This is a genomic window from Phycisphaerales bacterium, assembly GCA_016716475.1.
In the GTDB taxonomy this organism is placed as follows: Bacteria; Planctomycetota; Phycisphaerae; order UBA1845; family Fen-1342; genus JADJWG01.
Map to the genome: position 1 here is coordinate 344,508 of JADJWG010000002.1, position 57,671 is coordinate 402,178.

Annotated in this window: 49 protein-coding genes and 1 pseudogene (1 of these 50 only partly in view); 41 read left to right on the forward strand and 9 right to left on the reverse strand. The window is 64.5% G+C overall.

Going from position 1 to position 57,671, the window contains the following annotated elements:
- Nucleotides 1-116: 116 nt before the first annotated feature.
- The 3 genes from IPM18_09115 to IPM18_09125 form a co-directional block, all read right to left on the reverse strand.
- Entirely contained in the window at nt 117-560 is a 444-nt protein-coding gene (locus IPM18_09115) for an ankyrin repeat domain-containing protein (GenBank protein ID MBK9119743.1), read from the reverse strand.
- 120 nt (nt 561-680) lie between these two features.
- Nucleotides 681-1,598 (reverse strand): ankyrin repeat domain-containing protein, encoded by a 918-nt coding sequence (locus tag IPM18_09120; GenBank protein MBK9119744.1) that lies wholly within the window; start codon nt 1,596-1,598, stop codon nt 681-683.
- A 322-nt stretch (nt 1,599-1,920) separates the two neighbouring features.
- Nucleotides 1,921-2,463, reverse strand: coding sequence for an ankyrin repeat domain-containing protein (locus tag IPM18_09125; GenBank protein MBK9119745.1), 543 nt, complete (start codon nt 2,461-2,463; stop codon nt 1,921-1,923).
- Nucleotides 2,464-3,029: 566 nt separating this feature from the next.
- On the opposite strand from IPM18_09125, the gene IPM18_09130 reads away from it, so the two are divergent.
- The 10 genes from IPM18_09130 (at nt 3,030) to IPM18_09175 (ending at nt 9,153) form a co-directional block, all read left to right on the forward strand.
- The gene (locus IPM18_09130) at nt 3,030-3,233 is read left to right on the forward strand and encodes a hypothetical protein (GenBank protein MBK9119746.1); all 204 of its coding nucleotides are present in this window, start codon (nt 3,030-3,032) and stop codon (nt 3,231-3,233) included.
- A 61-nt stretch (nt 3,234-3,294) separates the two neighbouring features.
- On the forward strand, nt 3,295-3,513 hold the full coding sequence (locus IPM18_09135) for a hypothetical protein (protein ID MBK9119747.1): 219 nt from the start codon (nt 3,295-3,297) through the stop codon (nt 3,511-3,513).
- Between the two features lie 242 nt (nt 3,514-3,755).
- Nucleotides 3,756-4,259 carry a hypothetical protein gene (locus IPM18_09140; protein ID MBK9119748.1) on the forward strand — a complete coding sequence of 168 codons (504 nt, stop codon included), beginning with the start codon at nt 3,756-3,758 and terminating at the stop codon, nt 4,257-4,259.
- 64 nt (nt 4,260-4,323) lie between these two features.
- Complete coding sequence (locus IPM18_09145; protein MBK9119749.1) at nt 4,324-4,545, forward strand: addiction module protein; 222 nt, start codon at nt 4,324-4,326, stop codon at nt 4,543-4,545.
- Nucleotides 4,546-4,547: 2 nt separating this feature from the next.
- Nucleotides 4,548-4,853, forward strand: a complete 306-nt coding sequence (locus IPM18_09150; GenBank protein MBK9119750.1) for a type II toxin-antitoxin system RelE/ParE family toxin — start codon at nt 4,548-4,550, stop codon at nt 4,851-4,853.
- A gap of 316 nt (nt 4,854-5,169) precedes the next feature.
- Complete coding sequence (locus IPM18_09155) at nt 5,170-5,772, forward strand: hypothetical protein (GenBank protein ID MBK9119751.1); 603 nt, start codon at nt 5,170-5,172, stop codon at nt 5,770-5,772.
- A gap of 258 nt (nt 5,773-6,030) precedes the next feature.
- The gene (locus IPM18_09160; protein ID MBK9119752.1) at nt 6,031-7,074 is read left to right on the forward strand and encodes an IS110 family transposase; all 1,044 of its coding nucleotides are present in this window, start codon (nt 6,031-6,033) and stop codon (nt 7,072-7,074) included.
- Between the two features lie 463 nt (nt 7,075-7,537).
- Entirely contained in the window at nt 7,538-7,711 is a 174-nt protein-coding gene (locus tag IPM18_09165) for an addiction module protein (protein ID MBK9119753.1), read from the forward strand.
- Between the two features lie 435 nt (nt 7,712-8,146).
- On the forward strand, nt 8,147-8,824 hold the full coding sequence (locus tag IPM18_09170; protein MBK9119754.1) for an AAA family ATPase: 678 nt from the start codon (nt 8,147-8,149) through the stop codon (nt 8,822-8,824).
- 17 nt (nt 8,825-8,841) lie between these two features.
- On the forward strand, nt 8,842-9,153 hold the full coding sequence (locus tag IPM18_09175) for a hypothetical protein (GenBank protein ID MBK9119755.1): 312 nt from the start codon (nt 8,842-8,844) through the stop codon (nt 9,151-9,153).
- On the opposite strand, the gene IPM18_09180 is transcribed toward IPM18_09175, so the two are convergent.
- The 4 genes from IPM18_09180 to IPM18_09195 all read right to left on the reverse strand — a co-directional run bounded on the left by IPM18_09180 (nt 9,141) and on the right by IPM18_09195 (nt 12,093).
- A complete protein-coding gene (locus IPM18_09180) occupies nt 9,141-9,824 on the reverse strand; it encodes a hypothetical protein (protein ID MBK9119756.1) in 684 nt (227 codons plus the stop codon). The two genes, IPM18_09175 and IPM18_09180, sit on opposite strands and share 13 nt — an antisense overlap.
- A 568-nt stretch (nt 9,825-10,392) precedes the next feature.
- Complete coding sequence (locus IPM18_09185) at nt 10,393-11,004, reverse strand: hypothetical protein (GenBank protein ID MBK9119757.1); 612 nt, start codon at nt 11,002-11,004, stop codon at nt 10,393-10,395.
- Entirely contained in the window at nt 11,001-11,639 is a 639-nt protein-coding gene (locus IPM18_09190; protein MBK9119758.1) for a PEP-CTERM sorting domain-containing protein, read from the reverse strand. The genes IPM18_09185 and IPM18_09190 overlap by 4 nt, the downstream gene beginning before the upstream one ends.
- Before the next feature lie 157 nt (nt 11,640-11,796).
- A complete protein-coding gene (locus IPM18_09195) occupies nt 11,797-12,093 on the reverse strand; it encodes a hypothetical protein (protein MBK9119759.1) in 297 nt (98 codons plus the stop codon).
- 293 nt (nt 12,094-12,386) lie between these two features.
- Between IPM18_09195 and IPM18_09200 the strand changes: the two genes are divergently transcribed.
- The 15 genes and pseudogenes from IPM18_09200 (at nt 12,387) to IPM18_09270 (ending at nt 41,882) form a co-directional block, all read left to right on the forward strand.
- Nucleotides 12,387-12,704, forward strand: coding sequence for a hypothetical protein (locus IPM18_09200; protein MBK9119760.1), 318 nt, complete (start codon nt 12,387-12,389; stop codon nt 12,702-12,704).
- 50 nt (nt 12,705-12,754) lie between these two features.
- Nucleotides 12,755-17,856, forward strand: a pseudogene (locus IPM18_09205) (DEAD/DEAH box helicase family protein).
- 162 nt (nt 17,857-18,018) lie between these two features.
- Nucleotides 18,019-19,284, forward strand: coding sequence for a DUF2130 domain-containing protein (locus IPM18_09210; protein MBK9119761.1), 1,266 nt, complete (start codon nt 18,019-18,021; stop codon nt 19,282-19,284).
- Nucleotides 19,285-19,317: 33 nt separating this feature from the next.
- The gene (locus IPM18_09215) at nt 19,318-21,156 is read left to right on the forward strand and encodes an AAA family ATPase (GenBank protein ID MBK9119762.1); all 1,839 of its coding nucleotides are present in this window, start codon (nt 19,318-19,320) and stop codon (nt 21,154-21,156) included.
- The gene (locus IPM18_09220) at nt 21,153-23,021 is read left to right on the forward strand and encodes a UvrD-helicase domain-containing protein (protein MBK9119763.1); all 1,869 of its coding nucleotides are present in this window, start codon (nt 21,153-21,155) and stop codon (nt 23,019-23,021) included. Before IPM18_09215 ends, IPM18_09220 begins: the two co-directional genes overlap by 4 nt.
- Before the next feature lie 511 nt (nt 23,022-23,532).
- Nucleotides 23,533-24,351 (forward strand): DUF1738 domain-containing protein, encoded by an 819-nt coding sequence (locus tag IPM18_09225; protein MBK9119764.1) that lies wholly within the window; start codon nt 23,533-23,535, stop codon nt 24,349-24,351.
- Between the two features lie 344 nt (nt 24,352-24,695).
- Nucleotides 24,696-24,971 (forward strand): HTH domain-containing protein, encoded by a 276-nt coding sequence (locus IPM18_09230; protein ID MBK9119765.1) that lies wholly within the window; start codon nt 24,696-24,698, stop codon nt 24,969-24,971.
- A gap of 3 nt (nt 24,972-24,974) precedes the next feature.
- Nucleotides 24,975-28,484: a DUF3883 domain-containing protein gene (locus IPM18_09235; GenBank protein ID MBK9119766.1), complete on the forward strand. Its 3,510-nt coding sequence runs from the start codon at nt 24,975-24,977 to the stop codon at nt 28,482-28,484.
- On the forward strand, nt 28,481-30,121 hold the full coding sequence (locus IPM18_09240; protein MBK9119767.1) for a putative DNA binding domain-containing protein: 1,641 nt from the start codon (nt 28,481-28,483) through the stop codon (nt 30,119-30,121). The genes IPM18_09235 and IPM18_09240 overlap by 4 nt, the downstream gene beginning before the upstream one ends.
- Nucleotides 30,122-30,380: 259 nt before the next feature.
- Nucleotides 30,381-31,319, forward strand: coding sequence for a hypothetical protein (locus IPM18_09245; GenBank protein MBK9119768.1), 939 nt, complete (start codon nt 30,381-30,383; stop codon nt 31,317-31,319).
- On the forward strand, nt 31,316-31,819 hold the full coding sequence (locus tag IPM18_09250; GenBank protein MBK9119769.1) for a hypothetical protein: 504 nt from the start codon (nt 31,316-31,318) through the stop codon (nt 31,817-31,819). Before IPM18_09245 ends, IPM18_09250 begins: the two co-directional genes overlap by 4 nt.
- Nucleotides 31,816-34,752 carry a DUF1156 domain-containing protein gene (locus tag IPM18_09255; protein MBK9119770.1) on the forward strand — a complete coding sequence of 979 codons (2,937 nt, stop codon included), beginning with the start codon at nt 31,816-31,818 and terminating at the stop codon, nt 34,750-34,752. Before IPM18_09250 ends, IPM18_09255 begins: the two co-directional genes overlap by 4 nt.
- Before the next feature lie 16 nt (nt 34,753-34,768).
- Complete coding sequence (locus IPM18_09260; GenBank protein MBK9119771.1) at nt 34,769-38,134, forward strand: DUF499 domain-containing protein; 3,366 nt, start codon at nt 34,769-34,771, stop codon at nt 38,132-38,134.
- Between the two features lie 110 nt (nt 38,135-38,244).
- The gene (locus IPM18_09265) at nt 38,245-40,287 is read left to right on the forward strand and encodes a hypothetical protein (protein MBK9119772.1); all 2,043 of its coding nucleotides are present in this window, start codon (nt 38,245-38,247) and stop codon (nt 40,285-40,287) included.
- Nucleotides 40,288-41,129: 842 nt separating this feature from the next.
- On the forward strand, nt 41,130-41,882 hold the full coding sequence (locus IPM18_09270) for a restriction endonuclease (protein ID MBK9119773.1): 753 nt from the start codon (nt 41,130-41,132) through the stop codon (nt 41,880-41,882).
- An 80-nt stretch (nt 41,883-41,962) separates the two neighbouring features.
- Here the strand turns inward: IPM18_09270 and IPM18_09275 are convergent, their stop codons facing one another.
- Nucleotides 41,963-42,493 (reverse strand): hypothetical protein, encoded by a 531-nt coding sequence (locus tag IPM18_09275; protein MBK9119774.1) that lies wholly within the window; start codon nt 42,491-42,493, stop codon nt 41,963-41,965.
- Nucleotides 42,494-42,590: 97 nt separating this feature from the next.
- Between IPM18_09275 and IPM18_09280 the strand changes: the two genes are divergently transcribed.
- The 11 genes from IPM18_09280 to IPM18_09330 all read left to right on the forward strand — a co-directional run bounded on the left by IPM18_09280 (nt 42,591) and on the right by IPM18_09330 (nt 52,906).
- Entirely contained in the window at nt 42,591-43,406 is an 816-nt protein-coding gene (locus IPM18_09280) for a hypothetical protein (GenBank protein ID MBK9119775.1), read from the forward strand.
- Entirely contained in the window at nt 43,403-43,741 is a 339-nt protein-coding gene (locus tag IPM18_09285) for a helix-turn-helix transcriptional regulator (protein MBK9119776.1), read from the forward strand. Before IPM18_09280 ends, IPM18_09285 begins: the two co-directional genes overlap by 4 nt.
- Complete coding sequence (locus IPM18_09290) at nt 43,651-43,875, forward strand: hypothetical protein (GenBank protein ID MBK9119777.1); 225 nt, start codon at nt 43,651-43,653, stop codon at nt 43,873-43,875. Before IPM18_09285 ends, IPM18_09290 begins: the two co-directional genes overlap by 91 nt.
- A gap of 502 nt (nt 43,876-44,377) precedes the next feature.
- The gene (locus IPM18_09295; GenBank protein MBK9119778.1) at nt 44,378-44,809 is read left to right on the forward strand and encodes a hypothetical protein; all 432 of its coding nucleotides are present in this window, start codon (nt 44,378-44,380) and stop codon (nt 44,807-44,809) included.
- Nucleotides 44,802-46,556: an RHS repeat-associated core domain-containing protein gene (locus tag IPM18_09300; protein ID MBK9119779.1), complete on the forward strand. Its 1,755-nt coding sequence runs from the start codon at nt 44,802-44,804 to the stop codon at nt 46,554-46,556. The genes IPM18_09295 and IPM18_09300 overlap by 8 nt, the downstream gene beginning before the upstream one ends.
- 233 nt (nt 46,557-46,789) lie before the next feature.
- Nucleotides 46,790-47,041 (forward strand): hypothetical protein, encoded by a 252-nt coding sequence (locus IPM18_09305; GenBank protein MBK9119780.1) that lies wholly within the window; start codon nt 46,790-46,792, stop codon nt 47,039-47,041.
- Between the two features lie 1,429 nt (nt 47,042-48,470).
- Complete coding sequence (locus IPM18_09310) at nt 48,471-50,180, forward strand: RHS repeat-associated core domain-containing protein (protein MBK9119781.1); 1,710 nt, start codon at nt 48,471-48,473, stop codon at nt 50,178-50,180.
- Nucleotides 50,181-50,340: 160 nt separating this feature from the next.
- Nucleotides 50,341-50,715, forward strand: coding sequence for a hypothetical protein (locus tag IPM18_09315; protein ID MBK9119782.1), 375 nt, complete (start codon nt 50,341-50,343; stop codon nt 50,713-50,715).
- Between the two features lie 76 nt (nt 50,716-50,791).
- Entirely contained in the window at nt 50,792-51,475 is a 684-nt protein-coding gene (locus tag IPM18_09320; GenBank protein ID MBK9119783.1) for a transposase, read from the forward strand.
- The gene (locus tag IPM18_09325; GenBank protein MBK9119784.1) at nt 51,469-52,068 is read left to right on the forward strand and encodes a transposase; all 600 of its coding nucleotides are present in this window, start codon (nt 51,469-51,471) and stop codon (nt 52,066-52,068) included. Before IPM18_09320 ends, IPM18_09325 begins: the two co-directional genes overlap by 7 nt.
- A 139-nt stretch (nt 52,069-52,207) precedes the next feature.
- Nucleotides 52,208-52,906, forward strand: a complete 699-nt coding sequence (locus IPM18_09330; protein MBK9119785.1) for a PQQ-binding-like beta-propeller repeat protein — start codon at nt 52,208-52,210, stop codon at nt 52,904-52,906.
- Nucleotides 52,907-53,274: 368 nt separating this feature from the next.
- Here the strand turns inward: IPM18_09330 and IPM18_09335 are convergent, their stop codons facing one another.
- Nucleotides 53,275-53,700: a hypothetical protein gene (locus tag IPM18_09335; GenBank protein MBK9119786.1), complete on the reverse strand. Its 426-nt coding sequence runs from the start codon at nt 53,698-53,700 to the stop codon at nt 53,275-53,277.
- Between the two features lie 265 nt (nt 53,701-53,965).
- Here IPM18_09335 and IPM18_09340 point away from each other — a divergent pair, with 265 nt between their 5' ends.
- The 5 genes in view from IPM18_09340 to IPM18_09360 are tightly spaced (at most 39 nt apart) and all read left to right on the forward strand, a layout consistent with a single transcriptional unit that may run on beyond the window.
- Complete coding sequence (locus IPM18_09340) at nt 53,966-54,172, forward strand: helix-turn-helix domain-containing protein (GenBank protein MBK9119787.1); 207 nt, start codon at nt 53,966-53,968, stop codon at nt 54,170-54,172.
- 39 nt (nt 54,173-54,211) lie between these two features.
- Nucleotides 54,212-55,894, forward strand: coding sequence for an SAM-dependent DNA methyltransferase (locus IPM18_09345; GenBank protein ID MBK9119788.1), 1,683 nt, complete (start codon nt 54,212-54,214; stop codon nt 55,892-55,894).
- Nucleotides 55,895-55,897: 3 nt separating this feature from the next.
- Nucleotides 55,898-57,091 (forward strand): ImmA/IrrE family metallo-endopeptidase, encoded by a 1,194-nt coding sequence (locus tag IPM18_09350; GenBank protein MBK9119789.1) that lies wholly within the window; start codon nt 55,898-55,900, stop codon nt 57,089-57,091.
- Nucleotides 57,091-57,591: a DUF4411 family protein gene (locus IPM18_09355; GenBank protein ID MBK9119790.1), complete on the forward strand. Its 501-nt coding sequence runs from the start codon at nt 57,091-57,093 to the stop codon at nt 57,589-57,591. Before IPM18_09350 ends, IPM18_09355 begins: the two co-directional genes overlap by 1 nt.
- On the forward strand, nt 57,588-57,671 hold the 5' end (the start) of the coding sequence (locus tag IPM18_09360; GenBank protein MBK9119791.1) for a restriction endonuclease subunit S. Its footprint extends 1,155 nt past the window's final position; only the first 84 of its 1,239 coding nucleotides appear in the window; its start codon is at nt 57,588-57,590; its stop codon lies beyond the right edge, outside the window. The genes IPM18_09355 and IPM18_09360 overlap by 4 nt, the downstream gene beginning before the upstream one ends.

The window sequence follows — 57,671 nt, forward strand, 5'->3', positions numbered from 1 at the left end:
GATACTGCGGCCACCAAACGAGCGGCAGGCATGCACTCGCCACTTTCCCATGTATCCGCATGCGAAACTCGCGGTCCTCCCTATAGGACTCCACGACAGTCACCGGGAGTGTTGCCCTACCGGCGCCTTCCATGCATCCTGCCCTGTCCGAGGGACCGGATGAGTTCGGCACCCACATGATTCCCTGCCGATCTCGCAACCTCCTCGGGCGTGCGCCCCTCATGATCAGGTACGGCCGTGTCAGCACCTGCTTCAAGCAGGATGGCAATGGGCGCGTTGAAGCCATCCCTACCCTTCATGGCGGCGTGATGCAGTGGCGTCGCCCCGTACTCATCGGTGGCGTTCACATTGGCACCGTGCTTCAACAGCAATCTCACCGAGTCTTCACAGCCCGCGTAAGAGCAGGCATAGTGGAGCGCTGTCCGTCCGTGGCCGTCCACGCTATCGACATTCGCTTCCGTTGCCAGAATATCCTTCAGCGTCGCTTGGGTGCCGAACACCGCCGCGCTATGCAACGGCGGCATTCTCCGATCGTGCGTCGCGTCATGTGCATCCGTCATGCGTCCCTCCGTGCGACGCTGCGGTGCCCCCTGCATACCACGCGCAGGTACATCCACGTGACAATGTGGTGACAGTTGTCGGGGACTCTCTCCACTATCGCCATCGCTCCCGGCATATTCCTACCGCTGGACAGTTGTGGACACAGACGGTACACGGGGCGACTGCGTCGGTCTTACCGGGTCTGCCGACTGCCCCGATTCCTTGACCTCCAGCCGCGCCCCACCCATCAATGTGCCAGCACGCTTGGCGGCCCGCGCGAGGGCATCCATATCTTTGGAGGGCTCTGACTCCACCGGTGTGGCCCGGCTCCGTACTTGCGGAACAGCGCCTGCGAGGCCGCCTGGAACTGTGACGCCGAGCAGATCCGAGAGCTCCGCGTCCCGGAGCCGTTGCTCAACGGCACCACCGGCTGCCGCACCGCCGGCACCCAGCAGCAGCGCTGCCACGAGTCCCATCATCGGTCCGCCTGCGCTCATGCCAATCATGAGACCAATCAGCGAGCCCGCGATGCCGCCGATACCTATCCCCGCGAGACCAGCCTGTGATGTCCGGAGATCCTCGGCAAGCGCCCCACTGTGGTCGCGAGCGCTTCTATCCGCACCATGTTCAATGAGCGCCCTTATTGTGTCCGCATCACCGCCACGCGCAGCCCAGTGCAAGGGGGTCTGTCCTGCTGCGTCTATCGCACTGACATCAGCGCCCTTGTCGAGGAGCATTCTGACTTTATCACCCTCGCCGAACCCCGCCGCGTAATGAAGCGCCTCTCGTCCGAACTCATCCCGCTCATTGACGTCGCCGCCGCGATCAAGAATCGCTTTGAGAAGGGCGCTGTCGCCGACCATCAGCGCATAGCTCGCCGGCGTAAGACCCGTTCCGGCCATTACGGCGTTAAGGTCAACTCCGGATTGAGAGAGCCTCGCGGCTGCTGCGGAGTCACCTTTCATAAGTGCCATGCCGAGCGCGACCTCGTCCGGCGTCAGGGCGGGTGGGTCGGCTGTATCAGGGGTCTCCCGTGTCATACAATACTCATCACTCATACGTAGCGCTTAGTACACGATAACATGGCCGCGGCGCCTTGTGTATGACAATTGTGTGAATAGTGAGCCCCTTCACTCTATAAGGGCGGGACAGCGCGGGCCACGCGCGTCTCACCACGGGAGCACCGGCTGCCAGCAATGTGTCAGGACGCTGGCCGTAGGGCCAGGGTCGCTGCTTATTAACAGGGCGCGCGCGACGCTGCCGTAATCATGAGGTATGTGGCCCGTGGCGTTCGCTCCTGTCAACGCTCAGGGTCGGGAGGACGCTGACCTCTACCCCGGAGGCCTCTCAGGCTCAACGCTGCCGCTGCAACGTGCCGACTCAGCGTGACCTGCCTTTGCGGGTCCGATCTCTTAGAGCTTGATCTTCTAGAGCGGAGAGGAACTTCGCCAACTCGGGATGGCTGACAGGGACACATCCCGAAAACCTGCCACCTCCGGGTCCGTCGGCAAGAACATCGGCACCCGCCTTCACGAGCAATTTCGCGATCTCAGTGTGACCACCTAGCGCGGCCAGATGCAAGTGGCTGCGCCCCCCGCTCGCCTCGATCCGTGCTCCCCTGGCCAGCAGCAGCGCAACCATCGGTGCGTTGCGGTCTCCGCCCCGCACGGCCGCATGAAGCGGGGTTCCACGCCAGGTTCTGATGTTAATGCGGGCACCAGCGTCGAGCAGGAGTTCCGCGACATGGACGTGTCCGAGTTCGGCAGCAATGTGTAGGGGCGGTTGGTAGCCCCAATCGCCACCGTTGGGATCGGCCCCACCGTTCAGCAGTTCCTTGACCGTTTGCGTATCACCCAGCTCTACCGCCCTGTGCAGCGCCGATTGACCGTACTCACCAACGTCATCTATGTCCTGTGTGGCCACTCTGTCTCTCTCTATAATCTACGGTATCACGTCCCGCTGCGCTTGTGTATGACAGTTCGGTGACAGTCGTACGACTTGTGGCATGCCGTTGAATCTGCTGGCTATTCTCGCTCCACCTGCCACGGCAGCCTTCCGTCCTGCCCGGCGGATGGGCCACTACTGCACTCGCAGCGGAGGTGCAGCGCGTCGTCGGCACCATCGCTGATGTCGGCCCTCACCGCGTGCAACTGGGCGGGACGCAGACCAGAAGCAAGCCGCCCCTGCAATCGCTTCCCGCTTGTCCGACTGTTCGACGTGGTCGCCTGGGCGTTGACGTGCCGGGCTCGTCTCTTCTTTTCCCGGTCTCCTGCGCCCACGCACGGCCTGATTGACGGCATCGCTACAGCCGCCGCCGGTCCGGTCAAGCGGAAAACCGGTTCCCCCCAACATCTTCACTGCGTTGCAGACGCGGGTCCCTCCCGTTTTCCGCTGTGACCGTTGCGCTTCGCCCCGGCTGGAGCGGCCGTTTACCGCGTGCCATCAGGCCGCGATGGGCGCGGCCGGAAACCTCCAGAAAGGAGACTCACATGTCCGACACGAAGAACAACGCTTCCAAGGCTCCCACGCACATCGCCTACCAGGTGCGCGACCGGGAGGGCAAGAAGGGCTTCTGGACCCGCATCGGCAGCGCCTGGCCGCACGCCGACGGCAAGGGCTTCAACATCCAGCTTGAAGTCGTGCCGCTCGACGGCCGCATCACGCTCCGCGTCGCGAGCGAGAAGAAGGACTGACCCATCCTGAGCCGGGCGGGCCGCAAGGCCCGCCCTTTCTCCATTGAAAGGAGTACACACGATGACTGACACCGACATCACCAACGCCGAGCGTGCCGACCGCTGCGAGGAATCGCTCGCCCGGTACAACGACGACTACGACACCATCGCCAACCTGATCGACCTGCTCGCTGACGCCCGACACTGGTGCGACCGGCACGGCCAGTGCTACGGCGACTTGGACCGCATTGCTCACGACCACTACCTCGCCGAACTCTGGGAAGAACGGGGGCTGTCATGATGCACGCCGTCAACCCGTTCTACGCCGAGCGTAGCCGCAGGACGCCGCCCGTCAGGGTGTCCGCACACGCAACCGGCGCTTCCATCGAGAAGCGCGTCATCGGCAACGCCACGCTCTACCGCGCCGACTGCTTCGACGTATTGCCGACGCTCTCCGGCATCGGCGCCGTCGTCACCGACCCGCCCTACGGCATCGGGTTCCAGTACCGCAGTTACGACGACGCGCCCGAGAAGTACGACGCCATGATGGCCCGGCTCGTGCCCGAGCTGGTCCGCATCACCGCGGGCGGCCCGTGCTTCGTCTGGCAGAGTCCGCTCACCGCCGAGCGCTGGCACCGCTACTTCCCGAAAGGGTATCGCATCATCGCCGCGTGCAAGGTCTATCCCGAGAGCGGCCGCCAGCGCTGCCTGAGCTGGGACCCGGTGATCTTCTGGAGCGGCAAGTCCCTGCTCAAGGAGGAACTGCCGCGCGACTGGCACGTCTCGGACCTCACGCCGTGGGACGGCTACACGGGCGACAACCCCGTCCCCTGCCCTCGCCCGCTCGGCCAGGTGCGCTACTTCTGTGACTCGCTCCGCGCCGACTGCATCTTCGACCCATTCATGGGCAGCGGCACGACGGGTGTGGCCGCCGTGCTCGCTGGCAAGCGATTCGTCGGCATCGAGCGCGACCCGGTCTACTTCGAGTACGCCCGCAAGCGCATCGCCGCGGCGCAGAACGACTCATCGCAGGAGGCACGCGCATGAACATTCCGGTTTACATGCGAGCCGCGTTGAGGCATGCTGGAATCTGGTACTTCCGAGGTTCACCATGCAACCGCAAACCGATCACTTCGAGATATTCACGCTGCCGGTCGAGCAACGCCTTGACCTGGTGCAGCGGCTGTGGGACAGCGTCCGGGAGGAAATCGAGGCGCTGCCCCTTACCGCCGCGCAGCGCGCCGAGATCGAGCGTCGTATCGCCGAGATTGACAGCGGCGCCGTCCACTGCGAGCCGTTCGACGCGGTGATGAAGCGCCTACTCGCCGAGTGACCTTGCCGGTCGTCATCTCGCCCGCCGCCGCCTTTGACATCGCCGACGCCACAACGGCCTACGAGGCCACACGCCCCGGCCTTGGCCGCGAGTTCCTGCACGAACTCCGCCGCGCGCGGCTCCAGATTGCGCGATTCCCCGCCGGCTGCCAGCAGGTTCTGCCCGACGTTCGCCGCTGCCTCATCCACCGTTTTCCCTTCGGCGTCACCTACCGCTGCATGCCGGACCGCATCGAGATTCTGGCCGTGCTGCCGACCCAGGCCGACCCGCTGCGGGTCACCATCCGGGCCAAGGTTGGCGCGGAATAGCCAATGGGCCAGCGGGCACCCGCGCCGACCGAATCCGGCATGGTCCGCGCCAGGCGGGGCATCGCCTGTCACGCCCCGTGCGCCTGAACAACTCGGATTGAGGAACCCTCGGACTCGGGACCATACCGGCAGGTATGGGCTTGAATGAGCGGTGCCCGCCGCCCGCCGTGTCGGGTCCCAGCCGCCGGTGAGGACCCGACGACGACGGCCGTATACGGCAGATGCGAGTTTCCGGTTTACATGCGGGGCATGCTGAGGCATCCTGACCAGAACCACGCAAGAACGCACGCTCCAGCCGCATGACATTCCGGTCCCCATGAGTTCCGCCAAGCAGACGCACGACGCCCCGCGAAACGCCGAGGCGGGACAGCTTCGGTTCACCTGGCCCGAATCGACGCCGACCGATGACAACCCGCCTTCGGAGCAGCCGCACATTCAGGGAACCGAGCCAATCGCGGCGGAAGCCGCACCGGACCCTGCTCCCAGTGCTCAACCGCGTGACCTTTCAGACTCGCCGCGTTCATCGGATTGCTCGTACGGTCCCGGCCATCCCTGGCACTACTACCGCGAAGGCGACAATGCTCCGCCGATCCCGTTCGACGATATTCCGGCCAGCGAGGAGTCCGGCCGCGCGATGGAGCGCGAGCTGCCGAAGCCCGGCGCCAAGCGGATCGTTGCGATTCGGGACCGGCTCGAATCCGAGCGGCGCGAGCTCGACGAGGCCCGCATCCGCTACCAGGAGATCATCGACCGCGGCGCCGCGGCGCTGAGCCGGTACGACCGTGAGATCGCCTACGGCGGCAATGACGACATGGCCCGGGCCGGCACGCTCGCCCTGCTTTTCAACCAGGCCGCATGGCGAAAGGGCCGCATCGCCTGCCTTGAATGCGAGCGCTCGCCCGGCGCGGTCCGGCGATGACAATCGCCAACCGATCCAAGCTCCGCCCCTGCCCCGCATCCGCCTGAGTCAGTTGTCCCACTGAGCGTCCGGCGGTCCACGTTCCGCTTCCGTTTGACCCGCCGTTCGCAGTAGTCTCCACGAGGCCATCGAGAATGCGCTCGCAGACAAAAGTTGTGCAGATTCCGTAATTGCGCAATTTGCGTATTGCTTGGGGCTGTGCTCCAGATGGCGGTGCTCGCCGGAGCACTTCAACCATCAACAACGGAGTCACAGCCCATGAACGTGTATATTGGATTTGATATCTCATTGCAATCGACGCACATCTGCGTCGTGGACGACGAAGGCAATCTGGTTCGGGAAGGCGTCGAACGGTCGGAGATCGCCGACCTTGACGGCTGGCTACGCAAGCACAGCCAGAAATGGGCCATCGAGCGGATTGTCTTTGAAACCGGACAGTTGAGCGCCCATCTCTACCACGGGCTACGGAAGTCGTGGCCGGTGGTTTGCATTGATGCCCGGCATGCCCACGGCACGCTTAAGGCGCAGCGGATCAAGAACGACCGCAACGATGCGCGCGGACTTGCCCAGATTGCCCGAACGGGCTGGTACAAGGCCGTTCACGTCAAGTCCGAGGAATGCCAGGCGCTCCGCGCCTTGGTCGGAGGGAGAAAGGAACTGGTGATGCTCCGCCTTGGCCTGGAGAACCACATCCGTGGCAGGCTCAAGGCAGTCGGCATTAAGCTCGGCGCTGTGACCACCGCCGCCTTTTCCACCAAGGTGAAGGGCTCGCTCGACGATGAGAACCCGCTCTTCAGGCAGGCCGTGCTCACGCTGCTCCAGGCGCGCGACGACCTGTTGGCCAGGCAGCGCGTGCTGGACAAGCAATGCGTCAGCATTGCCAGGGCCGACCCGGTGTGCAAACGCCTGATCACTGTACCGGGCGTCGGGTCCATCACCGCGCTGTCATTCCGGGCGGAGATCGATGACCCGCTACGGTTCCGCAAGTCCCGCGACGTGGGCGTGCATCTCGGGCTGACACCGAAGCGATACGCGTCCGGCGAAACGGATCGATCGGGCGGCATCAGCAAGTGCGGCAACCGTGCGCTGCGCACGCTGTTGTTCGAGGCCTCGGTGACGATGCTCACGCGCAGCAATCGCTGGAGCCGGCTCAAGGCATGGGGCGTGCGGCTCGCGCAACGGACCAGCTTCAAGGCGGCCTCCGTCGCGCTCGCCCGCAAGATCGCCATCGTCATGCACCGCATGTGGGTAGACGGGAGGGACTTCGCCTATGGGGAACCGCCTGCCCTGCAAGCGGCGTGACCGGAGGATACTGAACGCCGGCAGCCGGTAGAGACGCAACCGGCGACGGCAGATGAAGGAGAGAACGAGTCGCGGGGCAATACGCGGAAAAGCGCTTGCAAACGGACGTTCACGACTGCGGGCAACAGTTCGTATCCCCGACACTCCATCCGACCGAATCCTGTGGCTGGGCCTGTCCCAGACCGCGTAGAGCAGACCGGTCCTCCGATCATCAGGCTTGCCGCCTGCATCACTGGCGCCGACACGAGCCGGCCGGGGAGCATGAGGGAGATGTTGCGGGAACCATCGTGACCGCGCGTGACAGATCGTGCCCCTGGTCACCTGAGCGCAAGGAACCCCGGTAGAATCCCCGCAGCTGCGACTGCGAACAACAGATGGGTGTTCGAGCGCTGGCCGGCCGGGCATGCCCGGCCGGCAACCAGTATTTTTGCTCTGAAACTTGACATCCACCCGTGCGCCATCCATGCTCGACCGCATGCTGAAAGCCGCCAACGACAATAGGTACCTCCCGCCTCTCACGCCCGAACAACTCGCTGAGCTGGACCGGCGCTGCGCGGAGGCCGATGTCGGCCTCGCTCCCGGCGAGCCCTGGGAGGTCGTAATGCAGCGGCTCCTGGACACTCCACCCCGCCGCTGACGCATCCGATCTACCCGCCAGTCATATACCCAACTGAACCGCTGTACATGCCACAAAACGATTGACAGGCACTGCCGCGACATGCACAAACAACATGGTCCCTCAATGCGCAATTAGAGCAGACGTCTCCCCTAAGCGGTGCTTAGGACTTCTTTCACCGTGAAAGCCTGCTGGCTGGCAAGCTGTCATGCTTGCAGGCTGGCTTACCGTCCTGACGGCGTGCATGCAGGCGCGAATGCATGACGGCATGCTCTCCATCCTGTCGGCAGGCTTGCTGGCATGAAGGCCGGATGCCATGACGGCTTGACGGCTGGCAATCATGCAGGCAGGAGTGCAGTCGGTCTTGCCGTCCAGCTTGCGGGCCTGAATGCCGGCATGACGGCCATCAACAAATAGTGCTTGCCATCCGGCATGCAATCGTGCTAGCTGTCAGGCATGATAATCGCCGTGGCGAACTCCAAGGGCGGGGTCGGGAAATCGACGCTCGCCGTTCACCTGGCCGCTTGGCTCGACAAGCAGGGCCACCGGGTGACGCTGGCCGACTGCGACACGCAGCAGTCGTCGTCGCAGTGGATTCGCGAGGCGGCGCCGCAGGTCAAGACGCTGTGCATGCGCGAACCGGACACCATCATCAACGAGCTGCCGATGCTCGCCCAGGAGACCGATTACGTCGTGGCCGACGGTCCCGGCAGTCTTGCCGAGACCAGCCGGGCGCTGCTGCTCGTGGCCGACCAGGCCATCGTGCCGTGCAAGGCGTCCATGCTGGAGATTCGCGCCCTGGACGCCGCGACCAAGGTGCTCCGCCAGGCGCAGAAGATCCGCGTCGGCCCGCCGAAGGCGACCATCGTGCTCAGCATGGTGGGGAAGAACTACCGGCTCACGCAGGACATGCGCGAGGCCGCAGCGCTGCTCAAGCTGCCGATCACGCCGACCTTCATGACGCTGCGCCAGATATACGCCGATGCGCCCGGCCAGGCGGCCGTTGTCTGGCACATGGGCTCGCGCGCCAGGGAAGCCGCCGTCGAGGTGGAGCGCCTGTTCCGCGAGCTGCTGCCGGAGGCAGCGGCATCGTCGCGCCCGGCCGGGCGTAAACGCCAGGCTGTGGCGACGTAGCGGAGGGGAGGGGACGCATGGCCGAACGCCGCTCACTCGCCGAGGGACTCAAGGCCACGCCGAAGGTGGACACCGTGGTCGCACGCGAGTTCGTGTACGAGGGGAAGCCCGGCGCGGCGCCGCCGGAGATCAAACCGCAGACGCAGGCCCCGGCCGCGCCGGTCATCAACCGCGTCTCGCTGAGCACGCGCATCCGCGACGACTACGCCAAGGCGCTCAAGCGCGCCTCGCTGGAACGCCAGTTGAAAGGCGTCGAGCCGAACACCTTGCAGGACATCCTGGAGCAGGCCATCGAGCCGTGGCTCCGCTCGAACGGCTACCTCTCCTGATCGCTGACCGCCAGATCGCTCCCGCTGTCGGACTCGATCGCCGGGTCGGCAACGCCGCCCGCATCATCCGCCGGGACGGGCGAGGGGAGGGCGGCCACGTCGCCGAGTTGCAGTTCCTGCTGGCGGCTCGATCCCTTGAGATGGTACGAGCGGACGAAGGCCAGCCGGTCGCCGTTGAACATGAAGCGGATGTTGACGAAGAAGACGCCGTCGCTCGGGCTGCGGTAGAGGAACTCTTTTTCGAGCAGTTCACGCACGCCGCGCTGGTAGGTGCGGTCATTGATACCGTGATCCTTGGCGAGGTACTGGTTGAGCTTGATCTCGTCGGAGCCGGGATTGGCCCGCATCTCGTGGTAGACCAGCTCGAAGACCTGCATGCCCGTCTTGGACAGGTCGGCGGCCTGCTTGATGCCGTCGAGGAACAGCTTGACGAAGCGGCTGGAGTCCACTTCCTCCTCCCACCAGAAGCCCATGCCGCCGAGGCCCTTGATCTCGCCGCTGCTGTTGTCCACGATCACCGAGCCCTTGCCGCCCGGCACATGGAATCGCTTGGTGCGCGTCGTCATTCCGTTCGTCGCCGGCACACTCGGGTTCGTGCGGTAGACCGGGAAGCCACGCTTCGTGCTCACCTGGTTCGCGGAAAATACCTGATTCTGTCGTGCTTCCGTCATTCTCTGCCTCCGATTCTGTCACTTGACAGACAGCACACTGGCACATGACCGACAGAGGCGCAAGGGGATTTTGACGGTTCTCCGACCGGTCCTGACGGTCGCCCGACAAATCGTGACGGTTCGGATCGAGCAAGATCAACAGGTTGCACCCGTGGCCTTTCTTATACTTCAATACCAGGCATCACGGCCGACGCCGAGCGCGCATCCACGGCGCTGGTCGAGGCGGCGGCCCGTACGCCCACCTGAAGAACGGCGCCGCCTGTGGGTAACACTCCGCAAGCCGCAGCAGCCGCAGTGAGCAGGCGACACCAGTGTTCCCGAGCGTTGCACAGACCGTGCAGGAAGCTGTGGCTTGAGTCGCGGAAAGGCCGGAATGGCATTCAGGGAAGGATTCGGATTTGCGGACAGGTACTGCGCCTCAATAGAGGCTCGTAGAAGCGGAGAATCGACCTTGAGGCAACGTCAACCGCCTGAAGATACTCTTCGACCCCTCAGGGACGATTTCTCGCGGAATGGGATTGATGCAGGCACGGGAGCATCGAACAGCACCAGGCAGACCGCGGCCCCCTTACGACCGGGTAGCCGAAGGTCCACTGCTCGGCATGTCGAGCGACGACCGCTCAACGCTTCGTTCGTCGGACTGTGCAGCCCAGCGAACACCTTTGCGGCTATTGCGGGAGACGACCGAGTTGCCCTTGCAGGTTGGACAGGCAAACCTCGGCGCCTTCGTCCATCTGCCGACCGCAGTGCCCAGGAGAACAACCGCGAACCCTGCACCGAGCGAGCGCCTGTCCAGTCCGGACATCACTACGTTCAGAAGAACCAAGGCGACCACGATTCCGACGGCCACGTTCACCGCTGCACGAGCGCGCGACGGCGCACAGGCGATGCCCTTGTCGTGCGGAAAGACACCACACTCCGAGCATACAAGGTGGTTCGCAAACGCCGCCGCCTCAGCATCGCTACGCCGTTGCCAACGTGCCACGATCCGAAGCCCGTAGATCAGCGCCGCGAGCGACACGATCAAGCCAGCCGCGATCAGCAGTGGCGATTGACGATCGACGCCCGCAGCCGACAGGATCATGCCCAGGAGAAAGGCGGCGACCAGACCAACGGCGACGCCGACGCCGTGGAGCAACCGGGCCAACAACGAACGAGCGGGTGAGGGTGCGGTGTTCATCGTCGCGCCTCCCTCCGTCGCCGCATCCCGGTGAGGCCCATCAGGGAGAGCAGCGCCAGCGATCCGGGTTCCGGCACGGCAGCGGTGATGATGCGGATCTCGTCGTACGCCGCGCCGAACTTGAGCGTGAAGTCCAGCCGCGTCCGGTCCCCGGATATCTCGAACATGTCGAGCGAGCCGGGCGGCAGTTCCAGCCGCCTGCCGGGGCTGTTGCCGTAGGTCACGCCCGGACGGCCGAGCATGTCATCCGTGCCGTTCATCGAGGCGGTGTGGATCAGCACGCTCAAGTTCGGCGCGTCGAACACGACGTAGCCGGAGAGCAGCGCGTCGAAGCCGTCCACCGAGTCGGCGTGGAACAGGTAGCTCTGCACCGCCGTCCCGGCCGACACGAACCCCGGCACGAGCAGCGACTCGTAGTCCACCAGGCCGGTGTTGACGTGGTCGAGCGCCAGGTCGGAAAGCAGCGTCGTCTGGCGCTCGAAGAAGCCGCGAATCTCCGTGTCGCTCTCCCACTGGTTGAGCGCGATGCTGGCCGGCGGCTCGGCGAGAACGGCCGCGCCGCCGACCTCGATGATGTCGGCGGCGGCGTGTGAGGCGAGCATGGTAACGACGGTGAAAACGAATCCGAGCCGCATGTTCTTTCTCTCCGGGGCGTCGGGGGCAGAGCGCCAGATACTCCCGCGGCACGCACGCGGGAACTGTCCGCGTTTTGGGGACACCCGAGTATAGCGGCTCTGCTTAGGTGTGCCAACGACCCGCGGAAAAAAACGTCTACTGCCGACCAAGCAGCCCCTACAGCACTCCGCGTACCAGGGCCTCGCCCGGCTCATCCACGCCAGGGCGGACGAGCTGGGCCTGTCGGTCCGGGCGCTCGCCGAGCGCCTGTCCCGCCCCCGGACCACGGTCCACAAGACCCTGACCGGCCAGCGCCGCCTGGACCCGATCGAATTCCTCGACTGGTGCGAGGCGCTGGAGTGGGATGATCCGCTCGCAATCCTCCGCTCCATCCGCCGGCGTTGACCCGTCGGAAGCGCGGCGGTTTCCCGGGCGGTGCAGTTTGGGGTTGATTCGTCGGCGAGAGTGTGGCATGTGAGTACGCCACAACTCACACCACCAACTCCATGCCTCGTCATTCCCGCCCCGCGTGTATCGAATCATCCGTCATTCCTGTCATGGCCGCGTCTCCCGGCGCTGCCGTCCCAGGTGGTGACGCCCATGCGCCCGAGCGGACGGACGCATGCGGAACGGGCGGGCACGACGCGCCGTGACCATGCGCAGAAGGTCACGCCCAGGGTCAGAAACACCGCTGCTGTTTCCGGTCGATTCGGACGACACGGCCGTCGCGCTGGAGGACGCACCGCAGCAACAGGAAGGAACCCGCCATGTCGTACAAAACGATCATCCTCGAACTCCTGCAGCGCAGCCCGCAACTGCACGAGCAGCTCCGCCGCGGCCGGATGCTGCTGACGGCCACGGAGTCGCTGGCGACGGCGCTGAAGGCGCGGCACGAGTCGCTGAAGGACCAACTCTCGGCGACGAAGCCGGATCACGACCCGGCCCAGACGGCGAGCATGGCGATGGAGATCGCGGTGCAGGAGATGGAGCATCGTTTGCAGGCCGCGTTTCCGGCGGAAGGGCAGGGACGGCTCTCGCTCGACGCCGCGATGGCGTTCGTCCGCAGTCTCACGTCGCGCGTCTGAGACACGGGCGCGGCCCGACGCTGTGGGATCTGCCGCCGCCGCCAGCCCGGATGGACGAGGAAGATGCGGCTCCCGGCGCCGGCGAACGACTCAGCCACCCGCCCGACACATCGGAAGAGCAGAACGAGCAGCCGCCCGGCGGCACACACGCGCCGATCGCCCAGGTCGCCGGCGGCGAGAAGGAAAAGGCCCGCGACATCCTCGCGGCCATCCGCACGCTGAAGGCCATCGAGCACGAAAAGCGGCAAGCTACGCCCGAAGAGAAACGCATCCTTGCGAAGTTTCCCGGCTTCGGACCCGTCGCCCTGTCGATCTTTCCTGACCCGGTGACGGGACGCTACAAGGACGCCGGCTGGCAGCTGCTCGGCGAGGAGCTGAAGGCGCTGCTCACGCCTGCCGAATACGACAGCGCCAAGCGCACCACCTTCAACGCCTTCTATACGTCGCCGACCGTCATCGGGGCGATTCACGACGCCATCGCGCGGCTCGGTGTGCCCGAGGACGGGCTGATCCTCGAACCCGGCTGCGGCGTCGGCAACTTCATGAGCCAGGGGAGCGGTCGGCACCGCTTCATCGGCGTCGAACTGGACTCGATTTCGGGGCGGATTGCCCGGTCGCTGCACCCAGAGCATGACATCCGCATCGAGTACTTCCGAGACACCAAGCTGCCGGAAGACCGCATCGACGCCGCAGTCGGCAACGTGCCGTTTGCCGACATCCGGCTCGACTATCACGGGCAGAAGCTCGCCCTTCACGATTTCTTCATCGCCAGGTCGGTGGATGCGCTGCGCCCCCGCGGCGTGCTGGCCGTGGTCACGTCGCACTTCACGCTCGACAAGCAGAATGCCGCGATCCGTGAGTACCTCGCCTCGAAGGCCGACTTCGTGGGCGCGATCCGCCTGCCGTCCGACGCCTTCAAGCGCGAAGGCACCGCCGTCGTCACCGACATCCTCTTCCTGCGCAAGCGTGCTCCCGGCGAGCCGGAGCATCACGCCGACCCCGACTGGCTCGGCGTCGCCCCCCTGGAGATCGAGGGCGTCAAAGTCCAGGTCAACCGCTACTTCCTCAGCCACCCGGAGATGGTGCTCGGCGACTGGAGCCGCAAGGACACGCTCTACGGCGGGGAAGGGTACAGCATCCGCGGAACCGGCGACCTCGCCGCGAAGCTGAAGGATGCCGTTCAACGCCTGCCGGCGTTCGCGCCGCAGCGGGCGGAGCCGACGACCGACGAACCCGCCCCGGCGTTCACGCCGCCGCCGCCCGAAAAGCACGTGGGCGAAGGCAGTTTCTTCGTCGCCAGCGACCAGTCCATCAATCAGCTTGTCAACGGCCAGGCCGTGCCCGTCGTGTATGGCGGCGCCGCGCTCAAGGCGGGCGGCGCGCTCACCGGCCGCAGGCTGGCCGCGCTGATCGGCCTGCGCGACTGCGCCCGCCGCGTGCTGCAATCGCAGAACGAGGACTGGCCCGGCGAGAGCCGCGAGGACGCCCGCCGTGAACTGGGCCGCGCCTACGACCGTTTCCAGCGCACGTACGGCCCGATCAACAAGACCACCTTCAGCGAGTCCCGCGACGGCAGCGTGATCCGCCGCCGGCCCAACCTGGTGAAGTTCCTCGAGGACCCCGACGCCATGCTGGTCATGTCGCTGGAGGAGTACGACGAGGTGACGGGCAAGGCGGCGAAGGCCGCGATCATGACCAAAGACGTGGTGGGGCGCACGCCGCCCGTCACCCACGTCAGAAGCGCCGAGGAGGGTTTGCTCGTCTCGCTCAACCAGCGGGGCAGGGTGGACCTGCCCTTCATTGCGGAGCTTTACGGCAAGCCGGAGCAGCAGGTCATCGCCGAACTGGGCGACCTGGTCTATCACGACCCCGAGTCGCGGGCGTGGCAGACCGCCGACGACTACCTGTCCGGCAACGTCCGAGCGAAGTTGCCCAAGGCGGAGAGGGCCGGCCCGGAATACGCCCGCAACGCCGAGGCCCTGCGCCGCGTGCAGCCCGAGGACGTGCTGCCCGGCGACATCGACGCCAATCTCGGCGCGCCGTGGATACCGGCATCCGACATCCAGGCGTTCGCGGCCGACCTGTTCCACGTCGAGCCGGAAGCCGTCCCCGTCGCTCATCTTGAAAAGGATGCCGTATGGAGCCTGGACGCCGGCCATGCAGCCAAGGCATCCGTCGCCGCCACGTCTGATTACGGCACCGCCCGCGCCAACGGCGCGTGGCTGCTGGAACTGGCCCTCAACATGAAGTCGCCGACCATCTACGACGTGATCGACCACGGGGACAAGGAGGAGCGCGTCGTCAACCAGGAGGAGACAATGGCCGCGCGCGAGAAGCAGAAGCTCATCAAGGAGCGCTTCCGCGCCTGGGTGTTCGCCGACCCGGAGCGCACCGAGCGGCTGGTACGCACATACAACGACACCTACAACAACCTGCGACCGCGACTGTTCGACGGCTCGCACCTCGACTTCCCCGGCATGAACCGGACGATTTCTCTGCGGCCGCACCAGACCGCCGCCGTGTGGCGCGGCATGAGTTCCGGCAATACGCTGCTTGCCCACGCCGTCGGCGCCGGCAAGACGTTCACCATGGCCGCGACCGGGATGAAGATGAAGCAGGCGGGTCTCGTCAAGAAGCCGATGTACGTCGTGCCCAACCACCTGCTGGAGCAGTTCGCCCGCGAGTTCATGCAGCTCTACCCGAACGCGAAGCTGCTCGTCGCCACGAAGGACGACCTGCGCCGCGACCGCCGCAAGCTGCTCACCGCCAAGATCGCCAGCGGCGACTGGGACGGCATCCTCGTCACCCATTCCTCGTTCGAGCGGATCGGCATGTCGCGGGAGTACCAGGAGAAGTTCCTGACCGGGCAGATCGCCGAGTACGACGAGCTGCTCTGCCAGCACGCCGGCGCCAAGGGCGCAAACCGGAACATCATCAAGCAGATCGAGAAGCAGAAGGCCGCCCGCGTCGAGCGGCTGAAAGACCTGCTTGCCCGGGAGAAGAAGGACGACGGACTCGTCTTCGACGAGCTGGGCGTCGATCATGTTTTTATCGACGAGGCGCATTTCTTCAAGAACCTGGAGACGCCGACCAAGATGGAGCGCGTCGCCGGCATCCAGACCGGCGGCAGCGAACGCGCCTTCGACGTGTACATGAAGGCGAGCTACCTGGGCGAGCAGCACCCCGGCCACGGCGTGACCTTTGCCACCGGCACGCCGGTCTCGAACACGATGGTCGAGATGTACACCATGCAGCGTTTTCTCGACCCGGCCGGACTCAAGAGCCGCGGCTTGGAGCACTTCGACGCCTGGGCCGCCACCTTCGGCGAGGTCATCGACACGATGGAGATTTCACCGGACGGCGCGTCGCTCCGTCCGCGCAGCCGCTTTGCCAAGTTCACCAACCTGCCGGAACTCCAGCAGATGTTCCGCGCCTTCTCGGATGTTCAAACCGCCGGGATGCTCAACCTGCCCACGCCGAAGCTGGAAACCGGCAAGGCGATTGTCGTGGCATGTCCCATGTCCGACGAACAGCACTCCTTGCAGGACAAGCTCGTGCAGCGCTACGAACGATTGCGCACGGAGAAGGTGGACCCGCGCGAGGACAACGCGCTCAACATCACCACCGACGGCCGCAAGCTGGCGCTTGACGGACGGATGCTCTCCGTCACGGCGACCGACCACCCCGGCTCGAAGATCAACCGCCTGGTCGAGCACGTCGCCGAAATCTGGCAACGAACCGCCGCCACGCGCGGCACGCAGATGATCTTCTGCGACATGGGCGTCCACCCGACGCCGTGGGGCTATTCAGCGTATGACGACGTGACGGAGAAACTCGTCGCGGCCGGCGTACCCCGGTCGCAGATCGCCGCCATCGGCGACGCCGATTCCGACGCCAAGAAACAGGCGCTGTTCGAGAAGGTCCGCAACGGCTCGGTGCGCGTGCTGATCGGCAGCACGCAGAAGATGGGCACCGGCACCAACGTCCAGCAGCGGCTGGTCGCCCTGCATCACCTGGACGCACCGTGGAAGCCGGCCGAGGTCGAGCAGCGCGAGGGCCGCATCCTGCGCCAGGGCAACACAAACGACGAAGTCGCGGTCTACCGCTACGTCACCGAAGGCTCGTTCGACGCCTACATGTGGCAGGCGCTCGAAACGAAAGCCCGGTTCATCGGGCAGGTCATCACCGGCAACAACGCCGCCCGCCGCGCCGAGGACGTGGGCGGGCAGGAACTTTCCTACGCCGAAGTGAAGGCGATTGCATCGGGCAACCCGGCGGTCCTGACGCTCGCCGAGGCCGACGCCGAGTTGCAGCGGTTGTCGCTGCTGCGCAAGAACCACCTCGACGAGCAGTACGTTGCCCGCCGCAGCGTGCGCGACCTGCCGGGCAGGATCGGCAGGTATTCCGAGCGGTTAGCGAGCCTCCACGCCGACCACGCCACCGTCATGGCTCACGCCGGCGACGACATCGTCATCGGGGACCGCGCGTACCAGCGCGAGGACGCAGCGGCCGTGCTCGGCAAACGCCTGGAGGCGCTGCCGCAGGCGGTCCGCGAGGAGCAGCGCGTCCCGCTCGGCGTGTACCGGGGCTGCGCTTCTGCCTCGTGCTCTGCCCGCAGTTCCCGCCGGAGGTCTATCTCGAAGGCGCCACCACCCGCATGGACCGCCTCACCCGTGGCAGCCACGGCCCGCGCGCCGTGCTCAACGCCCTCGACCGCCTGTGCAACGGGTATGGCGGCGAGGTGTCCCGACTCCGGCAGGACCTTTCCATCGCCGAGACGCAGCTACGCGATTACCAGGCCCGCATCGGCAATCCGTTCATCCACGAAGCGTACCAGGCGGAGCTGACCCGCCTGCGTGACCAACTCAAAGCCCGCTTGGCCGGCATGACGCCGGAATCGGAAACCGACTCGACACCGGCGACTACCGCTGAACTGGCCGAGAGGATCAAGTCGCTGAAGGCCGAGCACACCATCGAAGCGGCGCCCGAGCGTACCGGCACCCGTCATTTCGACGCCGAGGAACCCGTCACGACGCGCATCCGCCGTCGTGGCGATTCGGAGCCGCCTCCGAAGCCGCCGGAAGACGCGCGGAGTATGTTCTGGCGTAGTTTCACTGCACCGAGAAGGGAACCTGCTTCCATCGGGGTCTGACGTTGTGCGGGCGCGAGTGAGGGCCGCGGCGGTCACGATTGGTGCCAGCGGGGTCACTTCCGTTGAATCCGGCAACCACGACGGGCCCTGCGGCATTGACTCGCCCGCGCTTCGGTGATACGTCCGAATCGACTAGAATCGCTGCCAAACCGGGGTTGCCGCATGACCGAACCGACCATCCTCTGCCCCAACTGCAAGACCGAGATCAAGCTCACGGAGTCGCTCGCGGCGCCGTTGCTTGAATCGACCCGCAAACAGTTCGAGCAGCGGCTCGCCCAGAAGGAATCGGAGATCGGCAAGCGGGAAGCAGCGGTCAAGGAGCAACAGGCATCGCTCGCCAAGGCCCAGGAATCCATCGACGACCAGGTTGCCGCCAGGCTGAAAACCGAGCGTGCAGTGATCGCTGCAGCCGAGGCCAAGAAGGCCCGCGACGCTGTTGCCGATGACATCGCCAAGGCACAGCAGGAGAAATCCGCGACCGAGGCTGCGCTCAAAGACCGGGACGCGAAGCTGGCCGAAGCCCGGAAGAACGAGCTTGAACTTCGGCAGGACCGCCAGCGGCTCCAGGAGGAGAAGGAGCAGTTCGAGCTTGAGAAGCAGCGGGCCATCGACGCCGAACGGGCGAAGATTCGTGAGTCGGCACAAAAGGACGCCGACGAGCAGGCCCGCCTGAGAATCGCCGAGAAGGACAAGACGATCACGGATTTGCAGACGAAGTTGCAGGACGCCCTGCGCAAGGCCGAGCAGGGCTCGCAGCAGCTTCAAGGCGAAATCCAGGAGCTTGAACTAGAGGCCATCCTGCGCGAGAAGTTTCCACGGGACACCATCGAGCCGGTCGCGAAGGGCGAGCACGGCGGGGACGTGCTGCATCGCGTGTTCGGGCCGTCAGGTCAGCCTTGCGGCACCATCCTCTGGGAGTCGAAGCGCACGAAGAACTGGAGCGACGGCTGGCTCGCCAAGGTCCGCGAGGACATGCGCGCCGCCGGCGCCGAAGTCGCCATCGTCGCGTCGCACGTGCTCCCGAAGGACACCGACCCGTTCAGCCTGATCGACGGGGTCTGGGTCACGTCATTCAAGTGCGCCGTGCCCGTTGCCGTCGCGCTGCGCCACACGCTGATTGAACTCGCCGCGACCAGGGCGGCGGGTGAGGGGCAGCAGACGAAGATGGAAATGGTCTACCAGTACCTCACCGGCCCGCGCTTCCGCCACCGCGTCCAGGCGATTGTGGAGAAGTTCACCGACATGCAGGATGATCTGGAGAAAGAGCGCAAGGTCATGACCAAGCATTGGGCGAAGCGCGAGGAGCAGATTCGCGGTGTCATCGAATCGACCGCCGGCATGTACGGCGACCTCCAGGGCATCGCGGGAAAGACGCTCCAGGAGATCGACGGATTGGACATGAAGATGTTGGAAGCAGAACAAGGCTAACGCCAATCGCAATCACCAGGAGCGTCTGGAACGATGTACTTATCGACCGTCGAGATCACGAACTTCCGGTCGCTCAAGGAGCTACGGCTCGACCTCCAAGCAGGTCTGAACGTTCTGGTTGGTCGCAACAACACAGGCAAGACGAATCTGCTCCAGGCAATCCGTCATGCGCTTGGACCAGGCGCGTCACGTGGTGATGCTCTATGGCTCGAACGTGACGATTTCTACCGAGAGTCGTCGAAAGACACGACTGAGCGCACAATTTCCGTCACATTGACCTTCGCCGGGTTGTCGGACGCCCAGCGCGCCCACTTTTTCGAGATCGTCGATTTTGACCTCGCCGACCTCCCGAAGTCCAAGGCGATCATTCGCTTTGAGGCATCGTGGCCTAAGGGGAAACGCCAGGCGTCAATCAAGCGAACAGGTGGTCCTCCAACGGCCGAGCCTCCGGAGGTTCCGACCAAGCTCTTGGAGTCATTGCCGATAACATTTCTTCCAGCACTCCGCAACGCGGAAGCATCGTTGGCCCCGGGATACCGGAGCCGGCTTGCTCTTCTTCTTCGAGACTTGGCCGAGCGAAAGGGCGGCAGCACCCAGGCCGATATCGAGGCCATCTACACCAAGGCGAATGCCGACCTGGAGCAGCGCCCACTTATCAGCGAGACGAAGCAATCGCTTCAGACGACCACCAGGGACCTCGCAGGCAGCGATTACTCGGCGTCGGCGGTCAAGGCTGCTGAGGTCGAATTCGAGAGGATTCTTCGCACACTGCAAGTACAGATGGACGGTGCGCCAATCGGTGCGTTGGACGCCAATGGGCTGGGGTACAACAACCTCCTGTACATGGCGGTCGTGCTTGAACACCTCAAGTCGCCCGACCCAGACGAGAGCCCCCTGTTTCTCATTGAGGAGCCGGAAGCGCACCTTCACCCTCAACTGACAATGCTCCTTGCTGATTATCTCGCCAACAAGACGCCAGGCACGAGTACGCCGCAGACGATCGTGACGACGCATTCCCCAACGCTGGCCGCAAGTGTCCCGCCGAGCCGCGTACTTGTGCTGTTTACAGATCACACAACTCGCCAACTCCGCTGCAACAGCGTCGCCAAGGCCAGCATGGACGACAAAGAGCAGGGTGAGCTGCAACGGATGATGGACATCACCAGGGCAACCCTTTACTTTGCAAAGGCGGCGCTTCTTGTTGAAGGCATTTCGGAATCGCTGCTGGTCCCCGTATTGGCAAGACGGCTCGGCCACGATTTGGCCAAACTACACATTTCAGTAATCCCGATTTGCGGTGTCGCATTTGAGACATTCAAGAAGCTGCTTGACTCCCAGGTGCTCGGAATCCCCGCTGCGCTCGTGACCGATGCTGATCCGCCAGTGCCGGCCGACACGGCCTGGAAAGAGGCCACGCCAGAATCCGAGAACGGGAGCTTCAAGCTGTCCGACCGCACGACAAAGCTCGTGTCCCTCTTCACATCGCACCCTACCGTAAGGGTGTTCCACTCTAGACTCACGCTTGAATACGACCTTGCCGAGGCCGGCGACGGAAACGCGAGCATCATGGCCGGAGTTTGGGAGGGGTGCTTCGCAACGCGGCCACGTACCTTCAACAAAGAGCTTGTCGCTGACGCTGGTACCACCAAGCAAGCAAAGGCGCTTGTCGCGTGGCGTGGAATCTGCCGGGCGAATCCGACGTGCAGCAAGGCCGAGTTCTCGCACCGCCTTGCGGCTCAACTCGACAGGCGCAGTGCCACAGGCGAGTTCAGTGACACCTTCGACGTACCCGATTACTTGAAGCACGCGATTGAGTATGTAGTGGCCAGCGTCACCCCACCCGCTTCGACTCCTGGAGACGCTGGCGTATGACAACACCCACGCTCGAACAGGCGGCGGTGCTCGACAGCACAGCGCGCGTGCGAGTCGTTCGCGCAGCGCCCGGAAGCGGCAAGACATGGCTCGTTGCAGAGTTGATTCGACGTGAGTTGGACCATTGGGCGACAACGACGAACGGCATCGCCGCGCTCTCATTCACGCGAGTCGGCGGCGACGAAATCCGCAGAGCCGTTGGCCACGAACTCACCCACCCGCACTTCGTCGGAACCATCGACGCATTCCTCTTCCGATACGTCGTTCGCCCGTTTCTCCGCCGTTGCTGTCCGACCTTCGCCGATCCCCGCTTGGTTCCGGGAGAGTGGGGAGCGGAGCATTGGAGCAACTACGCACGGAACCAAAAGACCACAGTGGGTCAGGGTATCAATCTCTTTGGGTGTGTGTGCATAGATGAGCATCAAGGAGAAGCAGTAGTAGCTCACAAACCACACCCGGCTCAACCGCTTCGACGACTCACGGGCAACGACTTGTCTCAAGTAAAGACAGCGAAGAAGAGCATTTGGGAACGCAGCGGTCAGCTTACGCACTCGGATGCCGCCCTCTGGGCCAGCAAAGTACTAGACCATCAGACGTGGGGGCACGCAGTTCGTGCCGAAATCGTTCGGCGCTTCCCGCTCCTGATCGTTGATGAACTTCAGGACACAGGACACTTCCTGGGCAAGAGCGTTCGACTGCTTCTTGGCGAAGCGGCGGTTCGCGGGGTATTGGTGGGCGACCCTGACCAAGCCATTTACGAGTTCAACGGTGCCAGGCCCGATTTGTTCAGCCGCTTTGAGTCCATGGCGGGTGCCTTTACGTTTCCGCTCGCGAGCAGCCGACGATGCACCGCGGCTGTTTGCGACGCGGCAAAGCACGTCAAGGACTCCGGAGGTGTAATCGGTCCTGCACAAGGCAGGCATGGCCGAGCGATTCTTGTGCGATATGGCAACATGCAGTCGGATATCCCCTGCATCGTTGACGCAGTTCGAGGGAACCGAAGCGACGTGCGCCTCAAGGTCGTCGCGCGCGGACGCGCGACCGTCGAAGACCTTGCAGGACGGCACGTCGAAACCCCTCCATCTCTGTGGTGTCGTCCTCTCACCCATATCCATCGTGCCGTTGTCCTCTTTCGGCAAGGCAAGAATGTGGCCGCACTCGTTGCGGCCAGAGCAGCGCTTGAACTTGCCGTGTTCGGGCACGAGGGCGCAAGCGACAAAACGCTGACCGACTCCAAGATTGACTCTCGCGACTGGAAAGCGCTTGCCGTGCGATGCCTTTTGCGGGCCAACGCGATCGTCACATCCGGCACGCTGTTCGACTGGCAAACGGCAGCCGGTGAGGCCCTCGACACGGAACTCATCGCATTCAAGCTGGACCCAGCTCTCGACTTCGCGAACGGAAAGCTCACTCCACAGAAACGAGCCGGCTGGGACAGATTGGTTGCTGCTTTCGTATCGCAACCAGGCTCAGAAGCACCAGCCCTCGTCGGCGTGCCGGTCCTGACTGTTCACGGCGTCAAGGGTGAGACTCACGACCTGACGGTATTTGTGTGTCCGCCGACTACCCAACCTGCTCGATGTCCATCTGCCGTGTGGTGGTCAGCAAACGATGAGGATCGTGAGGAGAAGCGTATCGCCTACGTCGCCATGACCCGGACGCAGGGTGACTTGATAGTGTGCGTCTCAGATGCGTGCTACCAACGGTTCATCGACAACAGAGGGCCGTTCGTCGCCGCCTTTGAGAGCATGACAGTTGAAGGGTTCGTCGCCGCGCTGGCCCAGGGTGTCGGTGTGCCCCCAGCTCCCGGCTCTGATTTCGATGTCGGCCAAGTTCGGGACGAGGTCGCCACGATTCCCGTCTGACGCTCCGACTGTCCGTCTATCTGAAAACGACTGACGCGGCACATAACGCTTGCCGCCCACTGCCTTCGCCAAGCAGCATGGGCGTGACGACCCCTTTCGCCCGAAGCAGCGCCGCGGCCACTTGCATCCGTTCGCCTCGACCCGCGTCGGGCAGAGGCAGCAAACCCGCACGCCGTTCCGCATCGTGAACCCGCCAGCATCGGCATCAGGTGATCGCTGCGCACTCGCATCGGCGTTGACGTAGGCCGCCGGCGATTCCGCTTGTCCCGGCTTTCAGTCGCGCCGCTTCGGCCGTCGCCGCTGCGCTTCCCGCCTCCGAGTCATGCACGCCTCACGCCGGACGCGGCTATCGCCGCCCTGCGGGTTCCGTCCGTCATTCGTCCTGCACCGCTTCGCGGGACTCTCCGGCGTGCTGCCGGCCTGCGCGCCGCTCGCTCCTTTGCCACCCGCGAGTGGCCCCTCGTGCCTTGCGAAGGGGCCGCACATCGCGGGTCCCGGCAAGGAGCAAACCATGAAAGCCGAACAAGCCAAGAAGATCGCCGACCAGGCCCTCGAACAACTCGCCGAAGCGCTCAAGAGCGGACGCAGCGAGGAACTCACCCGCTACCTCGCCATGCTGGCACGGTTCCACAAGTACAGCTTCGGGAACGTCATGCTGATCCTCTCGCAGATGCCCGACGCGACGCACGTCGCAGGCTTCCACACCTGGCGTCAGATGGGACGCTTCGTCAAGAGGGGCGAGAAGGGCATCGTCATCATCGCGCCGATGGTCCTGCGCAAGCAGGACGACCAGGCGAAGGACGGCGACAAGCCCGAATCCATCCTCCGCTTCCGCGGCGTCTACGTCTTCGACGTGTCGCAGACCGACGGCGAGCCGCTCCCCGAGCCGACCCGCATCAACGGCGACCCCGGCGCCCACATCGACCGCCTGTGCCAGGTCATCGCCGGGCGCGGCATCACGCTCGACAACGCCGACGTGCCGTCCGATGCCCTGGGAGTTTCCCGGGGCGGCCGCATCAGCATCCGTCCCGGCCTGGAGCCGGCCGTCGAGTTCTCCGTCACTGTCCACGAGTTCGCCCACGAGCTGCTCCACCGCGGCAAGGACCGCCCGGCCAGCAAGACCGTCCGCGAAACCGAGGCCGAGGCCGTCGCCTTCGTCGTCTGCCAGGCGATCGGCCTGGAGACCGGCACCGCCGCCAGCGACTACATCCAGCTCTTCGACGGCAAGACCGAAACGCTGGCGCAGTCCCTCGACCGCATCCAGCACATCGCCGCCGAGATCATCGCGGCGCTCCACGACGCCCCCGACGAGCAGGCGCACGCCGCCTGACTCTTCACCGCACCCCGGCGGGCAGCCGCCGGGGTGTCTTTCTGTTGGAAGAGGCGGCGCGCGACACGGAGCGGGGACAGGGCCGCGAGGCATTCGCGAATTGTGCCGCAGCCTGTGGCAGAATCGTCGGGCAAGCCAGGGAAAGCCAATGGTGCCACCGCCGGTGGCACAATTGCAGCCTCCGGCGCGTCCAGCTTCGGATTGCCAGCCCCGACCCACCGATCCCGCTGATGGTGCGGAGACGCGGCCCTCGCCCTCTACCCCCTCCGAGCAGATACGCAAGCAGGGTTGACATGTCTATCATGCTCCGATAGACAGGTAGCGGCGGTCAGGAGGCCCCGCGGATGCTTTACCAACGATCCCTCGACATCGAACGGCGACTGGAGACCGTGCTCGGCATGATCCGCAAGGGTTCCTATTCCACGCCGCGAATTGCCGAGGAACTCGGCGTGTCCATCCCGACCGTATCGCGCGACGTGACCGCCCTGCGGCAGCGCGGGCACGACATCCGGTCCGAGCGGGGCGAGGACGGCTGGCGCTATGTCCTCGTCTCCGGCGAGAACAACCGCCGACAGAAACGCGGCGGACCAGCAACCGCGCCACGCGGGGAGGGCCGCTGACGCATGGCGAATCTCGAAACGATTACGCGCGGCGCAGCCGTACGCGGCATCCTCCCGGACTCGCTCGTCACCGTCAGCGACGTGCGCTGGATCGGTACCGTCGCGATCGAGGTCACGTACAAGGACGCCGCCGGCAAACTCGGCAACGAACTGCTTTACCGCGACCGCGAACCCACGCTCGAAATCGTCGAAGCGGGACGCCCGTGGAGCTTCGATGGCGACGCCGGCCTGTTCCGCCTGCTGTCGGAGGCGAACCGCATCCGGCTGGCCTACCTGTTCGACCCGCTGCTGGCGGTCCACACGTCGCTGGTCGAGCCGTTGCCGCACCAGATCACCGCCGTCTACAGCGAAATGCTCTTGCGGCAGCCGCTCCGCTTCCTGCTCGCCGACGATCCCGGCGCCGGCAAGACCATCATGACGGGCCTGCTGATCAAGGAACTGGTCGCCCGCGGCGACCTTCAACGCTGCCTGATCGTCTGCCCCGGCAATCTCGCCGAGCAGTGGCAGGACGAACTGGACCGCCGGTTCCACTTGCCGTTCGACATCATGACGAACGACGCACTGGAAGCCGCGCGGACGGGCAACTGGTTCACGGAAACCCCGCTGGCGATCTGTCGGCTCGACAAGTTGAGCCGCGACGAGGACACCCAGGCCAAGTTGCAGCAGACGGACTGGGATCTGATCGTCTGCGACGAGGCACACAAGCTCAGTGCCACCTACTTCGGCAACGAGGTCAAGTACACGAAGCGTTACCGGCTCGGCCAGGAGCTTTCGACGCTCACGCGGCACTTCCTGTTGCTGACTGCCACGCCGCACAACGGCAAGGAGGCGGACTTCCAACTGTTCATGGCGCTCTTGGACGGCGACCGCTTCGAGGGCAAGTTCCGCGACGGCGTTCACGTCACCGACTCATCCGACATGATGCGCCGCCTGGTCAAGGAGCAGTTGCTCAAGTTCGACGGCACGCCGCTCTTCCCGGAGCGTCGCGCCTACACGGTCAACTACGCGCTCTCCGACGCCGAGGCCGACCTGTACAAGCAGGTCACCGACTATGTCCGGGAGGAGTTCAACCGCGCCGAGGCGCTGGAGAACGAAGGCCGCAAGGGAACGGTCGGCTTCGCGCTGACCATCCTGCAACGCCGGCTGGCATCGTCGCCGGCGGCCATCTACCAGTCGCTTCGCCGCCGGCGCGAACGCCTTGAGAAGCGCCTCCGCGAGGAGCAGTTGCTCAAGCGCGGCGCGGAGGCAGGCATCGACCTGACGGTCGGCCTGCCGGCGTTGACGGCCGACGACATCGACGATCTGGAAGACGCCCCGGACAAGGAGATCGAGGACACCGAAGAGCACGTCGTCGATCAGGCGTCCGCCGCCCGCACCATTACGGAACTGAAGGCCGAAATCACCCAGTTGCAGGACTTGGAGCGCACGGCGCTGCGCGTCCGTCAGTCCGGGACGGACCGCAAATGGGACGAACTCTCGCGGCTGTTGCAGAACAAGTCCGAAATGTTCGACGCGCACGGCCACCGCCGCAAGCTCGTCATCTTCACCGAACACCGCGACACGTTGAACTACCTTGCAGAGAGGATCGGAGCGCTGATCGGCAAGCCCGAGGCCGTCGTCATCATCCACGGCGGCATCGGTCGGGAGGAACGCCGCAAGGCGCAGGAATCCTTCACGCAGGACAAGGAGGTCGAGATCCTTGTCGCCACCGACGCCGCTGGCGAAGGCATCAACCTTCAGCGCGCCCACCTGATGGTCAACTACGACCTACCGTGGAACCCGAACCGACTCGAACAGCGCTTCGGCCGCATCCACCGCATCGGCCAGACCGAGGTCTGCCACCTGTGGAACCTCGTCGCCAAGGACACCCGTGAGGGGGAGGTCTACTACCGGCTTCTGGAAAAGCTGGACGAGGAGCGCAATGCACTCGGTGGCCAGGTGTTCGATGTTCTCGGTCAAGTGACCTTCGAGGACAAGCCGCTCCGCCAACTGTTGCTCGAAGCCATCCGCTACGGCGACCAGCCCGAAGTCCGAGCCAGGCTGTATCAGGTCGTGGACAAGGCCCTCGACCGGCAGCACCTTCGCGAGTTGGTCGAGGGGCGCGCGCTGACTCACGATGCGATGGACGTGTCGAAGGTCCGACAGATTCGCGAGGACATGGAGCGGGCCGAAGCCCGCCGGCTGCAACCGCACTTCATCGCCGCATTCTTCCTTGAAGCGTTCAAACTGCTCGGCGGAGCGATCCACGAGCGCGAGGCAAAGCGCTACGAGATCAAGCATGTGCCGGCCGTCATCCGCACCCGCGACCGAGAGATCGGCCGCGGTGACACTGTCCTCTCCCGTTACGAACGCATCACGTTCGAGAAGGCACTCATCAGCGTTCCCGGCAAGCCGCTGGCCGCGTTCGTGTGCCCCGGCCATCCGCTGTTGGACGCCACGCTTGACCTCGTGATCGAGCGACACCGCGACTTGCTCAAGCGCGGCGCCATCCTCATCGACGAAACCGACGCCGGCGAGCAGCCGCGGACATTGCTCTACCTGGAGCACGCCATTCAGGACGCCCGCACCGACCGCGCCGGCAACCGCCGCGTCGTCTCCAAGCGCTTGCAGTTCGTTGAGATCGACGCCGACGGAAATGCCGCGAACGCCGGCCCGGCCCCGTATCTCGACTACCGGCCGCCCACCGAGGACGAGGCCAGTGCGATCGCACAGGTGCCGCTCCCCGATTGGGTCCGTGGCGACCTCGAATCGCGGGCGATGGAGCACGCCGCGATTCACATGGTTCCTCAGCACCTTGACGAACTCCGGCGGCGCAAGGAGGAACTCCTCGACAAGACCAAGGCCGCGGTGCAGGACCGGCTCACCAAGGAGATCAACTACTGGGACCACCGTGCGGCGCAGCTCAAGGACCAGGAACTCGCCGGCAAGGTCAACGCCAAGCTCAACTCTGGGCTGGCGAGGCAGCGGGCGGACGAACTGACCGCCCGCTTGCAGAAGCGTCTCACCGAGATCGAGCAGGAGCGCAAGCTCGCGGCCTTGCCGCCGGTGGTGCTCGGCGGCGCGCTCGTCGTCCCCGTCGGCCTGCTGCGCCGGCTACGAGGGGAACCCGCTGATACTCCTTCGGAATTCGCGATCGACACCGAGCGATCGGAACGGTTGGCGATGGACGCCGTGGCGGAGATCGAGCGCCGGCTCGGCTTCGTCCCGCGAGATGTGAGCGCGCAGAACCTCGGCTACGACATCGAATCAGCCATTCCCGGCACGGGCCTGCTGCGGTTCCTCGAGGTCAAAGGCCGCGTGCAGGGCGCGAAGACCGTCACCATCACCAAGAACGAAATCCTCACCGCACTGAACAAGCCGGACGAGTTCATTCTCGCCATCGCCGTCATCGACGGCGACCGGGCCGACGTGCGATATGTCCGCAGGCCCTTCGAGAAGGAACCGGACTTCAAGGCCACCAGCGTCAACTACGACCTGTCGGCGCTCCTGGCGCAAGCGGAGGCGCCGGCATGACCGTCACCCTCCAGCAATTGCAGCAGTGGCTCACGAGCCGTGAGAACGAGCACCTTGAGTTCAAGGAGGCCAAGAGCAACTTCCACTTCGACAAGCTCGTCAAATACTGCGCCGCGCTCGCCAACGAAGGCGGCGGCTCCATCGTGCTGGGCGTGACGGACAAACGCCCCCGCAAGGTCGTGGGAAGCCGCGTCTTCACGGAACTGGAACGAACCAAGGCCGGGTTGATCGAACGGCTCCGGCTTCGCATCGATGGCTACGAGATCGCGCACCCTGACGGCCGCGTCGTGGTCTTCACCGCGCCATCGCGCCCCATTGGCGTACCGATTTCCGTCGAGGGCGCGTATTGGATGCGGGCCGGCGAAGACCTTGCCCCGATGACGCCGGACATGCTCCGCCGCATCTTCGACGAGGCCGGCCCGGATTACTCGGCCGAGGTCTGCCGCGGCGCGACGCTCGCCGACCTCGAGCCTGCCGCGATAACGGCATTCCGCACCCGCTGGGCCAGGCATTCCGGCAACAAATCGATCACCAAGCGGCCCGTGGAGACGCTGTTGCAGGACGCCGAACTCATTCTGCCTGCCGGCATCACCTACGCGGCGCTCATTCTGCTCGGCACGCGCGCCGCACTCGGCCGCTTTCTCGCGCAGGCCGAGGTCATATTCGAGTACCGGGCGAAGGCTCGCCCCGGCCCTGCGAATCAGCGCGAGGAATTCCGCCAGGGGTTCTTCTTCTTCTACGACCGGGTGTGGGAGCTGGTGAACCTGCGAAATGACACGCAGCATTTCCAGGAGCGCCTCGTGATGCACCCCGTGCCGACGTTCAGCGAGATCGCGGTGCGCGAGGCGCTGCTGAATGCCGTCAGCCACCGCGACTACCGCCACGCCGGATCGGTCTTCGTCCGCCAGTATCCTCGCCGCATCGAGATCGTCAGCCCCGGCGGCTTCCCACCCGGCATCACAGCGGACAACATCCTCGACCAGCAGTTGCCTCGTAACCGTCGCATCGCCGAAACCTTTGCCCGCTGCGGTCTGGTCGAGCGCTCCGGCCAGGGCGCCGACCGGATCGTCGAAGAATGCGTCCGCCACGGCAAGCGTCTGCCGGACTACTCCCGCTCCGACGACAATCAGGTCTGGCTCACCCTCGACGGCGAGATTCGGGACGAGAAGTTCCTGAAGTACCTGGAGCGCGTCGGCGAGGAGACGCTCGATACCCTCGATCCGCACGACTTCCTGGTCCTGTCGTCCGTTGCGGAGGGCAAACGCCTCTCGACCGAACTTCAGCAGCACGTGCCGTCCCTGATCGAGAAGGGTCTCCTCGAACGCATCGGTCGCGGGAAGCCGATCCTCGCGCGCAAGCTCTACCAGCCCGAAGGCGAGTCTGCCGTCGCCGCCCGCAATCGGGAGTCGGTCCGCGACCAGACCAAGGCTCGGCTCATGCGGCACATCACGTCGAACCGGAAGACCGGCAGTTCGCTCAGGGAGTTGATGGCTGTCGTCCCCGATCTGACCCGCAATCAGGTCCAGGACCTGCTGAAGGAGCTGCGCCGAGAGGGCAAGTCGCACCCCGTCGGGGCCACCAGGTCGGCCCGCTGGTATCCCGGCGGCGAGACGGAGATTGCGGGAGGGAGACGATGATCCACGCAATTCCCCCGCAATCCGTCGCTCCCCAGGGCCTTGAAAACGTCTGTCTTTCAGCCGTTTGCAGTCGCTCCGATTGCGTGAGGGAGTCGGGCCACGGTCCCCTGCCTGACGCATCTCACTCGCAATCCCGTCCAGCCGACCGGGGAGGTTCCGTGATGGCCGGGCATCTCGCCAAAACCCAATTCCGACCCAATCCTGACCCAAATCCAGCTCCGGTCGGCATGACCTTGCCGCCACCCCGGGAGGTCTCGTGATGGCCAGACGACGCCAACAGCCGGCACCAACCACGGTCGAGCGACGGGTCTTCTTCTATCGCGTCAACCTCGGGCAGGACAACGGGGGCCGACCCGTGCCCTTCGATGCCGCCGCCGCTCTTCAGCATATCGACGGCCTTCCCTACACACTCGCCGGCCGATACGTCGCCGGCCCGGACAGCACGTCGCTGTGCGCGTGGATCGACAATGGTCGGCAGCAGCCGACCATGCGATTGGGGACCATCCGTCGAGGTGGGTTTCCCCAAGTCGAGGACGCCGGGAACCTCACCGACCTGACTCTCGCGCCAAACTCCGGGTTGGCCGAAGTGACGCACCTTGCGTTCTTCCCGCAGAACATCCTTGGCGCCGTGTTCAATTTCTACGGCCCACGTCCGACACGACTGGGACCGTACCTCGCCGCACGGGTTCCCGGAATCCCGCCCGACATCTCTATCGAACCGCTCCTGCGGCAGGATGTTCTCGCCCAACTCAATCGGCTGGGCGGTCTGCGCCTCTTCGACCTGAAGGTCCGCCGGTCATACGCTGACACCATCGCGCACGCCGATGCGAGTCTCGGTGCAGCCTTTCAGGCCGCCGCCGAGGCCGGAGAAGCCGATCTCGTTCAGGTCATCCTACGAACCAATCGGCAACGGGCGTCACGTTTGCGCCAGACCCTCAGAACCGTCGCTCGTAACCTGCTCGGTCGCGCCGACCTCCGAGAGGAAGCGGAGCGATTCGTGGTCGCCGGCGTCGATACGCACACCGAGCGCGTTGTCGAAGTGGACCTCCTGAGCGACAAGCTCGTCTCCGTCAAGCGCATCGTGAGCCAGGGAGGGCGGTCGAAGGCGCTTGACGCACCCTCAGCCTATGACGCCATCGCCACGGCACATCAGGAGCTGCGCGACGAACTCCATCGCGCGGCGGGAGTAGCCGAATGAGGCGACTCGCAGCATCTTGGGGTCGTCACTTCCTTGGCTGTGAACTTGTCACAGTGCTTGTCCTCTTCGTGGCGTTCATCGCGTGGGCCGAGTATTTCGGCGGGTATTCCCACATCGCAGACATCCTGAAGGACCGCAAGGGCGCCATCTACGGCACGCTCGCCGCGATCTTTGGCTCGCTCCTTGGATTCGCGATCACAGCGGAATCCATCGTGCTCGGCTTGTCCGGCCACGAACGCCTGGACATCGTTCGAAGCAGCAGGCACTATCCGACCCTGTGGAGGGTGTTCACGGCTACGATTCGCGCGCTGGCCGTTGCCGCCGCAGCGGCGCTCGTGGCGTTGATCGCCGATCGGGATGGCACACCCGCGCCGTGGGCTTTGTACGCCTGCGTACTCGGTATTCTGCTGGTCATCGCACGACTCTCGCGATGCGTTTGGGTCCTTGAACAGGTCACGCATCTTGTCGCAACTGCGCCGTCGGAAGGACAGAGGAAGTGACCCACGCCTACCGCAAAAAACTGATCGAAGTCGCGCTGCCGCTCAAGGCCATCAACGAGGCCAGTGCGCGCGAGAAGTCGATCCGGCACGGGCATCCGAGCACGCTGCACCTGTGGTGGGCGCGCCGGCCACTCGCAGCGTGTCGGGCAGTCCTGTTCGCTTCGCTGGTCGATGATCCCGACAGCGACCCGGTCTATCGCCGCGCGGACGGCAGCGTGGACGAGGACCGGGCCGGTTTGAAACGTGCCGAACTGTTCAACCTGATCGAGGAGCTGGTGCAGTGGGAGAACTCGAACAACCCGCGCGTCATCAATGCGGCGCGCGCCGAGATCGCCCGCTGCGTCGCCTCCCGCAAGATCGAACGTGGTGAACTAGAAAAGGAGACGATCGTCTTCGGCGCGAGGAACGGCCAGAAACACGCGAAGGGCGCAGTGTCTGGCGAATGTATCACGGCGTGGGACGTACTCACGATGAAAGCCAAACCGGAAGTCGTCAACTCCTTCCTCGCCGAGTTCGCGCCCCCCGTACTGGACCCGTTCTGCGGCGGCGGATCGATTCCGTTGGAAGCGCAACGGCTCGGCCTTCGCGCTTACGCGTCCGACTTGAACCCCGTGCCGGTGCTGATTACCAAGGCGTTGATCGAGATCCCCCCCAAATTCGCGGGCCGATCGCCGGTTCATCCGCCGGAGGAGCACGAGCAGGCCCGGTCCAAGGGCTCGTGGAACGGAGCCGAGGGGTTGGCGGAGGACGTGCGCTACTACGCCAAGTGGATGCGCGACGAGGCCGAGAAACGGATCGGCTGGCTCTACCCGAAGACGCAAATCACGGCCGCGATGGCGAAAGGCCGCGCGGACCTCGCCAAGTATGTGGGCCGGGAATTGACCGTCATCACTTGGCTTTGGTCGCGCACGACGCCATGCACTAACCCCGCGTGCGGCCAGTCCGTCCCGCTTGTCAGCGATCCCGGACTCTGCAAGAGATCCCGCCGCTCGTACTCCCTCAAGTGGACGAGAGCGAATCGTGCCGGTGAAGTCGCCGAGTGGTCCGTGGTCGCAGAAAAGGCCGATCCGAAGTTCTCGACGATCGGACGGCGGGGTGCATCCTGCCCTTCGTGCGGCGCACCAATCGCGCTGGACGATATTCGGGACGCGGGCCAACGGGGGAAGCTCGGCCGCCAGTTGATGTCCGTCGTCGCCGCAGGAGATCGCGAGCGCGTCTACCTGCCCGGAGGAGCAGTCGATATCCCGCAGCCGCCGAGCACGAGTCCCGACCTGTTGAACTCGTCATTGCCGGAGAAGGCGCTGGGCTTCAGGGTGCAGAACTACGGCATCCGGCGCCACCGGGATCTTTTCACTGAGCGTCAGTTGGTGCTTCTCGACACGCTCTGCAAAGTCTCGCACGAAGTGTTCGACCGAGTGAAACGCGACGGCGCGGACGATGAATACGCTCGTGCGATTGCCGTCTACCTTGCCCTTGGGATCGGGCGCGTCGCCAACCGTCATTCGTCCCAGTCGTTCTACAACCCGAATCGTGAGACGGTCGAACAGGTATTCGCGCGCAACGCGCTGCCGATGATCTGGGTGTATGCGGAGGCGAATCCGTTCTCCGATTCATCCGGCAACGTGGACGGTCAGTTCGAGTATCTGTACAAGGCGCTTGCCGCCGTGCCGGCGGCGGCACCGGGAATCGTCGAACAGCGGGACGCGCGGGTGCCGTGGACCGGCAATGCCCCCGTCGTATCAACCGATCCACCGTACTACGACAACGTACCCTATGCGGACCTGTCAGACTTCTTCTACGTGTGGCATCGCCGCGCTCTTTCCGGCCTGTTTCCGCAGTTGTATTCGACGCTTCTCACCCCCAAGCAGATGGAACTCATCGCAGAACCAGCCCGACACGAGACCGCCGACCAGGCGAAGCAGTTCTTCGAGGATGGACTGCGTGCGGTGTTCACCGGCATAAACAAAAGCGCCGACCGCGACGTGCCCGTGACGGTCTACTACGCATTCAAGCAGGAGGAGGACGACGAGGAAGCTCGAACGTCAAGCGGGTGGGACACCATCCTTCAAGGCATCGTGGATTCGGGATGGACCGTGACCGGCACATGGCCGATGCGAACCGAACAGCCGGGTGGGCTGCGCGAGCACGGCCGGAACTCGCTCGCGTCATCGATCGTGCTGGTCTGTCGGCTGCGCTCAAGCGCGGCGGCCATGACGACGCGGCGAGAGTTTCTGACGACGCTCAGGGGCGAACTCCCCGATGCGCTGAAGGCGCTCCAACACGGGAACGTGGCGCCTGTTGACCTCGCCCAAGCCGTCATCGGACCGGGCATGGCGGTTTTCACACGCTATGCGAAGGTGATTGAGTCGGACGGCACGCCCATGCCCGTGCGAACGGCGCTCGGCATCATCAATCAAGTGCTCGACGAGGTTCTCGCCGAACAGGAAGGCGATTTTGACCCCGACACGCGCTGGGCGCTCGCCTGGTTCGAGCAGTTCGGCATGAACGAGGAATCCTTCGGGATCGCCGAGACTTTGAGTAAGGCAAAGAACACCGCCGTAAGCGGATTGGTGGAGGCGGGCGTTGTCACGGCCCGAGCCGGAAAGGTACGGCTCATCACTCGGACGGAGCTTCCCGACGAATGGAACCCATCGACCGACAGCCGCCTGACGGTATGGGAGACAACCCAACACCTGATCCGAACACTTGAAGCCAAGGGCGAGACCGAGGCCGCTCGCCTGTTGGCGAGCTTGGGCGGTATGGCCGAGACCGCACGAGAGTTGGCCTATCGCCTTCATTCAATTTCCAGCAGGAAAAAGTGGGCAGAAGAAGAGCGGGCCTACAACGGTCTAGTCATCGCGTGGCCGGAACTCACGAAGCTTGCCCTTTCGAGCCGTGTACGGCAACCTGAGTCGCAGCGTGAACTTTTCTGAGGATGGAACCTGACCTATGGCAGTGAGCAATCGAGAACGTGTCGGCAAGGGGCTGGACCTGCTCTCCGCGGGCCTGCGGCCGTTCGTCGAGCGCGAACTGAAATCCCATCTCGGCGACAACTGGCAGAACGCCTTGCCCGATCCGTCCAACCGCGGACCGCGCGGCAAGCCTCAGCCGATCAACCTGGACGATCCGGCCACGTTGCTCGGCGTCCTCTGGGACCAGTGGAATGCCGTGTTCCGCGACGTGCTCGGACCGGCCGAGCGCAGCATCGTCAGCGAGCTTCGCACCATTCGTAACCAGTGGGCGCACAACGAACAGTTCACCAGCAACGACGCCATCCGCGCGCTGGATTCGATGGAGCGCCTGTTGAACGCCGTATCCGCCGCCGACTCCGCCGGCGAAGTCGGCCAGATGCGCATGGACTTGATGCGCACGATGTTCGACGAGCAGCGCCGCTCCGAGATGCGGAAGAAGTCGGCTCAGCCCACCGAAGGCAAGCCACAGGGCGGGTTGAAACCGTGGCGCGAGGTCGTCACGCCGCACCCGGACGTGGCGAGCGGCCGGTATCAGCAGGCCGAGTTTGCGGCCGACCTGTGGCAGGTGTACCAAGGCGAAGGCTCCGATGAGTACAAACATCCGACGGAGTTCTTCCGCCGAACGTTCATCACCGAGGGGCTGCGCCGATTGTTGTCTCAGGCCGTGCTGCGATTGTCGGGCAAAGGCGGCGATCCGGTCGTCGAGCTTCAAACCAACTTCGGCGGCGGCAAGACGCACTCCATGCTGGCCCTGTACCACCTGTTCTCCGGCGCGTCGCCGGCCGACCTGCCCGGCGCCGAGGAGCTGGTCAAGGCCGTCGGCATCCCGCTGCCCAAGAGTGTTCGCCGAACCGTGTTCGTCGGCACGCAGATTTCACCAGGCAAGCCGCACAAGAAGCCCGACGGCACGACGATCCGCACCGTATGGGGCGAAATCGCGTGGCAGCTTGGCGGCAAGGACGGCTACAAGCTCGTCAAGGAGGATGACGAGCGGGCGACAAACCCAGGCGCGACGATGACGGAGTTGTTCAACAAGTACGGCCCGTGCCTGATCCTGATCGACGAATGGGTCGCCTACGCCCGGCAGCTTCACGGCACGGCCGACCTGCCGGCCGGCACGTTCGACACGCAGTTCACGTTCGCCCAGGCGCTCAGCGAAGCGGCCAAGGCCGCGAAGCACACGATGCTGGTCGTGAGCATCCCGGCGTCGGAAAGCCCGCACCAGCGGGCCGACCGCGGCGTGACCGACATCGAAGTCGGCGGCGAGCGCGGCCGCGAGGCGCTTGCCCGCCTCAAGAACGCCGTCGGCCGCGTCGAAGCATCGTGGCGGCCGGCCAGCCCGGACGAAGGCTTCGAGATCGTCCGGCGACGGCTGTTTCAGCCGCTATCCGGCGACCAGTTCGTCGCCCGCGACGCCGTGGCCCGCGCGTTTGTCGATTGGTACGGCACGCAGCAGCAGGAGTTTCCGACCGAGTGTCGCGAAGCCGACTACGAACGCCGCATCAAGATGGCCTATCCGATCCACCCGGAGATGTTCGACCGGCTCTACAACGACTGGTCCACGCTCGACAAGTTCCAGCGCACCCGCGGCGTGCTGCGCCTCATGGCGGCGGTGATCCATTCATTGTGGGAACGCCAGGACGGCAACCTGCTCATCATGCCCGGCAACGTGCCCGTCGATGACCAGATCGTGCAGTTTGAACTCACCCGCTACCTTGAAGACCAATGGGTTCCCGTGATCGAGAAGGACGTGGACGGAGCGAACTCGCTTCCGCTCGCCTTGGACCGCGACAACCCCAATCTCGGTCGCTACTCCGCGTCGCGTCGAGTCGCCCGAACCATCTACATGGGTTCCGCTCCCACGATGCGGGCATCGCACCGCGGGATCGACGAGCGCCAAGTGAAGCTCGGCTGCGCCCAACCAGGCGAGTCCGTCGCCACGTTCGGCGACGCGCTGCGGCGACTAACAGACAGTGCCACGTACCTCTACGTGGACGGCAAGCGCTACTGGTACTCGACGCAGCCGACCGTCACGCGGCTGGCCGACGACCGAGCCGGCCAACTCACCGACGACCAGCTCGGCGACGAAATCGTCAAGCGTCTACGGGAACAGGCCAGAACGCGCGCCGACTTCACCAAGGTTCACGCCTGCGCGCCGAGCAGCGACATTCCGGACGAGCGCGAGGCCCGGCTTGTGATTCTGGGGTCGGACTTCCCGCACACGAACAAGAACGGGATCAGTGCGGCGCGCAAGGAGGCCGCCGCGATCCTGGATGCCCGCGGCTCGTCGCCGCGCAACTACAAGAACACGCTCGTCTTTCTCGCACCCGACATCAACCGGCTCCGCGAACTGGAGCAATCTGTCCGACAATTCCTCTCGTGGTCCTCGATTTGGGATGAGCGCGTTCCCCTCAATCTGGATCAGTTTCAGAGCCGCCAGGCCGAGACGAAGCGCAAGAGCGCGAACGAGGCCGTCGATTTGCGGATCACCGAGGCGTATCAGTGGCTTCTCGTCCCGAGCCAGACCGACCCGAAGGGTGAGCCGTCATGGACGGAGTTGAAGCTCCAGGGACAGGAGAGTCTCGCCACCCGTGCAGCGAAGAAGCTCAAGAACGAGGAATCGCTGCTCGTGCAGATGGGGGCCGTGCGGCTGCGGACGGAACTAGACCGCGTGCCGCTTTGGACCGGCAACCACGTCGGGATCAAGCAGCTTGCCGAGTACATGGCCCGCTACCTCTATCTCCCGCGGCTTCGCGACGAGAACGTCCTCTTCGCCGCGATCCAGGATGGCGTCGCCAGCCTAATGTGGCAGAGCGAGACGTTCGCCTATGCCGAAGGATGGGACGAACAGCGCAAGCGGTATCAGGGACTTCGTGCCGCGACCACGATCCGCGTCATCGCGGACGACCGGGCCGTCCTGGTCAAGCCGGACATTGCCGCCGCGCAGCTGGCGGCCGAGCAGCGGGCGGCTGCCGCCGCCGGGACGACAGTAGCGGGGCCTGCTCCTGGCTCTCTCGTCCCCTCTGGCCCGCTCAACCCGGACGGTTCGGACTCGAATCCGGTCTCCACCGGCGGCACACCGGGCGCGGTAGCGCCCGCCGCACCCGCCCTCCGCCGCTTTCACGGCTCGGTAAAGGTGGACCCTCTTCGCCTTGGCCGAGACGCGGCCCGCATCGCCGAGGAAGTCGTTCAGCACCTGACCGGCGTCGTCGGGGCCGAGGTGGAGATCACGCTCGAAATCAGCGCAGGGCTCCCCGAGGGCGCATCAGACAAGGCGGTTCGTGACGTGACGGAGAACTGCCGGACGCTGCGGTTCACCGACTTCGGGTTCGAGGAGGAGTAGCGTGACCCATAAGTTTCAATCCACCAGACGATTACTCGTCAAGCACGGTAGCCGTACCCTGCCTGGATCGGGTTTCCGCATGATCAACCGAGGGTAGGACTATGCCGACGATGAACCTGCCTCTCGAGGTCGATCTACAGGGTCGCGTGACCAACATGCGCCTTGCGCCATCGAATGCCATGCGCGCGCTCTATGAGGCCATCGTCAACTCCATCCATGCCATCCTGGATGGCCCCGAACCCACCAAGGGGATCATCGCCATTCGCGTCCTTCGCGGTACAGGGCAGCGCACCTTGGATGGCATTCAGCAACCGGGTCCTGTACTTGGTTTTGAGGTTCATGACAACGGTATTGGCTTCGATGAAGCCAACTTCGCCTCTTTCCGTCGCTCCGACTCTATGACGAAGGCAAAGTACGGCGGCAAAGGCGTCGGGCGTTTGCTTTGGCTCAAGGTCTTCGAGAGCGTTCGCATCGTCAGCGTCTTCCAGGATGGCACCGCAAGGAAGAAGCGTGAGTTTTCGTTTTCAACTGAGGGGATTGTCAGTCCCGCTCTCTCGGATACAACCGACGCACGCGGTACGATCGTAACAATCAGAGGGCCCTTCGACAACTACAAGCCCGCATTGCAGCACGAGTCCGAAACCATCGGCATCGCCATCATCGAACACTGCCTTGAGTACTTCATCGCTGACAACAAGCCCCAGATTCGGCTCTCTGATGCAGATGCCGGCTATGAAGCCGACTTGGGCCGCCTGTTCCAAGATGAGCTGAAGTCGGAGATTCAGCGTCATGACTTTGCCATCAATGGAACCAGCTTCAAGATCACCCACCTGCTGGTGAGAGGACGTAAGAACTCAAGGCACGCTCTTCATTTCTGTGCGCACTCTCGACGAGTCAAGGACGAACCGCTCGGAGGGAAGATTCCCGGTCTCTCCGGCGGACTGCGACCGCCAGGAAGCACGGAGGATCTTGCTTACCAGGGATACGTGTCGGGACAAGTGCTCGATGGGCTTGTCGATGCTGAGCGGGGCAGTTTCGACTTCGATGGGCTCTTCGCGTACGATCCAACCAAGCCTCCCGATGGAACCGTCAGCTTTGCGGCTTTGCTTTCCGAAGCCACGAGCAAGGCCAAGGAGTTTCTCCAACCAACTCTCGAACCGATTCTGATAGCGAATGAGGCCCGAATTCGGAGCCAAATCGAGAACGCTTACCCGCAGTACCGCTATCTGCTCAAGCATCGCGCGGAGGAAGTCGTCGCGATCCCACCGGGTGTGGAGGGTCGCGACCTGGACCTTGCCCTCTACAAGATCGAGCAGAAACTCGATGGGGAGAGTCGTGAGGCCCTCAGCAAAGAACTGGCCGAAGCGCGAGATCCCGACGAGGCGCCGGACGATCGGCGTGCGAGGCTCGACAAACTGCTGGAGCAGCTCAACGACTCGGGCATGTCCAAACTCGCCCGCCACGTCGCATATCGCCGCGCGGTCATCGAGTTCTTGGAAGATCAGATTGGGTTGCAGAGCAGCGGCAAATACTCACTGGAGGAGGCGGTCCACGCAGCCGTATGTCCGACAAAGACGACCTCTGAAGACGTGTCGTCAGCGAAGATGAATCTCTGGCTCTTGGATGATCGGCTCTATTTCCACTACTACCTCGCATCGGACATGGCCTTCAAGGACATGAAGGAGACCGTCAAGCAAGAAAGCGAAGACCGCCCCGATTTGGCCATTTTCCATCGGCCAATGGCGTTCAGCGATTCGCTCGACCAGATCGGCGCCGTCGTGTTGGTGGAGTTCAAGAGACCCGTTCGCGATGACTTCAGGATGGACGACCCGGACAAGAACCCGGTGAGCCAGGTCTTGAAGTATGTGGCCACGCTGAGGTCGGGCGAAGGCCGTCGGTCCAAGGGTCAGGCCATCCACATTCGAGAGAACACACCGTTCTACGCCTACATTGTCGCCGATTTCACGAAGACGCTGCGCGAAATAGCAACGCGCGAGGATTTCACGCCGACACCGGACGGAGAAGGCTACTTCCGCTTCTTCCGCAACTACAACTGCTACGTGGAGATGATTTCGTTCCAGAAGATGATCCGGGATGCCAAGAAGCGCAACCAGGCGTTTTTCGACAAGCTCAACATTCCCATGCACGATTGAAGTCACACGCACTAGCCAGGCAGGTAGGGCCGGCGTTCTACTGGCCAGCGGTAATTCTCGGTTTCACGACCCGATTGACTAAGCCGCCTTGAACCGCAGCCAGAAAACCGCCCGGATGGAGGCCAGGATCAGGCCTCGCTCCCCCTCAGGCGGGTTGCGGGGACGGGCATAGCGTGCCCCCGCTACTTAAAACGTCGTATCGAAAAGATGCGACCGACCGGTTAACGCACCACGCCCAGGCAGAGACGCCTGGGCGTGGTCGTTTCTATCGCGAGTGTCCGCAAGGGTTTAGCGATCACGGCAGACGGCCGTTGGTCTCTTCCGGCGCAGCACGCGCGCTCACGGACGGGCCCTCTCCCGCAACCGGCGGGCCTCCGCGGGCGAAAGTCTCTGAGTCTCTCGCCCGTGCCGACCCCGGGGTTAACGCGCTTCATAACCCACCGGACGTGAGACGCGTCGCGCGCGACATAACCCGGCGCTGCCATCGAACAAAACTGCCTCGGGTTATGTCTCGAACCGTTAACCCGGCGCGGGGCATCGAAAAACCAGTCTCGGGTTATGTGGTGCGTGAGCGCGGCCGGTCGAGGCCGGTGTCCGCATCACCGCTCGCCGCCGTCGCGAGTTTCTGGAGCGCTGCCTCAATGCGATCGGCCTGGGCCTTCAAGTCGATAGTTGCTGAGCGATTGCCGTGAGGTGCAGAGGGCGCTGCCGAGAGGGAACGGGGCGGCGACGCGGGTGAATTCGGGGGTGTAGGGCTGCCGCTCGGCATGCTGTACAATCAGAAATTCGCATGGGCGATTCAGCTTTCGCCTTGCCCGCATTCTTGATGCAGTGGTGTACAGATGCCCCAGAAGGAACGACGCGAGCTCGGTCCGAACGAAGTTTGGGTGGGCGACTCTGAGTGGTATCTGGACCTTAAGGATTACACGCTCATCCACGACGGCGAGAGAATTGGGACGGCCTACTCGGTCTCTCCAACGGTGCTACTGAGTACGGCGCTCGTACGGCGCGGCGCGAGTACGCCGGAAGGGGACGAAATCCAGGGGCCTACGGCGACGTGGTTCGAGATCAGCCGGCAGCTCAAACGCGATCCAGAGTTTCGTTTCGAGTTCACCTCCGACCCAACGAAGTTCGAGGAGTTCTTGGCGGGGGCGTATAAGCTGCAAGGGTGGGACGCAGTAACTCTCACGCCGCGGAGCGGCGACAAAGGCCGGGACGTGATTGCGGTCACGTCAAAGATGAGCGCAATGCGAGTTCTGGATCAGGCAAAGGCGTACAGTCCCAGACTCTTGGTTTCGGCAAATGATGTTCGTGCCGTCTTCGGCGTTCTGCGCCTCGATCCCGGCGCAACCAAGGGCATCATTACCACGACGAGTGATTTTGCCCCGGGCATCGCCGATGAGTTTCAGAAGTTGATTCCGTACCAGCTAGAGACGAAGAACGGCGAGCAGTTTCTGGCATGGATTCGGCAAGTCCTATCCTCCGAGGCAGTCGACGTTCAGCGACCGGAGCCGAAATGGATCAAACCGCCGCCTGGTGTTATTCAGCCATGGGTCGTCCCGCCCAGCCGCAGGCAGAAGCGTGATGAGGGATAGGCCGCTCGCCACCGCCTACTCCAGGAAGCGCGGCGACCGATGTTGTGGTTCGTGGATCTGCCGGCCGAATCCCGACGGGATCATCGTCCTCGAAAGCTTGTCCTGGCAAAGGCGACCAGTGGGTTGAGTGGTTCAAAACAGCAGAACCCGGGAATGATGGCGCCTTCAGACGCGTCGCCATGCAGGGAGGACACGATACCGGCGACACGAATACCGTCGCTGGCGTGAGCCTCCCACACCGGACCACCGCTGACGCCGGGAGCTGCGTGACCGTCGACGATGTAATATGCATGTCCTGCCCGATCGGTGCGACGCCCAAACGCCGAGACTGTCCCCTGGAACAGGCACAACTGGCTGTGCCCGAGAAAGCTCTCGACCTGCCCCGCGAATCCCGCCCACGCCACCCAACTTCCCGCTGTGAGTCGGCGATCATCCTCCAAAACCGGCAGTGGGTCTTCGTTTTCGGCGAAGATCGGTTTTCCGTTGTCATCGGCGGCAGGCAGATGAACGAACCCAACCTGTGGAAGATCGAGAACTACCGCGATTTCCTCGAGGCCCGACGTGAGCTGCTGGCGGCCGAGGCGAACCGGCGGTTGGCCGAGCTGTTGCACGGCGACATGCGCTGGCTGGAGGGAGCCGCGAAACCGGCGGTCCCGGCGGAGCCCGCAGTTGCGATTGCTGGCGGCATCACGAGCGAGGCGGAGGAGGATGACCTCACCGCGCTCAACGACTGGGTTGGCTGCAATCCGAGGGCTGCTGCGACTGCACGACGAAGCAGATCAAGCTCTCCGGGGAGAAATCACAGAAATTGAAGCGTACGCAGCGCGCACATCCGGGCTGCGAAACGAAGCCGCGGTTGCGCAGTGGACCGACCGGCTGCATCACTCGGTCTATCAGGACGCGGCACAGAGCATGGCGGCCGTTGGCATGTTGGCGCCACTTATCGAGTCGATCTTCTCTCAGGCGTTTCAGGGCATCCGGACGCGACTGGCCCCAATTTCCAGCCCGCCGAGCAATCACGCCCGCTGGCAACAGCCGGCGGAGGACCAATGGGACTGCCACTTCGTGTGGAAGAGCGGTAGGCGCAGCACGAACCTGGTCGAGGGGATTTCCCAACTCGCAGAGGCCGTCTCGTTGGCGCGGCACTTGCCAGGAGATCTACGCGCAACGCTCGATGCGCTGTTCACCTACCGCAACAAGATGTTTCACTGCGGTTTCGAATGGCCCGTGCCCGAGCGCATCGCTTTTCAGAAACGAATTGACAAGTCGGCTTGGCCGAAGACGTGGTTCGCCGCTGCGACGAAGGGCGGCGAGCCGTGGGTGTTCTACCTCACGAGGCAATTCATTGACTACTGCCTGGAGACGGTTGATCGGGTAATCACGGGCACACGGAGGACGACGTCGGTGCGCGGGCGGACGAGGTGTTTCAGCATGTGTATCGAGCGTACCCGACACTGCCGTCGCCGCTGTACCAAGCGGCCTGCGCGTAAGAACTGCAATCGCGCGGTGGCGAGGCGGAAATGACGGATCAACCGAGAGCATTTGGCCAAGTACTCCGTGAGCGACGGATCGCGAAGGGGTACAGCCTGCGCAAGTTTGCAGAGATGGTCGGGGTGAGCCCGACGTATTTGTCGCAGGTGGAACAGGACAAGGTCGAGAAACCGCCGACGGCTGAGCGGGTGCGACGCATGGCGGAGCTGCTGGGTGAGAGCGTTGATGAATTAAGCGCGCTGGCGGATCGGGTGCCCGAGGATCTGCCAGGAAGTTGGTGTACGCGGCGTGGGAGAAGTGGCGCGGGAATCCGAACACTGTCGCCGTCGCTGAGATTCGGCCCGGCCGCGCCGGCGCCGCGGAACTGACCGACGAAGATGTCATGGCGGATTTCTGCCGACCGCTGGCGGACACGTTCCAGGTATCCCCGGAGGCGATGCGCATTCGGTTGAACGAACTGGAGCTACTCGTGAAGACGAAGACCGGCACGCTGTTCGGATAGCAGCGTGTTTTTTTACGCTGAGTGTTTGCTGTTTACGGTACGTGGACACGCTAGGAGACTGATGGAATGGCGAAGAATTTTGACCCGCGGAAGGTGCTCCGGCAAATTGCCAACCCCCTGCTCAAGGAGTTTTTCGACCGGCGCGGCGAACTCCGCAACATGGCGTGGGAGGAACTGACAGAGACGAGGATCGAGCCGGTTTTTGAGGCGTGGCAGCAGTTGCCGGAGCGGCCGCGGAAGGAGGTGCAGGTCACCCTGCAGGACGTCGTCGAGCTCGCCGACGAGCGCGGGCTCAGCGTGCTCGCCGAGGAGGTCAAGCTGCGCTGCCCAGGGCGGGAGGCGGAGTTCAACGGCTGGGACGGCCGTGCCGATCGGGCCATGTGGGTCTATCTGAATGTGCCCGAAGCCTTCGAGGAGGCGGCGCTGTTCGCGCGCGCCGATGCCCTCGCAGCCGGCCGCTACTGGATCAAGCGGAACGGGCTACCCCGGCAGCAGCTCACAGTTGGGCGTCGACGCCGGCGACACGGACCCGCTAAAGCCCGCCTACCAGCTCGATCACCTGCTCGACGAGAACTTCCCCCTGCGGACCGACCCGGCCGATCGCGTGGCCGACGTGCGCATCACACGGCTGCGGCTGGAGCCGAAGGCGGCGCCGCTCAGCTACATCGAACTGAAGGCTGACCCGAAGGGGCACCCGAGCGAGATCTTCCAGATGCTCGCGCACTACTGCAAGACGCAGAACGTGTCCCCCGGCCGCGTGCGCGTTCGCCAGGCCAGTTTCCGGCTGACCTTCATGCACGATGGCGTCGGCCGGCCGAAAACGCTCAGTTTCAACGTGAGCAGCCCGGATTCCTGCGACCTGAAGAGCAAGACGGATGACATGCGCACCGTCGGCGAGCGCTGCCTCAAACTGTGGAGGATCACCGGTGACTGATACGCTCGAAATCGTCTGGGAGTTCTTCGACGGCCCCAATCTGCTCCTGACCCACGCAGAGGTGCTGCGCTGGCCGCCGGCCACGGTCGCAGAACTGACCCGGCTTAGATTTCTGCGCGAGGCGGCCAGCGCTGACCACGCCGTATGCCCCAACTGTCCGGACCGGCATGTGGAGGAAGTCCTGTGCCGCGCCGGGCCGGATGGGGTCACCCGCTACTACATCCCATGCCTGGAGAACCTACGCGTCGAGATCGCAGCCGATGATCTCCGGCGGTGGATGATCGATGTGGACGCCATCGCGCGCGGCCTGGCCAACGCAGTCGCCCCGGGCGGGCGCTGCACGCAGCGCGTCGCGTCCCGTCTGTGGCGACTCGGTGCCGTGCCGTGGCAGGGCGTGCATCGGGAGGTGTTGTTGGCCCGAGGGCTCGGTTGGCCCGACCGCGCCGACATCATCCGGCGGATCGGCGGGAACGGACGCGCGATCGTGTTCGTGGCCGGCCCGGCTCCACCCGCTCACATCTGGCCGGAACTCCCGCCGACCGTCGTGTCGCTCTCCAGCGTCGTCCAGCTCCAGGCCGGCGACATCACCATCACGTTCGCGGACGTCTGCACGCTGGTGCAGGACAATGAGCGCGGCGAGCTGGCCGGGTCGGACTACGAGCACAACGGGTCGGCGTGGGGCGGGTCGCCGGTCGCGCGTACGCGGTACGTGTGGGACGGCTGGCTGCTGATCGCCGAGCTCGACGGGCTGGCGAGCAATACCCCCCTGCGGACGTTCTGGTGGGGGCTGGACCTTGCCGGCCAGCGCGGCGGCCGGCCGGGGGATGCGGCCGGCGGCATCGGCGGGCTGCTGGCGGTGTGGGATCGGACGGCGACGGAGGCATACGAGGAGAGCGAGGCGGAGCCCGAGGAAGTCGGCCGCCAGTGGGTCTTCGCGTACGATGCCCTCGGCAACGTCGGCCAGCTCGTGGACCTGTTCCCGGACCGGTGGCAGCCGGTGAACATCCTGGCGGCGCGGTACGAGTACGATCCGTACGGGAACGTGACTGCCGCGGGCGGAAGCTACGCCGATCGCAACCGCTTCCGGTTCAGCACCAAGCAGTTCGAGGCCGAAAGCGGCCTGGGCTACTGGGGCGAGCGGTTCTACCACCCCCAGTACGGGCGCTGGGTGAATCGGGATCCGATTGGGGAGGCAGGCGGCTGGAATCTACATGCGTACGTTCGTAATGAAGTGGCCACACGCACGGATGCTGTTGGTCATGTGTTCTTTGTAGGCGCCTCAATGTATGACGAGCAGTGCTGTTATCCTGAATATACCGAACTCGATATGGAATTTGTCTTCCGCGCGAGACCTTCTTATGACAACGTTCGCGTGCCCCTTCCGTGTAAATGCTGGTATGATCCGCCAGAGGAGGAACATTGGACGGGCACGCAAGAGTGCGACAAGATTCGCACCACCATCCGGGTATACAGGGGGAAGTGGTACCTCGTGACATACCGTCAGACATCGAGCGCACTTTGTCTTGCGGTAGCCTGTCCAGCGCCACACACGACGCGGGGGCCTGCAAGGCTCCTCTTCATTACGGAACAATTGACTCAAGCGTCGACAAATTGCTCTCCATGTGAGGACTCGAAGGGCCGCGACTGCACATCTCCGCCATTGACCGACTGGCAGCCCGAACCGTATCCGCGGCCAGTGGGCGTTGTTACGTACAGGAGGCTATCTCAAAACCGGGACACCTGTTGACTTTGTACAATGATGCATGTTGACACTCACGAATGAGCAATTGGATTGGCTGGCGGACAGGATTCCGGATCGGCCGAAGAGTCCGAAGGGCGGACGGCCCGTCGCGGACAAGCGGCGGACGCTGCGGCATCTTCTGGATGCTGGACAACGCGCGAAGTGGAAGGACCTGCCGCGAGTTCGGGCGCGCGGGCCACGGTGCACCGTTGGTTCCAGCGCTGGACGCGAAGGGCTCTTTGAGCAGGCCATGCGGGCCGCCGGACGCCTGGTCGAACGGGCGCGGCGCGTACCGCGTGTACGAATGCTTCATCGACGGCACCTTCGCCAAGGCCCGGGGCGGCGGTGATGGGATCGGGCGCGGCCACCTCGGAAAAGGCGTGAAAATCATGGTTCTGGTCGATGCTCGCGGGTTGCCGGTGGCGATCGATACCGCGCCGGCGGACGCCCACGAGAGCCGCTGCGTGCAGCGCTGTTCGACTTCGTGCTGACGCGCGAGACGCCGCCGCGCGTGATCGGCGACAAGGCGTACGACAGCGACAAGCTCGACGAAGAGCTCGCACAGCGCGGCATGGAAATGATCGCGCCGCATCGCGGCAACCGCAAGCCGGAGAATGTGACACAGGACCGCCGGCCGCTGCAGCGCGCAAGCGGCGCTGGACGGTGGAGCGGACGATCTCCTGGATCCAGAACTACCGTCGGCTCTGCATCCGTTGGGAGAAGTCGAGCTGCCTGTTCAGCGGCTTCTTGCATATGACCTGTACGCTTCTCTTGCTTTCAGAGGTTTTGAGATAGCCTCATGGCACTTGCACGGCAAAGCTGGTCAGAGCTGGACCAATCGAATCACCAAAGGAGATCAAGCAGCATAATCTCTTCGTCGAGTGGGAAGTCTGCTTCTCGTATATCAAGGCGTGTGAATGTCATTAGTCACCACATCTTGTGGCGTTGCCATTCGTTGGCGCGGTCTAACCTTGCTGTTTGTTGCAGCTGCCTTACCAGCGCTGGTCGATGCGGGCCTTGTGGTCACGATGACAGAAGGCCGCTTATGGGCTGCCGGACGCGTGGGCACAACGATGTTTGCGTTGTGTCTGTGGTCACAGTTCATTGTGTCCCTTGCGGTCGTTGGCGCACTGCTACTACGACGTGCAGCAGTGACGCGTATCACGGGGATTGCATGTGCTGCTGGCCTCGTGGGTGCCGCAGCATATACCATAACGGTGCTCTTGTATGGGCTCGTCACTGGTTGGCCGCGTGCCATGGACGTAACAATCGGTCTTGCACTGAGGTTTGGCAGCGATGCATTGTTTCACTATGGGGTTCTTGCTGCCGCGTGCCTGACTGTTGCAGGGCATTATAACGCAAGCACCGGTGTTCTACAAGTGAGGCTCTTTAGAACTTATGTATTGATGTGGATTATCTGTTTTGGTACGAGAGGGGCGATAGAGGGGTACTGGCTGCTGCTATCCGTTTCTAAGTCGCAGATTGGATTTGACAACTCCGAGTTCTTGCGAGTGCTACTCCCAGCAACACTGTGGAGTGTTATATGGGTTCTTGTGTGGTGCGACAGCCACGTACACGGCGTGAAGAAGATGCACTTTTATAGCGTGGGGCTTGCTGCAGGGGTGCATGCACTGAGTCTGGGAGGGGCCATTGCGTGTTGGGGAACAAGAGAAGAGGCCCTGAGCTACGTTATATGGGGGCGTGTCCTTTATGAACTCCAACCACTATGCGTGTGGTGTGCTTTCGCACTGATGTGGCGGAGGGGGTTGTTCGCGCGCGGCCGTCTTGTGGTGTTGTCTCCTGGCAGGTGTCCGCAATGTGGCTACTCGCTGATTGGCCACAGCTCATTGGAGGCGCGATGTCCGGAGTGCGGCGGCGGCGCGTCACTGGAACTCGTACGGGTACAATGAGCGCGGCGAGTTGGCCGGGTCGGACTTCTTCAGCGGCACACGCGGCAGCGGGACGAGCGCGCCCGCGGGCGACCGGGCGTATGCCTACGACCCGATCGGGAATCGGTCGGAGACCACGACGGGGACGAGTGCGGCCGTGTACTACTGCGCGAACGAGCTGAACCAGTACGAAGCGCTCGACGATGCGGCCGGGTGCGAGTCGCCGTTCACGCGCGAGTTCATGTACGATGCCGACGGGAACATGACCGGCGACGGCGACCTGGTGCTGGTGTACGACGGCGAGAACCGCCTGGTCGAGGTCGCGCCGGCCAGCCCTGCTAGCGGCGACAAGAAGGCGGTCTTCGTCTACGACTACCGCAACCGGCGGGTGCAGAAATCCGTGTATGAGCACAACGGGTCGGCGTGGGGCGGGTCGCCGGTGGCGCGGACGCGCTACGTGTGGGACGGCTGGCTGCTGATCGCCGAGCTCGACGGGCTGGACGACAATGCGCTGCTGCGCCGCTGGACGTGGGGACTCGACCTAGCCGGCCAGCGTGGCGGCCGGCCGGGCGATGCGGCCGGTGGGATCGGTGGGCTGCTGGCCGTGTGGGACCGGACGGCCACGGAGGATTACGAGGAAGAGCCGGAGGGCGAGGGGCTGCTCGAAGAGGAGCCGACCGGCCGCAAGTGGGTTTTCGCCTACGACGCGCTCGGCAACGTGGGCCAGTTGGTGGACCTGTTCCCTGAGCGGTGGATTCCGGAGGACATCCTGGCGGCGCGGTACGAGTACGACCCGTACGGGAACGTGACGGCCGCGGGCGGGGACTACGCCGACCGCAACCGCTTCCGGTTCAGCACGAAGCAGTTCGAGGCCGAGAGCGGCCTGGGCTACTGGGGCGAGCGGTTCTACCACCCCGAGTACGGGCGCTGGGTGAATCGGGATCCGATCTGGGAGAGCGGCGGACTCAATCTGTACAGCCTTGGCGTGAATCTGCCAACCAGGATGTTCGACCGATTCGGTTTGATTGCGATTGCTTGCGGCCCAGACGACCTCGATAGTGCGCCCCCGCCTCCCCCGCCCCCGCCTCCGCCGCCGCCACGCCCCCCGTGGCCGTTCGGGACGTGGCCGATGGATGTGGCGCGGGCGTCCGCGATCAATGGAGCGGCCAATGGTCCTTCGCCGCTCGGGTTTACCTCAGAAACGACCGGAGAGCCCAAGGCCGTGCTATGCTGCAGCTGGTTCACCACGTTTGGCATCCCGCTCGGGCAGCATTGCCAACTTCGGATCATTGAGCGGCAGGGCAACAGATGCTATGCCACAGATCACGAAGGCGAGAACATACCGGAGCACGGCGGAGCACCTTGCGTCGACAAATCACCCTCGGGCCCATATGAAGTCCCATGCGACAACTACTGCGGAGATCAAGATCAGATCGGGCGACCACGCCCTGTGTCGCCAACCGCTAACGATTGCCTGAAGAGGGCGGATGGGTGCGGCAAGGAGTACGATCCGCTGGGTAGCAACTCAAATGCGATGCTCGCGTTGATGATGAAGTGTTGCGGCATCGCCGCTGGCGAGGGTGGCTTTACGTTTCCGCCAACTGCACCAGGGTGGACTGGTCCATATCATGGCGGCGCACTCGGTGGGCCGGCGCCATTGTTTCAAGAGGGCCCGTGCGTCGACATGCAGCCGCTGTTGTTCTGCACCAAGTGCGCCACTTGCAGCGACATCGGACTCTAGCGCTGCTTCTCGTGACGGTCCAGGGACGCACACGGAGTGCAACATGCTTGCGCACATTCACCAAGTTGCTCGCCGAATCGCAACTCAACTCGGTATTGGGTTCCTTGTTGCGTTCTCACTTACCACTATTGGCTGTGCTGCGAGTACGGCGCAATTTACGATGCGGTGGCGCGCTTACGACGTCGCCTTCGATCCGTCTGGGGAATTGCTCGTGGCGGCGGGGGAGGATGGCCGTGTCGCGGTGTGGCGGGTACAGGCGCCGCCTTACCTCGGTGTAAGTCGACTGTCGGACGTCACGCTTGTGCCAGATGCATCGTTGCAGCGCGCGGTGGTAGGCCATCCGCCGCGCTACTCTGCGTACTATGTCGCGTTCATCGACGATTCACGTCTCGTCGCGTTGCTGAATGGTGCAAGTCATGCAATTGCGTTCCACCGCTTGAATGAGAGCACGGGGCACGTGCATGTCGTAGAGGCACGCGCTTTGCCTGGACTGGTGCGCCCAGAGTTCAGCGCGGACCGCACGGAGGTAGCCTGAAATCTTGTGGAAATTGAGAACGTGGGGCATCCTGCTGGTGCGTTTGAAACGAGAGTCGTTTCCCAGGAGGAGCCCGATGGCTACTACAACCGGACGAGGATCGAGCGTCAAGCGGCGGGACGAGGCGGGGGGCGACGAGGCCGTGCAGGTGGTTCGGGACCAGGTCGAGGAACTGGCCCGGCTGGGGGCCCGGCAGATGCTGCTGGCGGCGTTGGAGGACGAGGTGAACGTCTACCTCCAGCGCGACCGGTATCAGCGACAGGGCGAGTTCCGCGGCTACCGCAACGGGACCACGCCGCGGCGGCTGACGCTGGGCAGCGGCACGGTGCCGCTGGAGGTCCCGCGGGTGCGACATCCCGCCGGGCCAGGAGCCGTTCGAATCGAAGATCGTGCGCAAGTACCAGCGTCGCAGCGACACGATCGAGGAGACGTTCATGCGGCTGTTCATCGAAGGCCTGGCGACGCGGGACTTCGAGCCGGCCTTGCGGCTGCTGGCGGGGAACGACGCGCCGCTGTCGCCCAGCACGATCAGTCGGCTGACACAGCGGTTCCGCGTCGAGTACGCGGCGTTCGACCGGCAGGATCTGAGCGGCCGGAAGTTCGTCTATATCTGGGCGGACGGGATTTACCTGAAGGCCGGGCTGGGTACGGAGAAAGCCTGCCTGATGGTGCTGATCGGGGCGGATACGGAGGGGCAGAAGCACTTGCTCTCGCTGCGGAGGGGTATCGCGAGGCGCCGAGAGCTGGGGCGAGTTGCTGAAGGACTGCCGGCAGCGGGGTCTGAACGAGCCGGGCTGCTGGATCGCGGACGGGGCGTTGGGGCTGTGGGCGGCGGTGAACGAGCAGAGTCCGAACTCGGCCCAGCAGCGCTGCACGAATCACAAGACGATGAACGTGCTCGACAAGCTGCCGAAGGCCGAGCAGCCCGAGGCGACCCCGCGACTGCGGGCGATCTGGCAGGCGGAAAGTGAGGTGGCGGCGCGGAAGCTGGCGGCCGGTGTGATCGCGGACTTCCGTCGGGCGGGCTACGACCGGGCGGCGGACTGTCTGGGGGACGATCTGGATCGCTGCCTGACGTTCTACGCGTTTCCGGAGCCGCACTGGTCGCACCTGCGGACGACGAACGTGATCGAGTCGCCGTTTGCGGGCGTACGGCTGCGGACGAACGCGGCCAAGCGGTTCAAGAAGACCAAGAGCGGCGTGTACCTGGTGCATCAGGTGCTGATGCGGCTGTCGCAGAACTGGCGGCACTTGAAGGCGGCGCACCTGTGTGCCCAGATACCGCTGCCGGAAGGAAAGAACCGCCGGGTGAAGACGAAGGTGAAGGCGAAGGCGAAGACCCATGCGGCGTGAACGAACGTGACGGATGCCCCAGATTCAATTTACACAGGACTTGACACTACCTCACCGCACGACGCTAGCGATACTGGGGCGATGTGCAAGCGAAAGCGAACAACATCCCCCGGGTACGTTGGTGCTTGAGGTATGGGGTATGGCAGGCGAGACTCGGCGTGGCATCATTCCCATTTGCATTGAGGGCGCGGGGGGCGCCGAGATACCCGGCTGTTTCGCACTCAGTTCGGCTGGCGAGTTTGCCGCGATTGGGTTCGGTTCCCGGCTGCATCAATTCGACTGTTCGACGGGCGCGAACGTCCGCGGATATGAGAATGACCAGGTGTGGAAAGGCTGCATGTTCTCGCCGACGAGCGACGTGCTCGTGGGACTGACTGCGGCTGGGCGAGTTTATGCCTGGGACGCGCGGACCGGCGAGCGGCGCTGGGAGTCCAGTGTCGCAGATGGGCCAGGGCCGGGCGACGTGTACGCGACGGTGCGTATCTCCCCCGACGGAGCGTTCGCGGCCGTAGGCCTTCATGGCCGGACGTACACGCTCGACATGAAGACTGGCCGCGTCGTTGCGAGTACGGCGGGGACGCTTCGCGAGGGCGGTGACAAGGGGCACGATCGTGTATGGCTCGACGATCAAGTCGTCGTGCGGGGCGATGGAGAGATTCGATTGGTCGATCCACGAAGCGGTGGAGTTGTGTGGCGCGCTGCAGTCGATACGCGCGACTTGTTTTGCATTGGCGCAAGCCCGCAGACGCGGTGGATTGCGGGAGCGAGCGGCGGTCCAAAGTCGCCCAATCGCGTGAGTCTGTGGCGCGTCGACCTTGACGCGGTAGACATGAAGTGATGCACCGCCTCGCTCGATTACATTGGCAACGCCCGGCAGCAGCCGGCTTCCAAGCAGCGGGAGGGCGCTGCCTTCGCTTCAGCGCCGTTTGCCACGCCCGATAGGCCGTAAGCGTGACGATGGCCTGGCTGTAGTCCTTCCGTTTGCGATAACTGGGCGTCTTCGGCATGTGCGGACCTCCGAATCGCGGAGCGCGGTGTAACACCGCGCGCTTTCGCGTCTTCGGCCGCACTGCCGACCACCGGCAGGTCCCCGCAACTCTCGGGGGCGGCGTAGCTTATCGTAACAGCCACCGGTCGGACTCGAACCGACAACCTGCGGTTTACAAATCAGCCGGATGGCTCCGTAACCAACGCAAACGTCGCTAGTTACAACGCCGCCGGCGACGGTGCAGGCAGTACTGCCGGCAGTTGCGACGGGGCGAGCGTAGCCACGCCTGCGCAGGCGGTCAACGACGCCGACCTCGCCATGGTCGTGGCCGCGTGGTCGGCGCTGCCCGACGCGATCCGCCGGGCTGTGATGGCGCTGGTGAGCGCAGGGGGTGCCCAATGAGGCGGCTTTGCGCGTACGCCGAGGCGCTCTGCCGCCGGGTGGCCCCCGACGCGGCCACGGGGCCGTTCTACGCCGTCCTGCGCTCCGACCTGCCGCCCGAGTACCAGGGCGGTGATGGGGGCGCCCTGGCGATAACGTCGCGGCACCTGGACCTGATGCTCCGGCCGACGCTCGAACGCCAGCGCCGGTGGCGTGGCCGCGGGCCGGCGATGCTGCTCGACGCGGCCGAGATCGGGGCGCACAAGGGTAACGTCGGCGTCGGCACTCTATCTCACCCGGCGCGCGGACTGCCGTTGCCCGCCCCCCGACCGGCCACGGGTCCTACCCCGCCGGTTTTCCTCCCGATGGCCGCGGAACGAGCGGCGAAGGGCGAAAGAGTTTGTTGCGCGTGGCGGAGAGTGGGGTCGCCTGCCGCGTCAGGTGGCAGATTGACAATTTCCGCTAACAACGGTGAAATCAGGCCTCGTTCAGCGGCAGTTGGGGCAGTCGCTCCTCGGGAAGCGCTCGATGACCGCAAATCGCAACGATGTCATGACGATCACCGAGCTCGCGTCGTATCTGAAGATCTCGAAGTCGACGCTGTACAAGCTCGCCCATGACGGAAAGGTGCCCGGTCAGAAGGTCGGGCGACACTGGCGCTTCCACAAGAACGCCATCGACGCCTGGCTCAGCACGCGAGACGCGCCGCCGAAAGCGCGGTCCCGCCGCCGGTGACGTTGGTCGCGCACGCGGCAGACAGAATGCAGGGAAGGCATGGCGAAGAACATCCACAAGTCGGATGATGGCACGCTCTTCGACGCCAGCGAGCTCGGCGTCGACCCGGAGATGCTCTGGCAGTCCGCGGATAAGCTCCGTGGCTCCATTGACGCCGCCGAATACAAGCACGTCGTCCTCGGGCTGATCTTCCTGAAGTACATCTCCGACGCCTTCGAGACGCGTCGGCAGAAGCTCCAGGACGAGTTGAGCGCCGACGGCATCACGGGCAAGCAGGCCGACGGCCTGCTGGAGAGCCGCGACGAGTACACGGCCGAGAACGTCTTCTGGGTCCCGCCCGAGTCGCGTTGGGCGAACATTCAGAATCAGGGCAAGCAGCCCAACATCGCCAAGCTCATCGACGACGCCATGTACGCCATCGAGCGGGACAACGCGAAGCTCAAAGGCAAGCTGCCGCGCGATTACGCCCGTCGCGGCATCCCGCCCGAGCGCCTTGGTGGCCTGATCGACCTCATCGCCGGCATCGCGATCGGCACGGAGCAGGCCCGCGCGAAGGACATCCTCGGTCGCGTCTACGAGTATTTCCTCGGCAAGTTCGCCGCGGCCGAAGGCAAGCTGGGCGGCGAGTTCTTCACGCCGCGCTCCGTCGTCCGGCTGCTCGTCGAGATGATCGAGCCCTACGAGGGCCGTGTGTACGACCCCTGCTGCGGCTCCGGCGGCATGTTCGTGCAGTCCGAGCGCTTCGTGGAAGCGCACGGCGGGCGGCACACCGACATCTCCATCTTCGGCCAGGAATCCAACCCGACCACGTGGCGGCTGGCGCACATGAACCTCGCCCTCCGCGGCATCGAGGCGAACCTGGGCGAGCAGCCGGCCGACAGCTTCGTCCGCGACCTGCACCCCGACCTCAAGGCCGATTACATCCTCGCGAATCCGCCGTTCAACGTCTCCGACTGGTCCGGCCACCTGCTGCGCGATGACGTGCGCTGGAAGTTCGGCACGCCGCCCGTCGGAAACGCCAACTACGCTTGGATTCAGCACTTCATCCACCATCTGGCGCCCGCGAACGGGCGCGGCGGCGGTGTGGCCGGTTTCGTCATGGCCAACGGCTCGCTCTCGTCCAACAGCGGCGGCGAGGGCGACATCCGCCAGCGCATCATCGAGGCCGACCTGGTCGACTGCATCATCGCCATGCCGCCGCAGCTCTTCCTGACGACCGGCATCCCCGTCTGCCTGTGGTTCATCAGCCGGGACAAGACGGGCAAGAATGTCAAAGGCCGCGACGCGTCCGGCAAGGTCGTCAAGGGCCGCGGGCGCGATCGGCGCGGCCAGACGTTGTTCATCGACGCCCGCCAGATGGGCACGATGGAGACGCGAACGCTGCGCGTGCTGAGCGGACGGGAGGAATACCCGTTGCCGCCGGACAGCGACATCGGCCGCATTGCCCGCACCTACCACGCGTGGCGTGGCGAGCCCGAGGCGGGCGAGTACGAGGACGTCGCCGGCTTCTGCAAGTCGGCCACGCTCGACGAGATCGCCAAGCACGGCCACGTCCTGACGCCGGGGCGCTACGTCGGCGCCGTGGAGGCCGAGGACGACGGCGAGCCGTTTGAGGACAAGATCCGGCGGCTGACGGCGGAGCTCGAGGAGCAGTTCGCGGAGTCGGAGCGGCTGACGGGCGTGATTCGCGAGAATCTGAGCCAGTTCACCAGCGGGGCGTGACCAGTGTCGACGCGCGTGCCTGTGAAACCCGAGATGCTGGAGTGGGCCTGCCGCCGGGCGGGCGTCAGCATCGATGCGCTCGCGAAAAGGGCCACCCTGAAGATGCTGCCGGAGTGGCTCAGCGAGGACGAGCAGCCCACGGTGAAGCAGCTCGAGGAATTCGCGAAGGCGACGCACACGCCGTTCGGGTTCTTCTTCCTCGCCGAGCCGCCGGACGAGCCGGTGCCGATCCCGGATTTCCGCACCATGCGCGGCGAACGGGTGCAGCGCCCCAGCGCCGACATGCTCGACACGATCTACGTGTGCCAGCAGCGGCAGGACTGGTATCGCCAGCATGCGCAGTTGATGGGCGAGGAGCCGCTCGCGTTCGTGAGCTCCGTGCGCGTGGGCGCAAATGTCGTCGAGACGGCTGCGAGTATCCGCCAGGCGCTCCGGCTCGACTCGCCGCTGAGCACATACGCGGGCACCAACGGCGAGGCCCTTCGCGTGCTGCTTGAGCGGGTGGACGCGCTGGGCGTGTTGGTGATGGTGACCGGCTATGTCGGGACCAACACACGCCGCCGGCTCGATCCGGACGAGTTCCGCGGGTTCGCGCTGGTCGACCCGCTCGCGCCGCTCGTCTTCGTGAACGGCCGCGATTCCAAAGCCGCGCAACTCTTCACGCTCATTCACGAATTGGCGCACATCTGGGCGGGAGAGTCCGGTGTGTCGGACGTCAGCGCGTCGCCGCGCGCCGACGTCGAACGCTGGTGCAACGCCGTCGCCGCGGAGGTGCTCGCGCCGCTGGACGAGTTCCGCGAGGCTCTGCGATCGAATGCCGAGCCCCTTGGTGAAGCACAGCGCCTCGCCGACATCTACCGGGTCAGCACGCTGGTCGTGCTGCATCGCATGCTCGACGCGGGAAGCCTGACGCGTGAGCAGCACGACCGCGCCTATGGCCGGGAATCCGCGCGACTGAGCGCCTTACTGGCCGAGCGTGAGGAGTCCGGCGCGGGCGGCGCCGGCGGAAACTACTACGCCACGGCGCGGTATCGCCTCAGCAAGCGCTTCGCCACCGCCGTCATCGCCAGCACCTGGGAGGGCCGGTCGACCTTTACGGAGGCCTTCCGCCTGCTCGGCTGCCGCAACGTGAAGACGCTGGAGACGCTCGGCGAGCGCCTCGGGATGGAAGCGTACCTCAGCGGGGGCCCGGTCTGATGGCGTACCTGCTGGATACCGGCGTCTTCATCGAGGCCAAGCGTCGCTTCTACGGCCTGGACTTCTGCCCGGGCTATTGGGACTGGCTTATGCAGGGGGCCAATGCCGGCACGCTGCGGTCCATCGAGCGCGTCGCCGACGAGATCGGCGCCCAGCAGGACGAACTGAGCGAGTGGGCGGCCACGCTTCCCAAGGGTTTCTTCCTCCGACCCGACGCCACGTTCAGCGATGCCTACCAACGGGTCAGCCAATGGGCGCTCACGTCGGGCTTTCACGCCGCGGCGTACAACGAGTTCCTGGATGTGGCGGATTCGTTTCTGGTCGCGCAAGCGCTTGCGGGCGACCACACCGTCGTCACGCTGGAGAAGCCGGCGACGACGCCGAGCAAGAAGAAGATCAAGGTGCCGGACGCGTGCGCGGGCGTCGGGGTCAAGAGCATGACGCCGTACGCGTTGCTGCGGCTTCAGGGCGTGCGGCTCGTGCTGGGGGGTGGAGCGTGAGCGACTGGCCCCTCAGGTCAATATCTGAATGCGCTGCGGACGAGCCTTACTCGACGCAGATCGGTCCATTCGGCAAGGCG

Bases quoted from the DNA above. Each gene is read 5' to 3' on its own strand.
- IPM18_09115 (MBK9119743.1), bottom strand. From the start codon at position 560: ATGACGGATGCACATGACGCGACGCACGATCGGAGAATGCCGCCGTTG.
- IPM18_09120 (MBK9119744.1), bottom strand. From the start codon at position 1,598: ATGAGTGATGAGTATTGTATGACACGGGAGACCCCTGATACAGCCGAC.
- IPM18_09130 (MBK9119746.1), top strand. From the start codon at position 3,030: ATGTCCGACACGAAGAACAACGCTTCCAAGGCTCCCACGCACATCGCC.
- IPM18_09135 (MBK9119747.1), top strand. From the start codon at position 3,295: ATGACTGACACCGACATCACCAACGCCGAGCGTGCCGACCGCTGCGAG.
- IPM18_09140 (MBK9119748.1), top strand. From the start codon at position 3,756: ATGATGGCCCGGCTCGTGCCCGAGCTGGTCCGCATCACCGCGGGCGGC.
- IPM18_09145 (MBK9119749.1), top strand. From the start codon at position 4,324: ATGCAACCGCAAACCGATCACTTCGAGATATTCACGCTGCCGGTCGAG.
- IPM18_09155 (MBK9119751.1), top strand. From the start codon at position 5,170: ATGAGTTCCGCCAAGCAGACGCACGACGCCCCGCGAAACGCCGAGGCG.
- IPM18_09160 (MBK9119752.1), top strand. From the start codon at position 6,031: ATGAACGTGTATATTGGATTTGATATCTCATTGCAATCGACGCACATC.
- IPM18_09165 (MBK9119753.1), top strand. From the start codon at position 7,538: ATGCTCGACCGCATGCTGAAAGCCGCCAACGACAATAGGTACCTCCCG.
- IPM18_09170 (MBK9119754.1), top strand. From the start codon at position 8,147: ATGATAATCGCCGTGGCGAACTCCAAGGGCGGGGTCGGGAAATCGACG.
- IPM18_09175 (MBK9119755.1), top strand. From the start codon at position 8,842: ATGGCCGAACGCCGCTCACTCGCCGAGGGACTCAAGGCCACGCCGAAG.
- IPM18_09180 (MBK9119756.1), bottom strand. From the start codon at position 9,824: ATGACGGAAGCACGACAGAATCAGGTATTTTCCGCGAACCAGGTGAGC.
- IPM18_09185 (MBK9119757.1), bottom strand. From the start codon at position 11,004: ATGAACACCGCACCCTCACCCGCTCGTTCGTTGTTGGCCCGGTTGCTC.
- IPM18_09190 (MBK9119758.1), bottom strand. From the start codon at position 11,639: ATGCGGCTCGGATTCGTTTTCACCGTCGTTACCATGCTCGCCTCACAC.
- IPM18_09195 (MBK9119759.1), bottom strand. From the start codon at position 12,093: ATGCCACACTCTCGCCGACGAATCAACCCCAAACTGCACCGCCCGGGA.
- IPM18_09200 (MBK9119760.1), top strand. From the start codon at position 12,387: ATGTCGTACAAAACGATCATCCTCGAACTCCTGCAGCGCAGCCCGCAA.
- IPM18_09210 (MBK9119761.1), top strand. From the start codon at position 18,019: ATGACCGAACCGACCATCCTCTGCCCCAACTGCAAGACCGAGATCAAG.
- IPM18_09215 (MBK9119762.1), top strand. From the start codon at position 19,318: ATGTACTTATCGACCGTCGAGATCACGAACTTCCGGTCGCTCAAGGAG.
- IPM18_09220 (MBK9119763.1), top strand. From the start codon at position 21,153: ATGACAACACCCACGCTCGAACAGGCGGCGGTGCTCGACAGCACAGCG.
- IPM18_09225 (MBK9119764.1), top strand. From the start codon at position 23,533: ATGAAAGCCGAACAAGCCAAGAAGATCGCCGACCAGGCCCTCGAACAA.
- IPM18_09230 (MBK9119765.1), top strand. From the start codon at position 24,696: ATGCTTTACCAACGATCCCTCGACATCGAACGGCGACTGGAGACCGTG.
- IPM18_09235 (MBK9119766.1), top strand. From the start codon at position 24,975: ATGGCGAATCTCGAAACGATTACGCGCGGCGCAGCCGTACGCGGCATC.
- IPM18_09240 (MBK9119767.1), top strand. From the start codon at position 28,481: ATGACCGTCACCCTCCAGCAATTGCAGCAGTGGCTCACGAGCCGTGAG.
- IPM18_09245 (MBK9119768.1), top strand. From the start codon at position 30,381: ATGGCCAGACGACGCCAACAGCCGGCACCAACCACGGTCGAGCGACGG.
- IPM18_09250 (MBK9119769.1), top strand. From the start codon at position 31,316: ATGAGGCGACTCGCAGCATCTTGGGGTCGTCACTTCCTTGGCTGTGAA.
- IPM18_09260 (MBK9119771.1), top strand. From the start codon at position 34,769: ATGGCAGTGAGCAATCGAGAACGTGTCGGCAAGGGGCTGGACCTGCTC.
- IPM18_09265 (MBK9119772.1), top strand. From the start codon at position 38,245: ATGAACCTGCCTCTCGAGGTCGATCTACAGGGTCGCGTGACCAACATG.
- IPM18_09270 (MBK9119773.1), top strand. From the start codon at position 41,130: ATGCCCCAGAAGGAACGACGCGAGCTCGGTCCGAACGAAGTTTGGGTG.
- IPM18_09280 (MBK9119775.1), top strand. From the start codon at position 42,591: ATGACCTCACCGCGCTCAACGACTGGGTTGGCTGCAATCCGAGGGCTG.
- IPM18_09285 (MBK9119776.1), top strand. From the start codon at position 43,403: ATGACGGATCAACCGAGAGCATTTGGCCAAGTACTCCGTGAGCGACGG.
- IPM18_09315 (MBK9119782.1), top strand. From the start codon at position 50,341: ATGCGGTGGCGCGCTTACGACGTCGCCTTCGATCCGTCTGGGGAATTG.
- IPM18_09320 (MBK9119783.1), top strand. From the start codon at position 50,792: ATGGCTACTACAACCGGACGAGGATCGAGCGTCAAGCGGCGGGACGAG.
- IPM18_09330 (MBK9119785.1), top strand. From the start codon at position 52,208: ATGGCAGGCGAGACTCGGCGTGGCATCATTCCCATTTGCATTGAGGGC.
- IPM18_09340 (MBK9119787.1), top strand. From the start codon at position 53,966: ATGACCGCAAATCGCAACGATGTCATGACGATCACCGAGCTCGCGTCG.
- IPM18_09345 (MBK9119788.1), top strand. From the start codon at position 54,212: ATGGCGAAGAACATCCACAAGTCGGATGATGGCACGCTCTTCGACGCC.
- IPM18_09355 (MBK9119790.1), top strand. From the start codon at position 57,091: ATGGCGTACCTGCTGGATACCGGCGTCTTCATCGAGGCCAAGCGTCGC.